60 protein-coding genes (2 of these 60 running past the window's edge) are annotated in these 54,319 nt (G+C 73.4%); 27 read left to right on the forward strand and 33 right to left on the reverse strand.

Going from position 1 to position 54,319, the window contains the following annotated elements; all coding sequences use genetic code 11:
• The 3 genes from ACFY3U_RS00790 to ACFY3U_RS00800 all read right to left on the reverse strand — a co-directional run.
• Positions 1-473, reverse strand: partial view of a 3-oxoacyl-ACP reductase gene (locus ACFY3U_RS00790; protein WP_387192666.1) — the 5' portion only. The gene continues 295 nt to the left of window position 1, outside the view; only the first 473 of its 768 coding nucleotides appear in the window; it begins with the start codon at positions 471-473; its stop codon lies beyond the left edge, outside the window.
• A 5-nt stretch (positions 474-478) separates the two neighbouring features.
• Complete coding sequence (locus ACFY3U_RS00795) at positions 479-1,834, reverse strand: aldehyde dehydrogenase family protein (RefSeq protein WP_387192669.1); 1,356 nt, start codon at positions 1,832-1,834, stop codon at positions 479-481.
• Between the two features lie 122 nt (positions 1,835-1,956).
• Positions 1,957-3,321: a glutamine synthetase family protein gene (locus ACFY3U_RS00800; RefSeq protein WP_387192672.1), complete on the reverse strand. Its 1,365-nt coding sequence runs from the start codon at positions 3,319-3,321 to the stop codon at positions 1,957-1,959.
• A gap of 187 nt (positions 3,322-3,508) precedes the next feature.
• Between ACFY3U_RS00800 and ACFY3U_RS00805 the strand changes: the two genes are divergently transcribed.
• Positions 3,509-4,663 carry a PQQ-dependent sugar dehydrogenase gene (locus tag ACFY3U_RS00805; protein WP_387192675.1) on the forward strand — a complete coding sequence of 385 codons (1,155 nt, stop codon included), beginning with the start codon at positions 3,509-3,511 and terminating at the stop codon, positions 4,661-4,663.
• Positions 4,664-4,684: 21 nt separating this feature from the next.
• Here the strand turns inward: ACFY3U_RS00805 and ACFY3U_RS00810 are convergent, their stop codons facing one another.
• On the reverse strand, positions 4,685-5,275 hold the full coding sequence (locus ACFY3U_RS00810; protein ID WP_387192678.1) for a DinB family protein: 591 nt from the start codon (positions 5,273-5,275) through the stop codon (positions 4,685-4,687).
• A 74-nt stretch (positions 5,276-5,349) separates the two neighbouring features.
• Between ACFY3U_RS00810 and ACFY3U_RS00815 the strand changes: the two genes are divergently transcribed.
• Positions 5,350-5,973: a hypothetical protein gene (locus tag ACFY3U_RS00815; protein ID WP_387192681.1), complete on the forward strand. Its 624-nt coding sequence runs from the start codon at positions 5,350-5,352 to the stop codon at positions 5,971-5,973.
• On the opposite strand, the gene ACFY3U_RS00820 is transcribed toward ACFY3U_RS00815, so the two are convergent.
• The 5 genes from ACFY3U_RS00820 to ACFY3U_RS00840 form a co-directional block, all read right to left on the reverse strand.
• The gene (locus tag ACFY3U_RS00820; protein ID WP_387192684.1) at positions 5,966-6,535 is read right to left on the reverse strand and encodes a TIGR03086 family metal-binding protein; all 570 of its coding nucleotides are present in this window, start codon (positions 6,533-6,535) and stop codon (positions 5,966-5,968) included. The genes ACFY3U_RS00815 and ACFY3U_RS00820 overlap by 8 nt on opposite strands.
• Positions 6,522-7,004: an SRPBCC family protein gene (locus tag ACFY3U_RS00825; RefSeq protein WP_387192687.1), complete on the reverse strand. Its 483-nt coding sequence runs from the start codon at positions 7,002-7,004 to the stop codon at positions 6,522-6,524. The genes ACFY3U_RS00820 and ACFY3U_RS00825 overlap by 14 nt, the downstream gene beginning before the upstream one ends.
• Positions 7,001-7,351: an ArsR/SmtB family transcription factor gene (locus ACFY3U_RS00830; RefSeq protein ID WP_387192691.1), complete on the reverse strand. Its 351-nt coding sequence runs from the start codon at positions 7,349-7,351 to the stop codon at positions 7,001-7,003. The genes ACFY3U_RS00825 and ACFY3U_RS00830 overlap by 4 nt, the downstream gene beginning before the upstream one ends.
• A 101-nt stretch (positions 7,352-7,452) precedes the next feature.
• A complete protein-coding gene (locus tag ACFY3U_RS00835; protein ID WP_387192694.1) occupies positions 7,453-7,701 on the reverse strand; it encodes a flavin reductase in 249 nt (82 codons plus the stop codon).
• A gap of 19 nt (positions 7,702-7,720) precedes the next feature.
• Complete coding sequence (locus ACFY3U_RS00840; protein WP_387192696.1) at positions 7,721-7,903, reverse strand: hypothetical protein; 183 nt, start codon at positions 7,901-7,903, stop codon at positions 7,721-7,723.
• Positions 7,904-8,130: 227 nt separating this feature from the next.
• On the opposite strand from ACFY3U_RS00840, the gene ACFY3U_RS00845 reads away from it, so the two are divergent.
• From ACFY3U_RS00845 to ACFY3U_RS00855, 3 genes are read left to right on the forward strand one after another with little or no spacing between them, the layout of a single operon-like run.
• Positions 8,131-8,928 (forward strand): helix-turn-helix transcriptional regulator, encoded by a 798-nt coding sequence (locus tag ACFY3U_RS00845; protein WP_387192699.1) that lies wholly within the window; start codon positions 8,131-8,133, stop codon positions 8,926-8,928.
• Entirely contained in the window at positions 8,919-9,119 is a 201-nt protein-coding gene (locus ACFY3U_RS00850) for a DUF397 domain-containing protein (protein ID WP_387192702.1), read from the forward strand. The genes ACFY3U_RS00845 and ACFY3U_RS00850 overlap by 10 nt, the downstream gene beginning before the upstream one ends.
• 29 nt (positions 9,120-9,148) lie before the next feature.
• Entirely contained in the window at positions 9,149-9,343 is a 195-nt protein-coding gene (locus ACFY3U_RS00855) for a DUF397 domain-containing protein (protein ID WP_387194089.1), read from the forward strand.
• Positions 9,344-9,503: 160 nt separating this feature from the next.
• Here ACFY3U_RS00855 and ACFY3U_RS00860 read toward each other — a convergent pair whose 3' ends face one another.
• Together ACFY3U_RS00860 and ACFY3U_RS00865 are read right to left on the reverse strand one after the other, a co-directional pair.
• Entirely contained in the window at positions 9,504-10,244 is a 741-nt protein-coding gene (locus tag ACFY3U_RS00860) for an alpha/beta hydrolase (RefSeq protein ID WP_387192705.1), read from the reverse strand.
• Positions 10,245-10,443: 199 nt separating this feature from the next.
• Positions 10,444-10,884 carry a MarR family winged helix-turn-helix transcriptional regulator gene (locus ACFY3U_RS00865; protein WP_387192708.1) on the reverse strand — a complete coding sequence of 147 codons (441 nt, stop codon included), beginning with the start codon at positions 10,882-10,884 and terminating at the stop codon, positions 10,444-10,446.
• 87 nt (positions 10,885-10,971) lie between these two features.
• Here ACFY3U_RS00865 and ACFY3U_RS00870 point away from each other — a divergent pair, with 87 nt between their 5' ends.
• Positions 10,972-11,847: a hypothetical protein gene (locus ACFY3U_RS00870; protein WP_387192711.1), complete on the forward strand. Its 876-nt coding sequence runs from the start codon at positions 10,972-10,974 to the stop codon at positions 11,845-11,847.
• Positions 11,844-12,176 carry a DMT family transporter gene (locus tag ACFY3U_RS00875; protein ID WP_387192713.1) on the forward strand — a complete coding sequence of 111 codons (333 nt, stop codon included), beginning with the start codon at positions 11,844-11,846 and terminating at the stop codon, positions 12,174-12,176. The genes ACFY3U_RS00870 and ACFY3U_RS00875 overlap by 4 nt, the downstream gene beginning before the upstream one ends.
• 63 nt (positions 12,177-12,239) lie before the next feature.
• On the opposite strand, the gene ACFY3U_RS00880 is transcribed toward ACFY3U_RS00875, so the two are convergent.
• Positions 12,240-12,884 carry an alpha/beta fold hydrolase gene (locus ACFY3U_RS00880; RefSeq protein ID WP_387192716.1) on the reverse strand — a complete coding sequence of 215 codons (645 nt, stop codon included), beginning with the start codon at positions 12,882-12,884 and terminating at the stop codon, positions 12,240-12,242.
• Between the two features lie 114 nt (positions 12,885-12,998).
• On the opposite strand from ACFY3U_RS00880, the gene ACFY3U_RS00885 reads away from it, so the two are divergent.
• The 4 genes from ACFY3U_RS00885 to ACFY3U_RS00900 are packed head-to-tail and all read left to right on the forward strand — an operon-like array spanning position 12,999 to position 16,928.
• Positions 12,999-13,736, forward strand: a complete 738-nt coding sequence (locus tag ACFY3U_RS00885) for an ABC transporter ATP-binding protein (RefSeq protein WP_387192719.1) — start codon at positions 12,999-13,001, stop codon at positions 13,734-13,736.
• Complete coding sequence (locus ACFY3U_RS00890; protein WP_387192722.1) at positions 13,733-15,073, forward strand: FtsX-like permease family protein; 1,341 nt, start codon at positions 13,733-13,735, stop codon at positions 15,071-15,073. Before ACFY3U_RS00885 ends, ACFY3U_RS00890 begins: the two co-directional genes overlap by 4 nt.
• Positions 15,070-16,290, forward strand: a complete 1,221-nt coding sequence (locus tag ACFY3U_RS00895; protein WP_387192725.1) for a sensor histidine kinase — start codon at positions 15,070-15,072, stop codon at positions 16,288-16,290. The genes ACFY3U_RS00890 and ACFY3U_RS00895 overlap by 4 nt, the downstream gene beginning before the upstream one ends.
• The gene (locus ACFY3U_RS00900; RefSeq protein ID WP_387192728.1) at positions 16,278-16,928 is read left to right on the forward strand and encodes a response regulator transcription factor; all 651 of its coding nucleotides are present in this window, start codon (positions 16,278-16,280) and stop codon (positions 16,926-16,928) included. The genes ACFY3U_RS00895 and ACFY3U_RS00900 overlap by 13 nt, the downstream gene beginning before the upstream one ends.
• Before the next feature lie 30 nt (positions 16,929-16,958).
• Here the strand turns inward: ACFY3U_RS00900 and ACFY3U_RS00905 are convergent, their stop codons facing one another.
• Entirely contained in the window at positions 16,959-17,429 is a 471-nt protein-coding gene (locus tag ACFY3U_RS00905; protein WP_387192731.1) for a nuclear transport factor 2 family protein, read from the reverse strand.
• A 71-nt stretch (positions 17,430-17,500) separates the two neighbouring features.
• On the opposite strand from ACFY3U_RS00905, the gene ACFY3U_RS00910 reads away from it, so the two are divergent.
• Both ACFY3U_RS00910 and ACFY3U_RS00915 read left to right on the forward strand, forming a co-directional pair.
• On the forward strand, positions 17,501-18,037 hold the full coding sequence (locus ACFY3U_RS00910; protein WP_387192734.1) for a TetR/AcrR family transcriptional regulator: 537 nt from the start codon (positions 17,501-17,503) through the stop codon (positions 18,035-18,037).
• Between the two features lie 46 nt (positions 18,038-18,083).
• Complete coding sequence (locus ACFY3U_RS00915; protein ID WP_387192736.1) at positions 18,084-18,569, forward strand: YcxB family protein; 486 nt, start codon at positions 18,084-18,086, stop codon at positions 18,567-18,569.
• A 194-nt stretch (positions 18,570-18,763) separates the two neighbouring features.
• Here ACFY3U_RS00915 and ACFY3U_RS00920 read toward each other — a convergent pair whose 3' ends face one another.
• Positions 18,764-19,675 carry an aminoglycoside phosphotransferase family protein gene (locus tag ACFY3U_RS00920; protein WP_387194092.1) on the reverse strand — a complete coding sequence of 304 codons (912 nt, stop codon included), beginning with the start codon at positions 19,673-19,675 and terminating at the stop codon, positions 18,764-18,766.
• Between the two features lie 107 nt (positions 19,676-19,782).
• The gene (locus ACFY3U_RS00925) at positions 19,783-20,310 is read right to left on the reverse strand and encodes a winged helix-turn-helix transcriptional regulator (protein ID WP_387192739.1); all 528 of its coding nucleotides are present in this window, start codon (positions 20,308-20,310) and stop codon (positions 19,783-19,785) included.
• 70 nt (positions 20,311-20,380) lie between these two features.
• Between ACFY3U_RS00925 and ACFY3U_RS00930 the strand changes: the two genes are divergently transcribed.
• Positions 20,381-20,980 (forward strand): dihydrofolate reductase family protein, encoded by a 600-nt coding sequence (locus tag ACFY3U_RS00930; RefSeq protein ID WP_387192741.1) that lies wholly within the window; start codon positions 20,381-20,383, stop codon positions 20,978-20,980.
• Positions 20,974-21,813: an MBL fold metallo-hydrolase gene (locus ACFY3U_RS00935; RefSeq protein ID WP_387192744.1), complete on the forward strand. Its 840-nt coding sequence runs from the start codon at positions 20,974-20,976 to the stop codon at positions 21,811-21,813. Before ACFY3U_RS00930 ends, ACFY3U_RS00935 begins: the two co-directional genes overlap by 7 nt.
• A 17-nt stretch (positions 21,814-21,830) precedes the next feature.
• On the opposite strand, the gene ACFY3U_RS00940 is transcribed toward ACFY3U_RS00935, so the two are convergent.
• The gene (locus tag ACFY3U_RS00940) at positions 21,831-23,381 is read right to left on the reverse strand and encodes an amino acid permease (protein WP_387192747.1); all 1,551 of its coding nucleotides are present in this window, start codon (positions 23,379-23,381) and stop codon (positions 21,831-21,833) included.
• Positions 23,382-23,716: 335 nt separating this feature from the next.
• Between ACFY3U_RS00940 and ACFY3U_RS00945 the strand changes: the two genes are divergently transcribed.
• The 4 genes from ACFY3U_RS00945 to ACFY3U_RS00960 all read left to right on the forward strand — a co-directional run bounded on the left by ACFY3U_RS00945 (position 23,717) and on the right by ACFY3U_RS00960 (position 26,906).
• Positions 23,717-24,706 carry a LacI family DNA-binding transcriptional regulator gene (locus ACFY3U_RS00945; RefSeq protein ID WP_387192750.1) on the forward strand — a complete coding sequence of 330 codons (990 nt, stop codon included), beginning with the start codon at positions 23,717-23,719 and terminating at the stop codon, positions 24,704-24,706.
• 44 nt (positions 24,707-24,750) lie between these two features.
• Positions 24,751-25,431, forward strand: a complete 681-nt coding sequence (locus ACFY3U_RS00950; protein WP_387192754.1) for a GNAT family N-acetyltransferase — start codon at positions 24,751-24,753, stop codon at positions 25,429-25,431.
• Positions 25,428-26,276: an arylamine N-acetyltransferase gene (locus ACFY3U_RS00955; RefSeq protein WP_387192757.1), complete on the forward strand. Its 849-nt coding sequence runs from the start codon at positions 25,428-25,430 to the stop codon at positions 26,274-26,276. Before ACFY3U_RS00950 ends, ACFY3U_RS00955 begins: the two co-directional genes overlap by 4 nt.
• A gap of 63 nt (positions 26,277-26,339) precedes the next feature.
• Positions 26,340-26,906: an NADPH-dependent FMN reductase gene (locus ACFY3U_RS00960; protein WP_387192760.1), complete on the forward strand. Its 567-nt coding sequence runs from the start codon at positions 26,340-26,342 to the stop codon at positions 26,904-26,906.
• Positions 26,907-26,935: 29 nt separating this feature from the next.
• Here the strand turns inward: ACFY3U_RS00960 and ACFY3U_RS00965 are convergent, their stop codons facing one another.
• The 4 genes from ACFY3U_RS00965 to pcaF all read right to left on the reverse strand — a co-directional run bounded on the left by ACFY3U_RS00965 (position 26,936) and on the right by pcaF (position 31,927).
• On the reverse strand, positions 26,936-27,436 hold the full coding sequence (locus ACFY3U_RS00965) for a DUF456 domain-containing protein (RefSeq protein WP_387192763.1): 501 nt from the start codon (positions 27,434-27,436) through the stop codon (positions 26,936-26,938).
• 70 nt (positions 27,437-27,506) lie between these two features.
• Positions 27,507-29,669 carry a putative bifunctional diguanylate cyclase/phosphodiesterase gene (locus ACFY3U_RS00970; protein ID WP_387192766.1) on the reverse strand — a complete coding sequence of 721 codons (2,163 nt, stop codon included), beginning with the start codon at positions 29,667-29,669 and terminating at the stop codon, positions 27,507-27,509.
• A gap of 7 nt (positions 29,670-29,676) precedes the next feature.
• Entirely contained in the window at positions 29,677-30,495 is an 819-nt protein-coding gene (locus ACFY3U_RS00975; protein WP_387192768.1) for an SAM-dependent methyltransferase, read from the reverse strand.
• Between the two features lie 226 nt (positions 30,496-30,721).
• The gene (pcaF, locus tag ACFY3U_RS00980; RefSeq protein WP_387192771.1) at positions 30,722-31,927 is read right to left on the reverse strand and encodes a 3-oxoadipyl-CoA thiolase; all 1,206 of its coding nucleotides are present in this window, start codon (positions 31,925-31,927) and stop codon (positions 30,722-30,724) included.
• A gap of 109 nt (positions 31,928-32,036) precedes the next feature.
• Between pcaF and ACFY3U_RS00985 the strand changes: the two genes are divergently transcribed.
• From ACFY3U_RS00985 to ACFY3U_RS01000, 4 genes are all read left to right on the forward strand, one after another.
• Complete coding sequence (locus tag ACFY3U_RS00985) at positions 32,037-33,002, forward strand: glutathione S-transferase family protein (protein ID WP_387192774.1); 966 nt, start codon at positions 32,037-32,039, stop codon at positions 33,000-33,002.
• Entirely contained in the window at positions 32,995-33,720 is a 726-nt protein-coding gene (locus tag ACFY3U_RS00990) for a DUF998 domain-containing protein (RefSeq protein ID WP_387192777.1), read from the forward strand. Before ACFY3U_RS00985 ends, ACFY3U_RS00990 begins: the two co-directional genes overlap by 8 nt.
• Positions 33,721-33,926: 206 nt before the next feature.
• Positions 33,927-35,222: a dicarboxylate/amino acid:cation symporter gene (locus ACFY3U_RS00995; RefSeq protein ID WP_387194095.1), complete on the forward strand. Its 1,296-nt coding sequence runs from the start codon at positions 33,927-33,929 to the stop codon at positions 35,220-35,222.
• A 105-nt stretch (positions 35,223-35,327) separates the two neighbouring features.
• The gene (locus ACFY3U_RS01000; RefSeq protein WP_387192780.1) at positions 35,328-36,395 is read left to right on the forward strand and encodes an NADH:flavin oxidoreductase/NADH oxidase; all 1,068 of its coding nucleotides are present in this window, start codon (positions 35,328-35,330) and stop codon (positions 36,393-36,395) included.
• Between the two features lie 84 nt (positions 36,396-36,479).
• On the opposite strand, the gene ACFY3U_RS01005 is transcribed toward ACFY3U_RS01000, so the two are convergent.
• From ACFY3U_RS01005 to ACFY3U_RS01025, 5 genes are all read right to left on the reverse strand, one after another.
• Complete coding sequence (locus ACFY3U_RS01005; RefSeq protein WP_387192782.1) at positions 36,480-39,962, reverse strand: ATP-binding cassette domain-containing protein; 3,483 nt, start codon at positions 39,960-39,962, stop codon at positions 36,480-36,482.
• Between the two features lie 75 nt (positions 39,963-40,037).
• A complete protein-coding gene (locus ACFY3U_RS01010) occupies positions 40,038-40,631 on the reverse strand; it encodes a TetR/AcrR family transcriptional regulator (protein WP_387192785.1) in 594 nt (197 codons plus the stop codon).
• A 65-nt stretch (positions 40,632-40,696) separates the two neighbouring features.
• Positions 40,697-42,847 carry a YhgE/Pip family protein gene (locus ACFY3U_RS01015; RefSeq protein WP_387192786.1) on the reverse strand — a complete coding sequence of 717 codons (2,151 nt, stop codon included), beginning with the start codon at positions 42,845-42,847 and terminating at the stop codon, positions 40,697-40,699.
• Positions 42,844-43,596: an ATP-binding cassette domain-containing protein gene (locus tag ACFY3U_RS01020; protein WP_387192789.1), complete on the reverse strand. Its 753-nt coding sequence runs from the start codon at positions 43,594-43,596 to the stop codon at positions 42,844-42,846. The genes ACFY3U_RS01015 and ACFY3U_RS01020 overlap by 4 nt, the downstream gene beginning before the upstream one ends.
• A gap of 249 nt (positions 43,597-43,845) precedes the next feature.
• The gene (locus tag ACFY3U_RS01025) at positions 43,846-44,685 is read right to left on the reverse strand and encodes a GNAT family N-acetyltransferase (protein ID WP_387192792.1); all 840 of its coding nucleotides are present in this window, start codon (positions 44,683-44,685) and stop codon (positions 43,846-43,848) included.
• Between the two features lie 131 nt (positions 44,686-44,816).
• Between ACFY3U_RS01025 and ACFY3U_RS01030 the strand changes: the two genes are divergently transcribed.
• A complete protein-coding gene (locus ACFY3U_RS01030) occupies positions 44,817-45,404 on the forward strand; it encodes a PadR family transcriptional regulator (protein WP_387192795.1) in 588 nt (195 codons plus the stop codon).
• Positions 45,405-45,468: 64 nt separating this feature from the next.
• On the opposite strand, the gene ispG is transcribed toward ACFY3U_RS01030, so the two are convergent.
• The 6 genes from ispG to ACFY3U_RS01060 form a co-directional block, all read right to left on the reverse strand.
• Positions 45,469-46,644: a flavodoxin-dependent (E)-4-hydroxy-3-methylbut-2-enyl-diphosphate synthase gene (ispG, locus tag ACFY3U_RS01035; RefSeq protein ID WP_387192798.1), complete on the reverse strand. Its 1,176-nt coding sequence runs from the start codon at positions 46,642-46,644 to the stop codon at positions 45,469-45,471.
• Positions 46,645-46,653: 9 nt separating this feature from the next.
• Positions 46,654-47,892 (reverse strand): M50 family metallopeptidase, encoded by a 1,239-nt coding sequence (locus ACFY3U_RS01040; protein ID WP_387192801.1) that lies wholly within the window; start codon positions 47,890-47,892, stop codon positions 46,654-46,656.
• Positions 47,892-49,103: a 1-deoxy-D-xylulose-5-phosphate reductoisomerase gene (dxr, locus tag ACFY3U_RS01045; RefSeq protein WP_387192804.1), complete on the reverse strand. Its 1,212-nt coding sequence runs from the start codon at positions 49,101-49,103 to the stop codon at positions 47,892-47,894. Before dxr ends, ACFY3U_RS01040 begins: the two co-directional genes overlap by 1 nt.
• A 43-nt stretch (positions 49,104-49,146) precedes the next feature.
• Entirely contained in the window at positions 49,147-49,545 is a 399-nt protein-coding gene (locus ACFY3U_RS01050; RefSeq protein ID WP_387192806.1) for a Uma2 family endonuclease, read from the reverse strand.
• A gap of 109 nt (positions 49,546-49,654) precedes the next feature.
• Entirely contained in the window at positions 49,655-50,665 is a 1,011-nt protein-coding gene (locus ACFY3U_RS01055; RefSeq protein WP_387192809.1) for a HEAT repeat domain-containing protein, read from the reverse strand.
• Complete coding sequence (locus ACFY3U_RS01060; RefSeq protein WP_387192811.1) at positions 50,659-51,336, reverse strand: HEAT repeat domain-containing protein; 678 nt, start codon at positions 51,334-51,336, stop codon at positions 50,659-50,661. Before ACFY3U_RS01060 ends, ACFY3U_RS01055 begins: the two co-directional genes overlap by 7 nt.
• Positions 51,337-51,561: 225 nt before the next feature.
• Between ACFY3U_RS01060 and ACFY3U_RS01065 the strand changes: the two genes are divergently transcribed.
• On the forward strand, positions 51,562-51,762 hold the full coding sequence (locus ACFY3U_RS01065) for a hypothetical protein (protein WP_387192813.1): 201 nt from the start codon (positions 51,562-51,564) through the stop codon (positions 51,760-51,762).
• Positions 51,763-51,810: 48 nt separating this feature from the next.
• Here ACFY3U_RS01065 and ACFY3U_RS01070 read toward each other — a convergent pair whose 3' ends face one another.
• The gene (locus ACFY3U_RS01070) at positions 51,811-52,272 is read right to left on the reverse strand and encodes a MerR family transcriptional regulator (RefSeq protein ID WP_387192816.1); all 462 of its coding nucleotides are present in this window, start codon (positions 52,270-52,272) and stop codon (positions 51,811-51,813) included.
• Between the two features lie 98 nt (positions 52,273-52,370).
• Between ACFY3U_RS01070 and ACFY3U_RS01075 the strand changes: the two genes are divergently transcribed.
• Positions 52,371-53,420: an aldo/keto reductase gene (locus ACFY3U_RS01075; RefSeq protein ID WP_387192819.1), complete on the forward strand. Its 1,050-nt coding sequence runs from the start codon at positions 52,371-52,373 to the stop codon at positions 53,418-53,420.
• Between the two features lie 130 nt (positions 53,421-53,550).
• Here ACFY3U_RS01075 and ACFY3U_RS01080 read toward each other — a convergent pair whose 3' ends face one another.
• Positions 53,551-53,697 (reverse strand): hypothetical protein, encoded by a 147-nt coding sequence (locus ACFY3U_RS01080; RefSeq protein WP_387192822.1) that lies wholly within the window; start codon positions 53,695-53,697, stop codon positions 53,551-53,553.
• Between the two features lie 51 nt (positions 53,698-53,748).
• Here ACFY3U_RS01080 and ACFY3U_RS01085 point away from each other — a divergent pair, with 51 nt between their 5' ends.
• Positions 53,749-54,319, forward strand: partial view of a YhjD/YihY/BrkB family envelope integrity protein gene (locus ACFY3U_RS01085; protein WP_387192825.1) — the 5' portion only. 278 nt of this gene lie beyond the right edge of the window; only the first 571 of its 849 coding nucleotides appear in the window; it begins with the start codon at positions 53,749-53,751; its stop codon lies beyond the right edge, outside the window.

Here is a 54,319-nt window from a genome sequence, read left to right on the forward strand (position 1 = left end):
TTGCTCGCGGTGTACGCGATCTGCGAGGTGGCCGCCCCCATCAGCGCCACGAACGAGGCGGTGTTGATGATCGAGCCCTTGCCCTGCCGGCGCATGTGCGGGATGACGTACTTGCAGCAGAGGAAGACGCTGGTGGTGTTGACCCGCAGCACCCGCTCCCAGGCGTCCAGCCCGGTCTCCAGGATCGAGTCGTCGTCGGGCGGGGAGATGCCGGCGTTGTTGAACGCCACGTCCACCCGGCCGTGCCGCTCGGCCACCCCGTCGAAGAGGTCCCGCACCGCCGTCTCGTCGGCGACATCGGCGGCCACGAACTCTCCGCCCACCTCCGCGGCGGCCCGCTCCCCGGTCTCGGTGTCGATGTCGACGCAGACCACCCGGGCCCCCTCGGCGGCGAACCGCCGCACGGTGGCCAGCCCGATCCCGCTGCCCGCGCCGGTCACCACGGCGACCCGGTCGGCAAGTCGTCCCTGCACGCTCGTCACTCCTCGGTAGCGATGAACACGTTCTTGACATCCGTGAAGGCGTGCAGCGCGTCCGGGCCCAGCTCGCGGCCCAGCCCGGAGCGCTTCATCCCGCCGAACGGCGTCCAGTAGCGCACCGAGGAGTGCGAGTTGACGCTGAGGTTGCCCGCCTCGACGGCCCGGGCCATCCGCAGCGCGCGGCCGACGTCCCGGGTCCAGATCGAGCCGGAGAGGCCGTACTCGGTGTCGTTGGCGAGCCGGATGGCGTCGGCCTCGTCGTCGAACGGCAGCACCGAGACGACCGGCCCGAACACCTCCTCGCGCCAGTGCCGGTCGGCCGGCGACTCGGCGAGCAGCACGGTCGGGGCGTACCAGAAGCCGGGGCCGTCGGGACGGGCACCGGTGAAGGCGACCTTCGCGCCGTCGACGTACCCGGCGACCCGGTCGCGGTGGGCGGCGGAGATCAGCGGGCCCATCTCGGCGGTGTCCAGGGCCGGGTCCTCGACCCGGACCGCGCGTACGGCCGGTTCGAGCAGCTCCAGGAACCGGTCGTACGCCGGGCGCTGGACCAGGATCCGGGACCGGGCGCAGCAGTCCTGGCCGGCGTTGTCGAAGACCGCGTACGGCGCGGTGGCGGCCGCCCGCTCCAGGTCGGCGTCGGCGAAGACGATGTTCGCCGACTTGCCGCCCAGCTCCAGCGTCACCCGCTTCACCTGGGCGGCGCAGCCGGCCATGATCCGGGCGCCGACCTCGCCTGAGCCGGTGAAGCAGACCTTGCGCACGGCCGGGTGGGTGACGAACCGCTCGCCCACCACGCTGCCGGCACCGGGCACGACGGTGAACACGCCCTCGGGCAGGCCGGCCTCCAGGGCCAGCTCGGCCAGCCGCAGCGCGGTGAGCGGGGTCAGCTCGGCGGGCTTGAGCACCACGGTGTTGCCGGCCGCGAGCGCGGGGGCGAAGCCCCAACCGGCGATCGGCATCGGGAAGTTCCACGGCACGATCACCCCGACCACGCCGAGCGGCTCGTGGAAGGTGACGTCCCAGCCGCCCGGCACCGGGATCTGCCGCCCGGTCAGCCGCTCCGGCGCGCCCGCGTAGTAGTCGAGCACGTCCCGGACGTTCCCCGCCTCCCACCGCGCGTTGGAGACGGTGTGCCCGGAGTTGCGCACCTCCAGCCCCGCCAACTCCTCAAGATGCGCGTCCACCACCCCAGCGAACCGCCGCAACACCCGCGCCCGCTCCCCCGGCGCCACCTTCCGCCACACCTCGAACGCGGTGGCAGCCCGCGAGATCGCCGCATCGGTCTCCCCGACCGAAGCCCCCGCAACCTCCCCCACCACCGTCCCGCTGGCGGGATTCACCACCTCACTCACCCGCACCACCGCCCCTCCCTGGCCGATCTTGCAGTTGCTGCCCCGACAAGAGCCGCCCCTCACCACAGAACGCGGGCACAAAGTGCAAGATCGCCGAGGAGAGCGGGGAGGGCGGGGTGGGGTCAGAGGCGTTCGAAGCCACGTCGGAGTTCCCAGTCCGTTACGGCGGCGTTGAAGGCGGTCAGTTCGACCTGGGCCTGATTGGCGTAGTGGGCGTGGACCTCGTCGCCGAAGGAGTCGCGGGCGACCGCCGACTTCTCCCAGAGGGTGAGGGCGTCGCGGAGGGTGCTGGGGACTCGCTCGGCGCGGCGGTCGTCGTACGCGTTGCCGGTGCACTCCTCGCCCAGCTCCAGCTTGCGCTCGATGCCGTGCACCGCCCCCGCCACCAGCGCGGCGATCGCCAGGTACGGGTTGACGTCCGCGCCGGGCACCCGGTTCTCCACCCGCATGCCCTGCCCGTGCCCGACCAGCCGCAGCGCGCAGGTGCGGTTGTCGGTGCCCCAGCGCAGCGCGGTCGGGGCGAACGAGCCGGGCTGGTAGCGCTTGTAGGAGTTGACGTTCGGCGCGAAGAAGAGGCTCAGCTCCCGCATGGTGTCGAGCAGCCCGGCCAGCACGTGCTGCCCGGTGGCGCTGAGGTGCGCCGGCCCGTCACCGAGCATGGCCGAGCGGCCGTCGGCGTCGCGCAGCGAGAAGTGGATGTGGCAGGAGTTGCCCTCCCGCTCGTTCGGCTTGGCCATGAAGGTGATCGACACGCCCTCCTGGGCGGCGATCTCCTTGGCCCCGTTCTTGTAGATGACGTGGTGGTCGGCGCAGGCCACCGCCTCGTCGTACCGGAAGGCGATCTCGTGCTGGCCGAGGTTGCACTCGCCCTTGGCGCTCTCCGGGGTGAGCCCGGCGGCGGCCATCTCGGTGCGGATCCGCCGCAGCAGCGGCTCCACCCGGGCGGTGCCGAGCAGCGAGTAGTCCACGTTGTACTGGTTGGCCGGGGTCAACTCGCGGTAGCCGCGCCGCCAGGCCTCCTCGTACGAGTCGCGGTAGAGCACGAACTCCAGCTCGGTGCCGGCGTACGCGGTCAGCCCGTGTGCCGCCAGCCGTTCCAGTTGGCGGCGCAGGATCTGTCGGGGCGAGGCGACCACCGGGCCGGCGTCGTCCAGCCAGGCGAGGTCGGCGATGACCAGCGCGCTGCCCGGCTGCCAGGGGACCCGCCGCAGGGTGGCGAAGTCGGGCACCATGGCGAAGTCGCCGTAGCCCCGCTCCCAGCTCGACATGGCGTACCCGTCGACGGTGTTCATGTCGACGTCCACCGCGAGCAGGTAGTTGCAGCCCTCGCTGCCGTTGGCGACGACCTGGTCGAGGAAGTAGGGGGCGTGGAACCGCTTGCCCTGCAATCGGCCCTGCATGTCGACCAGGGCGAGGACCACCGTGTCGATCTCGCCATCGGCGACGGCGACCCGGAGCTGTTCCAGCGTGAGCGGAGCTGTTCTCATCGGCTCGCCTCCTTGCCCAAGGTCTACCCGCAGTCGCGATCATCGTCAATGGGTGCCGCCCGGGAGCCGGGGGCGGAAGCCGGGACACGCGGCGGCGACATCCCCGCCGTTGCGCGACTCGGGCCTAAGGTGGCTTTTGTCCGTTGTGGCGGTGCAGCCGCCGCTCGCCCGTCGCCCGGGAGTCCCGATGCGGAAACGCGCGATCCTGACCGCCGTCGTCCTCGCCCTCGTCCCGGCCGTCCCGGCCGCCCACGCCGGCCCACAACCGCCCCCCGACGTCACGCCGACCCCGACCGCCGCGCCGACACCGACCGTCGCGCCCACACCAGGGTACGTCCACCGGTACGACTTCGCCCACCCGCAGGTCCTCGCGACCGGGCTGGAGGTGCCGTGGGGCCTGGCCTTCCTGCCCGACCACAGCGCCCTGGTCGCCCAGCGTGACTCCGGCACGGTGCTGCGGATCCGGCCCGGCCAACCCCCGGTGCAGGTCGCCACGGTCCCCGGCGTGGTCGCCGGCGGTGAGGCGGGGCTGCTCGGGCTGGCCGTCTCCCCGGGCTACCGCCGGGACGGCCTGGTCTACGCCTGCTTCACCACCGCCACGGACATCCGGGTGGTCCGGTTCCGGCTGGACGCCCCGCAGCGCCAGCAGGTGCTCCTGTCCGGGCTGGCCCGCAACACCTTCCACGACGGCGGCCGGATCGCGTTCGGCCCCGACGGCCTGCTCTACGTCGGTGTCGGCGACGCCGGGGTGCCGGCCCGGGCGCAGGACCTCGCCAGCCGCAACGGCAAGATCCTGCGGATCCGCCCGGACGGTTCGGTGCCGGCCGGCAACCCGTTCCCCGGCTCGCCGGTCTACAGCTACGGCCACCGCAACGTGCAGGGTCTCGCCTGGGACGGGCACGGCCGGCTGTTCGCCACCGAGTTCGGGCAGAACACCTGGGACGAGCTGAACCGGATCGTGCCGGGCGGCAACTACGGCTGGCCGGTGGTCGAGGGCCGGGCCGGTGACCCCCGGTTCCGCGATCCGCTGGTGGTCTGGCCGCCCGCCGAGGCGTCCCCGAGCGGCCTCGCGTACGCCCACGGCACGCTCTTCGTCGCCGCGCTGCGCGGCCAGCGGCTGTGGGCCGTACCGGTGGACCGCGACGGTCAGGTCGGCACGCCGGTCGCCGAGCTGGTCGGCGCGTACGGTCGGCTGCGGACCGTGGCGCGGGCCTTCGACGGCTCGCTCTGGGTGACCACCAGCAACCGGGACGGTCGGGCCACCCCGGCCCCCGACGACGACCGCATCCTGCGGTTCACCCGCGCGCCGCGACACGCCCAGCCGCGCTCCACCCGCTCCTGAACCCGCCACGCGTACCGGCGGCTACGCGAACCGGTCCGCGATGGCGGTCAGCTTCTTGACGTACGCCGACCAGTCGTAGCCGTCCGGGACGCCGGTGCCCTGCTGGTGCCAGCCGACCACGCCGTCGTGCTGCTCGCGCAGAATGTCGGCGTGGCCGGCGTGCTGGGTGACGTCGGCTATCACGTGGACGATGACCAGGTGCAGGGTCACCGCCTGACGGCCCGGCCGCCACCACGGCACCTCCCCCGGCGCGTCCAGCGGCAGCTGCGCGATGGTCTCGTCCGCGAACGCGGCGACCCGTCGGTACAGGTCGATCAGGCCGTCCTTGGTCTCGTCCTCGGTCGCGTAGAAATCCGCCTGCGGGTTGGCCTCCTGCTCCTGGTCGGACACCAGCTCGGCCTGGTTCGGGAACTGCCGCCCGAAGGTGGGTCCGAAGTAGCCGGCCTCGACGTTGAGGCAATGCTTGACGATGCCGAGCAGGTTCGTGCCGGTCGGGGTGCGGGGCAGTCGTACCTCGCGCTCGGTGAGCCCGTCGAGCTTCCCGATCAGGTCCTCGCGGCTGGACCGCAGGTAGTGGAGCAGCACCTTCTTCGGGTCCGTCATGTCAGCCATGCCGGCCAGTCTGGCGGATTCCCGCCGGCCCTTGGGGGCACCGACCCGACCGTGGCCGTACTAGCCTGCACGCCATGGCCCTGTCTCCCGAGCGGTTCCACGACCACGCGATGAGCGTCGCGGACGACGAGCGGCGGCTCCCGCTGGCCCGGATGACCGGATGGGACATCAGCCCGTTCGAGCAGGACGGGCTGCGCGTCGCGCCGCTGCGCCCGCCGGTGCTGCCCGAGCCGGCCCGGCACGGCGAAGACCCGGCGGACTGCCGGCCGTGCCGGGAGCGCGACGCGGGCATCTGGTTCAACGACAACTGGCGGCTGGCCCGGGTGCCGGGGGTGGGCGTACCGCTGGTGTTGATGCTGTACCCGCGCGACCACCATGACCTGGCCGACCTGCCCGACGAGCTCGCGGCCGAGCTGGGCCTGCTGACCACGCGGATCGCCCGGCACGTCCAGGCGGTCCCGCACATCTCCCGGGCGCACGTCTACCGCATCGGCGACGGCGCCGCCCACCTGCACATCTGGTTCTTCGCCCGGCCGGCGGGCCAGGCCCAGCTCTTCGGGTCGTGGCTGCCCGTCTGGGACGACCTGCTGCCGGAGTACCCCGCCGAGGTCGCCGAGGCGGACGCCGCGCTGGTCGCCGACGCGCTGGTCGCCTCGCACGGCGGCCAGCGGTCGGCAACCGCCGCGCCGGTCAGCTAGTCCACTCCGGGTCCCGGCCGATGAAGCCGAGCATCCGGCTCTGCGGATCGGCGTCCTCCTTCACCGGGACGCGGGGGCCGTACTGCCCGGACGAGCGGATGATCTCCTCCATCGGCTCCATCCCGGCCAGCAGTTGCGCGCAGAACTCCTGGTCGAGGCGGTCGTCCTGGCCGGTGGCGCGGGCCAGGTCCCAGGTGTGCATGAACACGTCGCTCGTGTAGAACTGGTCGATCGCGCGATCCAGCGGCAGCTCGCCGATGTGCGGGTTGGACAGGCGGCGGCCGGCGGTGGCCGGATCGTCGAGCAGGGCCTGCACCGCGTCGCAGTGGGTCTGCCACGCGCCGACCGGGTCGTCGTCGACCGACGGTCCGGCGGGCAGCCGGACGTCGGAGCCGCCGGCCAGGAACGGCGGCAACCATTCGGTGAGGTGGCGTACGACGTCCCGCGCGGTCCACCCGGGGACCGGCGCGGGCGCGTCCCACACCTTGGTGCCGCGCACCCGGTCGGTGAACCCGCCGGCGATCTCCCGGTGCCGCTGCGCGGGCAGGTCAGACAGTGCCATCGGTGATCATCCCGTCCAGCTTGGCGTAGCCCTCGTCGACCCCGACCTCCATGCCGCTGGCGAGCCAGGCGTCGCGCGCCTCGAAGCTGTCCACCAGGGACTGGATGCGCAGCAGCGTCCTGCCGTCGCCGAGGTCGTCGAACCAGAGCGTCTCCAGCGCCACGCCGTCGGGTTGCCCCTCGAAGGTGAAGGTCTGGACGATCCGGTCGGGTCGCACCTCGTGGAAGCAGCCCCGGAACGCGTACTCCTGGCCGTCCCGGACGGCGACGTAGCGCCAACTGCCCCCGGAGCGGGCGTCCCACTCCTCGATGCGGTTGCGCATCCTGTCGGGCCCCACCCACTGCGCGAACAGCCGCGGGTCGGTGTGCGCCCGGAACAGTTGCTCGGGGGTGGCGTCGAACTCCCGGCTGATCCGGATGACCGGCAGCTTGGGGTCGGCCTCGATCGTGGCCTGGGTGTGGGTTCTCATGCCGCGCTTCCCTCCTCGGTCTCGTCATGGTTCATCTGCGCCAGCACGGCGTCGAGACGGCGGTACCGCTCCTCGGCCTCGCGCCGGTATCGCTCGATCCAGGTGTCCATCAGGTCGAAGACGTCCGTCTCCAGCCGCACGAGCCGTGGCTGCGGCCCGGCCGGCCGGCTCACCACTCCGGCGTCCTGCAGCACCTTGAGGTGCTTGTAGACCGCCTGAAGCGTCATCGGGTATGGCTCGGCGAGCTGACTCACGGTCGCGTCGCCCGCCGCGAGCCGGGCCACCATGTCGCGCCGGGTCTCATCGGCGAGGGCCGCGAAGACCCGGGACAGCGTGTCCGCCCCCATCGAAAACTCCCCTCGACGATTCAACCTTCCAGTTGAAAACCACGCTAGCGGCACCCGCGCCCGCCGTCAACCGATTGGTTGAAAGTCGAGGTGACGAGCGGTCAGGAGCGAGCGCGCGCCCACGCGATGAACCGGTCGTGCAGGTCCGGCGCGTGCTCCGGGTTGAGCTGGGCGAGCTGGCCGCGCGCCTCGACCAGCAACCCGCCCAGGTAGAGCAGCAACGCCGTGCGGTTCCCCCGGTACTCCACCAGCAACGCGAGCCGCGCCGGCTGGCACGGCCACTCGGCGCCGCAGTTGCGGCACCGCCACAGCGGCCGCATCGGCACGTGCGGGACGACCCGCCGCCCCATCAGCGCGCCCCGGGGGCGGTCACCGGCGGCCCCCGTTCGCCCGCCACTCCTGCGCCGGCGTCAGCCGGCCCGGGCGGCCGGGCTGCACGGTGGGAAACACGCAGGTCGGCTGCCGGGTCCAGGCCGGTGCGGCGGCGCCGGGCTCGCGCCGGGGCAGCGCCGGCACCTCCCGGGTACGACACCAGAACCATCGGGTACGCACATCGTCCTCCTCATCGTCGCTGGAGGGGGCCGCCCCGCATCGGGGGGCGGGGCGGCCCCGGGCTGGAACCCGCCCGGTTTTCGGCCACCGAGCGGATCCGCTACGTGACAGTCTGCTGAGGACACCGCTACGGTCGATACGCGCTCGCCCCATCCGTGCAGCTCATGGGGCGAGATGAGCTGTCTAGAGCTGATCGTCATCAGAATCGAGCGGAGATTGGGGAGCCGATGGGGATCGCCACCACCTACGTGCTCGGGGAGCTACGTCGGTTCCGGGCGTCCGTCAAGCTGAGTCAAGACGAGTTCGGGCGAAGGATCGGATACTCCGGATCTCATGTCAGCTCGGTCGAAACAGGCTGCCGCCCGCCTACCCAGGAGTACATGAAGGCCGTCGATGGGCACTTCGACACCGATGGACGCTTCGGTCGAATGCTCAGTGAGCTGGCACCCCTTGACGTGAATCCCACCTGGCTGCGGGAATGGGTGGAGTTCGAGCGGGAGGCGACCACACTGCGCTGGTTCGAGTTGGCCTACGTGCCGGGTCTGCTGCAAACGGAGCGATACGCCCGCGCAACGCTGACCGGTGGACGCTTCGCCCCTGACGAGGCCGAGCGCATCGTGGCATCTCGCATGGAACGCCAGTCGGTCCTGACGAAACAAGCGCCGCCCCAGCTCATTGCGGTGCTGGACGAAGGGGTCCTCCGCCGTCCCGTACTCGATCAGCCCGGCCTGATGGTCGAGCAGTGTGAACATCTGGCGGAGGTGGCCAGACAGGAGCACATCCAGATTCACATCGTGCCCCTGGATGCCGGAATGTACCTGGGGTTCGGTGGTCAGTTCATCATCGCCGAACTCTCCGACGGCACCCGGGTTGCGTACGCGGACAACCAGTTGGACGCGCAGGTCGTCGACGGCCCGGCCGACGTCGCTAAGCTGTCGAAGACGTGGGAGATCATCCGAAACGAAGCACTCCCGCGTAGACCTTCCATCGAGTTGATCAGGGAAGTGGCAAAGTCATGGACGTGATGGCCCCCCAGTGGCGCAAGTCGACCAGGTCGGGCGGCAACGGCGGCGCATGCGTCGAGGTCGCCGACAATCTGCCCGATGTCGTGCTGATCCGTGACACCAAGGACCGCGACGGCGGCACCCTCCACGTCAACCCCGCGGCCTGGCAGTCCTTCGTCGACCTGGCGAAACGAATCGGCCCAGCGAGCTGATCAAAGGAAGTGGTGAAGTCGTGGACGTTATTGCCCCTCAGTGGCGCAAGTCCACCAGGAGCGGCAACAACGGCGGGTCATGCGTCGAGGTCGCTGACAACCTGCCCGGTGTGGTGCTGGTCCGTGACACCAAGGACCGCGACGGCGGCACCCTCCACGTCAACCCCGCGGCCTGGCAGTCCTTCGTCGACCTGGCGAAGCAGATCGGCCCGTCAGCGCCGTAACCACGACCGTTCACGGCACCGACCGCCGCGCCGTCGGTCCGCCGTACGGCACTTCGGCGGTCAGGCTGCGGCGCCGGATCCCGTACGCGTGAGACGGCCGAGCCGCCGGGGTCACCCCGCCACCCGGGCAGCCTGACCCCGGCGCCTCAGACTTTCGCCGTTACGGCTGGCGCAGATGCCGGGCGAAGAACCGGGCCGCGTCCTCCCCCGCGAACGGCGGGACACCGGTGTGTCCGCCCATGTTGGCGTGCAGCGTCTTCTCCTCGGAGCCGAAGGCGTCGAACAGGTCCAGGGCCGCCTGCCGGTCGTTCCCCTCGTCATCCCACTGCAGCAAGACGTGCAGCGGAATGGTGACCCGCCGGGCCTCCTCGAACATGACGCGGGGCACGAGACTCCCCGCGAAGAGGCCGGCCGCCAGGATGCGCGGCTCGACCAACGCCAGCCGGATGCCGATGGAGATCACTCCCCCCGAGTACCCGACCGGGCCGCCGATCTCCGGCAGCGACAGCAGGGCGTCCAGGGCGGTCTGCCATTCCGGGACCGCCCGGTCGACGAGCGGTAGGACGAGGGCATCGATGATCTCGTCGCTGACCGGCTCGCCGGACTCCAGCGCTCGCCGCAGGTCGGCGCGGGCCTGCTCGGCGGCGGCCCAACGAGGCCGGTCACCGCTGCCGGGCAGCTCGATGGTGGCCGCGGCGAAGCCCTCCGCCGCGGCCTGCCGGGCCCGCACCAGCAGACGGGGGTACATCTTGCGCAGTCCGATCGGGGGGTGGCCGAGCAGGATCAGCGGGACCGGTGCCGTTGCGGATCCGGGCGTCCACAGGATGCCGGGGATCTCGCCGATGGTGAATTCGCGTTCGAGGACCTCGTCGTCGAGGCGCTGCTCGGTGGTGAATCGCATGGTCGTGCCTTTCGGGAGTGCTCGCGAACGGCGCTCCCGGACGACCTATCGCCCGACCGTGACCCCGGAGGGGAGCACCCATGTCGAAACGTTCACGGGTACCACCTCCTCGGTCTCTCGCACGGCCTCCGGAAACTAGCAGTGGCCACGTGATCCGCCAACCGTTTTCCGCGCAGGCTCCGTAGCCGGCGGTGGCAGCTCACCGGTCGCGTCCGACGCCCTGGGACGGGTCGGGGGCGAGCGCCTTGGCCAGGAGGCCGGAGAGTTGGCGCTGCTCCGCCTCGGTCAGCCGGCCCAGTCGGTCGGACGGGAAGTCGAAGGCCCGGCGCACGCCGCGGCGTACCACTTGGCCGGCCTCGGAGATCGACACCTGCTTGACCCGCCGGTCGGCCGGGTCGGCCGTACGGCTCACCAGGCCGCCGCGTTCGAGTCGGGAGACGAGCTGTGTGACGTTCGAGGCGTCGCAGAGCAGCTCGGTGGCGAGTTCGCCCATCGAGCGGGCCTCCCGCGACACGGCGTCGAGCAGGCAGGCCTGCGCCGCGCTCAGCCCGACCGATCGCGCCGCGCGGTCGTACGCCGCGTCGTAGGCGTACACGAAGTCCCACACCTGCTGCTGAAGCCGGTCCGCCAGCTCGCTCATGAGCAGAGATTAGTTGACTCACTCAGGTATCGGTGCTTAGGTGGGTCCTGAAGCTTTAGTGTCTCAAGTAATGGGGAGGGGTTCCACGTGACGTATCCGCACAACGCCGAGGCGCGGTCCACCCGGGTGCTGGTGACCGGGGTCCGGGGCAAGACGGGCGTACCGCTGGCGGGGCTGCTCGCGGCCCGGCCGGCCGTCGAGGTGCTCGGCGGCAGCAGCGACCCGACCCTGGTGGACCTCGACGGCGTCCACCCCACCGCCTTCTCCTGGGACGACCCGTCCGGGTGGTCGGCCGCCACCGACGGCGTCGACGCCGTGTACCTGGTCCGGCCGGACCGCGCGGACGCGCCGGAGCTCATCGCCGCGCTGCTGGCCACGACGCCCCCGCAGACCCGGATCGTCCTGCTGTCCGAACGCGCGGCGGACCAGCCCGGACCCGACGGCTGGGCGTCGCGCGCCGAGCAGGCGGTACGCGACGGCGATCGGCCCTGGGTGATCCTGCGGCCGAGCTGGTTCATGCAGGTCTTCACCGACCCCCGCTTCTACCGGGACCCGATCGCCGACGACGGGGAGCTGGCCTTCCCCGCCGACGGCGCGCAGGTCGCCTGGATCGACGCCCGGGACATCGCCGCCGTCGCCGAGCGGGCGCTGCTCGATCAGGGACACACCGGCCGGGTGTACGAGCTCTCCGGCCCGGAGTCGCCGACCCTGCCGGACACCGCGCGGCAGCTCACCACGGCCGCCGGCCGCCCGGTGACCCACCGGGAGGTGACCATCGACGAGGCGGTGGCCGGCACCGAGGGGTTCGAACGGGAGCTCACCGTGCTGACCTTCGAGCGGGTCCGGGCCGGCGCCTTCGCCGGCGTGACGGACACCGTCGAGCGGGTGACCGGCCGGCCAGCGCGGACGCTGCGGGCGTTCCTCGCCGACACCGGGCCGGCGCTGCGCGGCGCCCGACGATGAGCCCAGGCACCATGGCGTACGCGCTGCTGGCATTCGCGATCGCGGCGGAGGTCGCCGGCACCAGCCTGATGAAGGCGACGGAGGGCTTCACCCGGCTGTGGCCGACGCTCGGCGTCGCCACCGCCTACCTGATCTCGTTCTACCTGTTCTCCCAGGCGGTACGCACCGTACCCGTCAGCATCGCGTACGCCGTCTGGTCCGGCGTCGGCACCGCGGCGATCGCGGCGGTCGGGGCGGCCTTCCTCGGCGAGCCGCTGAACCTCATGAAGCTGGCGGGCATCGCGCTCGTCGTCGGTGGCCTGGTGGTGCTCAACCTCGGTGGGGGGTAGCACCTGGCTGGTGACCGTTCGTTCGGCGACCTCGCGGCCCCGGCCTATCTCCGGCCGACCCTCTCAGCCACGCAGGTAGGCGGTCAGCCGGTCGGCGAGTTGCCGCGGGTGGCTGAGCGCCACGGTGTGACCGCCGTCGACCTCGTCCGGGACGATGTCGAGCCGGTCGGCGGCCACCCGACGCAGGAAGTCCGCCGGGAAGAACCGGTCCTCTCGGGCGATCAGCACCTTCGTCGGCACGGCCGGCCAGGCGTCCAGCGGCCACGGCTGGCTCCCCTCCGCGCTGACCTGATCGCGGGTGTGCGCGGCGGCCTCCGCGACGATGTCGGCCGGCACGCCGTTGTAGAACTGCTGCTCCTCGGTGAGCCCATCGGGGCTGCGGTAACCGGTGTTGTCCCACCAGTCGCCGGGCCGTTCACCGGGCCGCGGGATCATCGGGGTGAGCAGGACGAGCAGCCGCACCGGCAGCTCGGCGGCGACGAGCGGCGCGGTGAACGCGCCGTACGACTGCCCGACGACCACCAGGTCGCTGCGGCCACCGATCGCGTCGACGACCGTGTCGCGGAACTCCGGGAACCCGGCCGAGCTGTCCCCGATGGGCAGCTCGGGCACCACCACGTCGTGGCCGCGGCCGGCCAGCTCGGGGACCAGCAGGTGCCAGTCCCAGGCGCTGCCCCCGCCGCCGTGGATCAGAACAAAGGTCGCCATGCCCCGCACCCTCGCACCGGGGTACGACAACCTGCGATGGGTGCGGACAACCGCACCCGTACCGTGCGGGCCGCCCGGCTGTGCGGGCGGCCCACAACGTCGAGGCTGGACCGCATGGACAACGTGGTGGAACTCGACGGGGTGACCCGTAGGTACGGCTCACGCCGGCGGCCGGTCGCCGCCCTTCGCGACGTCTCGCTCGCGGCGGCGGCCGGCACCTTCGTGGCGGTGATGGGCGCGACCGGGTCGGGCAAGAGCACCCTGCTGCACTGCGCCGCCGGGCTGGACCGGCCGACATCGGGCCGGGTCCGGCTGGCCGGCCAGGACGTCACCCGGATGCGCGAGGGCGCGCTGACCCGGCTGCGCCGCGCCCGGGTGGGGTTCGTCTTCCAGTCGTACAACCTGCTGTCGGAGCTGACGGTACGGCAGAACGTGCTGCTGCCCCGGCGGCTGGGCGGGCCACGCCTGCGCCCGCTGGACGAGGTGCTGGCCGAGGTCGGGCTGGCCGGGTTCGCGGACCGGCCGGTCGGGGAACTCTCCGGCGGCCAGCGCCAGCGGGTCGCCATCGCCCGCGCGCTCGCCGGTAGCCCGGCCGTGGTGTTCGCGGACGAGCCGACCGGGGCGCTGGATCCGGCCACCGGTGAGCAGGTGCTCCGACTCCTGCGGGCGGGCGTGGAACGGGCCGGCGTGACGGTGGTGATGGTGACCCACGACCCGATCGCGGCGGCCTGGAGCGACCGGCTGATCCTGCTGCGCGCCGGCGAGCTGGTGGCGGACTGCCCGACACCCGACGCGGCGACCATCGCCCAGCGGCTGCGCGCCGAGGCGAGCGAGCCGGCGGTGACCCGGTGAACGCGGGGCTGACCCGGCAGGCGCTGCGCAGGCAGCCGTGGGCGTTCGCCGGTCCGTTCGTCACGCAGTGCCTGGCCGCCGCGCTGGTGTCCGGCGCGCTGGGCGCCAACTCGTCGCTGTCCGGAGCGCGGTTGGATCCGTCCGCCCGGCAGGCGCTGACCGACAGCGGCATCCCCGAGATGGCCGCGCTGTTCGTGGTGCTGGCGGTCTACCTGACCGCGCTGATCGTCGGGCTGACCATGACGTCCTCGATCGCCCGCCAGGCGCGGGACATCGCGCTGGTCCGCGCCGTCGGCGCCACCCCGGGCCGGGTGTGCCGGGCGGTGGCGGCCCAGGCCGCCGTGGTGGCGGTGCCGGCGACGCTGCTCGGCGTGCCGCTCGGGGCACTGCTCGCCCGCGCCTGGCTGGCGGGGCTCACCGGGCACGCGGTGATCCCGCCCGGGGTCACGTTCCACCCGTCGGCCGCGGCGCTGCCCGCCGCGCTGGCCATCACCGTCGGCACGTCGCTGCTGGGCGCGCTGGTCGCCGGCGTCCGGCCGGCCCGGGTACGCCCCGCGACGGCGCTGACCGAGACGGCCGTCGCGCGGCGGCAGGTCAGTCTGGTGCGTACCGCGGCCGGGGTGTTGTTGGTGGCCGGCGGGGTGGCGTTGGCGGTCCGGATCGCGAGCGGCGACCTGGCGAAGGCGGACGGGGCGAGCTTCCTCACCATGCTGGCGATGTGCGTCGGGGCCGGCTTTCTCGGTCCGGTGCTGATGCGGTTGACCGCCCCGCTGGCACGCGTGCTCGGCGGAACCGGCGTGCTGGCCGCGGAGAACCTCGCGGTGCGCGCCAGGGCGCTGTCCGGTGCGCTGGTGCCGCTGGTCCTGGCGATCGCGTTCGCCACGGTGAAGGTGGTCGTGCACACCACCTCCGGGCGCGTGCACGGCACGCCCGACCGCGCGGCCGAGGTGTGGACCGACTACTCCGGGACCGCGGTCTACGTCGCGTTCGCCGCGGTGGCCGCCGTCAACACGCTGGTGACCGTGCTGCTGGCCCGGCGCCGGGAACTCGCGGTGACCCGACTGGTCGGGGCGAGCCGGGCACGGGCGCTGGCCGTGATCGTCTGCGAGGCCCTGATCGTCACGGTGACCGCCGTGCTGGTGGGTACGGTGGTCGCGATGGTCACCATGGTGCCGATGCTGCACGGCATGCTGGGCACGTGGACGCCGTACCTGCCGCCCGGGCAGCTGACCCTCGGCCTGGCCGCGGTGGTCGGGCTGGTCCTGCTGGCCACGGTGGTGCCGGCGCTGATGGCGATGCGCCGGCCGCCGGTGGAGTCGCTGGCCGTGGACCCGTGAGGTCGGTCGCCGGCGCGATCGTGCGCGCGCCGGTGGCCGCCCGCACCTGGCGCGAGGTCGGGTACGCGGTCACCGGCACCGTGCTGGCCGTGCCGACCTTCGCGCTCGCGCTGCTGGGCCTGGTGTTCTCCGCGCTGTCCCTGCTGACCATCGGGCTGCCGCCGCTGACCGGGGTGCTGGTGCTGGCTCGGCTGACCGTCCGATACTTCCGCGGGCCGGCCCGGCTGTTCCTCGGCTGGAGCTGGCCCGACCCACCGCCGGTACGCCGCCGGGGGCCGGGCCCGGTGCGCTGGGCCGGGGCGGTGCTGACCGACCCCGTCGCCTGGAAGGCGCTCGCGTACTGCTTCGCCCGGCTGCCGTTGATGACCGCGGCCGCGTACCTCGGCGGAGTCCTCGTCGTCGGCGGGGTGGTGGGGGTCAGCTATCCGGTGTGGATGCACCGCTTTCCCGACGAGTCACCGTGGGGCGGCACCTGGGGACTGTTCGCTCAGGGGTTGGCCGCGCTGCTGGTGTTCCCGTGGTACGTCCGGCTCATCGTCTGGCTGGACCGGCGGTTGGTGCGAGCGCTGCTGGAGCCGAGCCCGGAGCGGTCCCGGATCGCGGCGCTGGAGTCGAGCCGGGCGGCGCTGCGGGCGGACGCGGCCGCCCTGCTGCGGCGGGTGGAGCGGGATCTGCACGACGGCACGCAGGCCCGGCTGGTCGCGTTGGGGGTGACGCTGTCCCGGATCGAGCGGCGCGCCGACGAGCCGGAGCTGCGGGCGATGGTGACGCAGGCCAAGGGAACGGTGGTGGAGGCGTTGACCGAGCTGCGGGACATCGTGCGCGGCATCCACCCGCCCGCCCTGGACGCCGGCCTGGGCACCGCGCTGGAGACCCTGGCCACGCGTAGCGCGGTGCCCGTGGACGTACGCCTCGATCTGCCCCGGCGGCCGACGCCCGAGACCGAGTCGGCGCTCTACTTCAGCGCCGCCGAGCTGCTGACCAACGTGGCCAAGCACGCCGGGGCCAGCCGGATCCGGCTGGACCTGCGCGCGCGGGCCGGCGCGCTGCGCCTGAGCGTCACCGACGACGGGCGCGGCGGGGCACGACCCTCGGGCACGGGTACGGGTCTGACCGGGCTGGCCCGGCGGGCCGAGTCACTGGACGGCACGCTGCGGGTGGACAGCCCGCCGGGCGGGCCGACGACCGTCATCGTGGAGCTGCCGTGCGAGTGGTGATCGCCGAGGACAACCCCTTGCTGCGCGACGGGATCAGGTTGCTGCTGGCCGACCACGGGATCACCGTGGTGTCGACCGTCGACAACGGCGACGCCCTGCGCGCGGCGGTCGCCGAGCACCGGCCCGATGCGGCGGTGGTCGACGTACGGATGCCGCCGACCTTCACCGACGAGGGCCTGCGGGCGGCGCTGGCGATCCGGGCGGCCCACCCGCACACCGGCGTGCTGGTCTTCTCACAGTGGGTGGAGACCCGGTACGCGCGGCGGCTGATCGCCGAGCATCCCGAGCGGGTCGGCTACCTGCTGAAGGACCGGATCGTCAGCACCGACGAATTCGTCGACGCGCTGCGCCGGGTGGCCGCCGGCGGGACCGCGCTGGACCCAGAGGTGGTCCGGCAGTTGCTGGCGGCGCCGGCGGTGGACGCGGGCCTGGCCAGGCTGAGCGACCGGGAGCGGGAGGTGCTGGGGATGCTGGCCGAGGGCCGGTCCAACGCCGCCATCTGCGAGGTGCTGCACCTCGCTCCGCGCAGCGTGGAGAAGCACGTGACCGCCATCTTCACCAAGCTTGACCTCCTCCAGGCGCGCACCGACCACCGGCGGGTGCTCGCCGTGCTGCGCTACCTGAGCGCGACGGGCTGAGCCCACCGCGGAACTCCGTGGGAAGCAACCTCATGCGCTTCCCGAGGACAATGCGGCGACCAGGGCGGGCAGGTGGCCGAAGGCGCGAGCGCCGGCCACGTGGTCGACGTAGTCCCGGGACTCGACGATCTCGCCGTCGCGGACCCGGACCACGAAGACGCACGGCAGCGCGAAGGCGTCGCCGCCCATCACCCCGGCGTACCGGAACTCGAAGATCACCACCTCCGGGTCGGTCGTCGCGTACACGTGGTCGTCGACCACGTCGTAGCGTTCGACGTCGGACGGGGGGCCGCCGGCGGCGAAGTGGGCACGCACCTCGGCCCGGGTGCGCAGCGGCGTGTCGCCGAGCGGGTTGAACGGGTGGCGCACGTCGGTGCGCTCGGCGTAGCAGCCGGCCAGCTCGTCGATCTGTGCCGCCTCCTGCGCGGCGGTCAGGCCGCCGCGCATGAGGCGACAGACGCCGGCGGCCACGGCCCGGACGGTTTCCTCTGGCGTACGCATGGCACCCTCCCCTACCGAAGTCTGGACTCCGCTTACCGTAGCGAAGTCGCGGCTTCGGTTAAAGTCCTCGCATGCGTCAGGATGCTCGGCAGAACCGCGAGCGCATCCTCGCCGCGGCCGAGCAGGTCTTCGGCATGCGCGGCGAGGCCGGCTCCACCGAGGAGGTGGCCCGGCTGGCCGCCGTCGGCGTCGCCACCGTGTTCCGGCACTTCCCGACCAAGGAAGCGTTGATCGAGGCCGCATTGGTGCGGCACTTCACCGGCCTGCTCGACCAGACCCGGGACGCGGCCGTCGCGCCCGACCCGGCGGCCGCCCTGCGCGCGCTGGTCCGCGAGATGATCGAACGCGGCGCGAACAAGCTCACCCTGGCCTCGATGCTGGGGGACGCCCCACCCGCCGTCGTCGCCGTGGCGGAACAGGTGAAGGCGGCGGTGGACGTGGCCCTGCGACGAGCCCAGGCCGCGGGCGCCGTCCGGCCGGAGGTCGGCGTCGAGGAGCTCTACCTGCTGATCCGGGGTCTGGCGCAGGTCACCGCCGCCTCCCCCGTCCCGGCGGCGGTGCTCGAACGCGCCATCGACGTCGTCCTGGACGGCTTCTCCACCCGATAAACGGCGGCCCGGGCCGACCGCCGGGTCCGCGCACTATCGTTCGGGCGTGCACATTCGTTTCGACGTTCCCGCCGATCCCGCGTACCCCGGTCGGCTGGCCGCCGCCCTGAGCAGCGTCCGGCTGCGCCGGTTCGGCTACGTCGGCGGGGTGCTGGTCGCGGCCGGCGTGCTCGGCTTCGCCGTCTTCCGGAGCGATCGGTTCTCCTCGCTGTACACGACGCTGGTGGTGGCCGGCCTGCTGTCGCTGCTGTACCCGCCGTGGGTACGGTGGCGGGCCCGGCGACGCTCCGGCGGGTACGCCGTCGAGGGCGGCTACGAGATCACCGACGAAAACATCATGATGCGCAGCGGCTCCGAGACCAGCGGCATCGCCTGGGAGGGCGTCACCCAGGTGCGGGACACCGCCGAGTTCTGGATCGTGTACGTGGGCCGGATGCCGGCCACGGTGATCCCCCGCCGGTTGATGTCCACTGAGGACGCCGAGACGTTGCGGGCGTTCCTGGTCGACCGCGGGCTGCTGCCGGCGCGCTGAAACCGGTGCAAGCTTGGCCGACACCGATCCGGCTCTGGTGGGCGAGCTCCAGGCCGTCTACCTGCTGCCCGGGCCACCGGGGACGGGGCGCCGGGCGACTGCTGATGGACGAGCAGTGGAAGGGCATCTCTCAGGCAGTTGCCGCTGCGAAAGGGACCCCGCCGGCTGGTCGAACGCGGGGGACGATCGCGGGGTCAGCAGGTGGTGATGAGGCGTTGAAGGGCGGCGTGGGCAGGTGGTCCCCAGGTAGGCTTACCACCGGACCTGCGGCGGACGCCGTTGTCCCCGATGAGGATGCCGCCGAGAGCACGCGCCATGGCCCAACCACGGGCGCGGCGAATTGTGGCAGTGTCCGGGGTCGGCTGGTAGGCCGCGTGGAAGTGGTCGGCGGTGTCGTCCGGTAGGAGGAGCCACCCGGCGGCGAGGTCATATGCCGGGTCGCCCGCGCAGAGGTCACCGAAGTCGATCACGCCGCAGAGGGCGCCATCCGCAGTGAGGACGTTGGCCGGGTGCAGATCGGCGTGGAGCCACAGTGCCGGGCCCGACCATGCGGGTGCGTTGACCGCGTCGTGCCAGACGGCGTGGACAGCGTCCGGTTCGTGGATCAGCCTGCGCTCCGTGGCGGCGGCGAGGCCTGCGTCGAACTGGTCGGCGTGGTCGGTGAGTTTCCCGCCGCGGTCCCGGCCGACAGGTGCACCGACGGGAGCGGGTTGGTGAAGAGCCGTCAGGAAGGCGGCCAGGGACTCGGCCGCGTCGGAGGTTAGCGTGACAGGGGCCCGGTCGGCGGGTGTGCCCGGAACCCAGGTGGTGATGAGCCAGGGCCGGGGGAACCGCGCGGAGGGCTGGCCGAATCGCAGCGGGACGGGGATCGGCAGCGGGAGGCGCGGGGCGAGCGTGGGCACCCAGGCGTATTCCTTACGCAGCAGCCCGTCTGCGGTTCCAGTCGCCCATGGAAGCCGGACGGCGAGATCGTCACCGAGCCGCCACAGCTGGTTGTCCCATCCCCGAGCGCCGAACCGAACCGGGTGATCAGCGAGGTCTGGGTGCTGGTCGCGAACCAGGTCCCGGACCAGCTCCGCGGTAATTCTGATCCCACCATGGGTCATGCCGACCAACGGTAGTTCGCCAGCCGGATCGTCGCCGCCGCCCACGGCCTCTTCTGGTCGCTACTGGTGCCGAGGGTGGCCACGCTCGCTGCGAGCGGCGTGAGGTGTCAGTCGTGCCGGTACGTCGACGAGGTGATCGAGGACGCCGCCTCGCGTTCCTGCTCGGCGGCGTACGCGGCGTCCAGCCGCTCGAAGGGGCCCGGGCCGGTGCGCGGCTTCGGCGGGGCGTCCAGGTGGCGTACCCGGAGGTCGTCCATCAGCTCTTGCACGAACGCCGGCCCCTCGTCGCGCATGAACCGCTGCCGGCTGCGCAGCTCGTCGGTGCCGGGACGCCAGTCGAGGGCCCAGTTGCCGAGCGCGTACAGGACCGGCAGGGTCTGGATGCCGGCCTCGGTGAGGCTGTAGCGGGCGCGCTGCCCGCGGGCCGCGGTGCCGCGGGTGAGCAGCCCCGCCTCGACCAGCCGGACGAGGCGGTCGGCGAGGATGTTCGACGCGATGCCCTCGACCGACCCGGTGAGCAGCGCCCGGAAGTAGCGGCGGTCGGCGAAGACGACGTCCCGGAGCACGAGCAACGACCAGCGATCCCCGAGCACCTCGACGGCGGCGTTGATCGGGCACCCGGACCGTGGTTCCACACTTCCTCCTTGACACGTAAGACGCCCACAATATAGTGGTTGCAAACCGCAACCACTAAAGGAAGAGGGGATGATGGGCCGCTTTCTCTACTGGATGAACGTGTCCCTCGACCTGCGGATCGAGCAGGTTCCCGGGGACGACGGTGCCGGCGAGTGGCTGCGTATCGACGAGGAGCTGCACCGCGAGTTCAACGCCCGGGCGCGCGGGCTCGCCGCCATGGTCCAGGGCCGGGTCATCTACGAGACGATGGAGGAGTACTGGCCGCGGGCCCGCGAGGACGCGTCGCTGCCGGAGGTCATGCGGGATTACGGCGAGATCTGGACCACCGCCCCCAAGGTGCTCGTCTCCCGCACCCGGCACACCGCCGACCACGACACCCGGATCATCGGCGGCGACGACGCGATCGATCAGCTCGCCGCCCTGCGGGCCGAGACCGACGGCACCATCGGGGTGGGCGGCGCGACGCTGGCCACCCAGCTGCTGCGGGCCGGCCTCCTCGACGAGCTGCTGCTCTTCACCCACCCGGCGATCCTCGGCTTCGGCAGGCCGCTCTTCGACGACTACGACCGGCCGATCGACCTCAACCTGATCGAGCACCGATCGTTCAGCCAGGGCGTCACGATGCACCACTACGCGATTCTCGACGCGAAGGAGGCCGGCCCGTGCTGAAGCCGATCGCGGACGGAGTGCTGGTCCACCAGAGCGATTTCATCGAGAGCAACGCGACCGTCGTGCAGGGCCACGCCGGGGTGCTGCTCGTCGACCCAGGCGTACGCGGCGACGAGCTGACCTGCCTGGCGAACGACCTGACCACGTCGGGTCAAACCGTGGTGGCGGGCTTCTCGACCCATCCGGACTGGGATCACCTGCTGTGGCACGCGCGGCTCGGCGAGCCGCCCCGCTACGCCACCGAGCGCTGCGCGACCGCCGCCCGCGAGCAACTGTCCGACCCGGACACGAAGGCCCGCATCACCGAGCACCTGGCCGAGACCGAGGTCGCCGGGCAGGTGCCGCTGGACCGGTACGGCCTGGTCACCGCCCTGCCCACCGGGGCCACCCGGATTCCCTGGGACGGGCCGCCGATCCGGATCATTGAGCACCGGGCGCACGCGGTGGGTCACGCGGCGCTGCTCGTCGAGGACCGCCGGGTCCTCGTCGCCGGGGACATGCTCTCCGACGTACTGGTGCCGATGCTCGACCTCGACGGCGCCGCCGACCCGGTCGAGGACTACCTCACCGCGCTGCGGCTGCTGGAGGAGGTCGCCGACGACGTCGACGTCGTGGTTCCCGGTCACGGCTCGGTCGGCGGGGCCGGTCAGGCGCGTGAGCGGATCGAGCGCGACCGGGCGTACGTGCTCGCCCTGCGCGACGGCCGCGAGCCCGACGACCCGCGGATCGGCCGGTCGGCCCGCCCCGGCTGGGAGTGGGTGACCGACGTGCACCGCTGGCAGGCCAAGCACCTCGCCGACAAGCGCCTCGCCCACCCGAACCCGGCCGGCTGACGACGCGGACCCTGCCGTCAGTCGGCGGGCTGGTCGACGGTGCGGCGGGGGCCGGTGAACCACCTGCGGGCCGACACCCACCACCACACCGCCACCCCGAGCAGCACCCCGCCGATCGCGAGCGGCGCGTAGTTCACCGCCGACCAGCTGAAGTCGGCGTGCCCGGGCACCCCGGCCGGCACGATCGGCAGTAGGAAGTAGACCGAGATGACCGCGATCTCCACCACCGCGATCCAGCCGAGCACCTTGTACCGCCGGCCCAGGGTCCACGGCCCGGGGACGAACCGCTCCCCCATCCGCAGCCGCAGGAAGATCGGGATCAGGAACGACAGGTACAGCCCGATCACCGCCACCGAGACCACCGCGTAGAACGCGACCGGGATGCCGCCGGACTGGTACAGCGCGGGCAGGGTGAGCACCAGACCCGCCACGGTGGCGCCGATGATCGCGTTGACCGGGGTGCCGTTGCGGTCCACCGTGGACCAGAGCCGCCAGCCGGGCACCGCGCGGTCCCGACTGAACGCGTACGCCATCCGGCTCATCGACGTCACGCAGCTCATCCCGCAGAAGAACTGGCCGATGGTGGAGATGATGATGACCGTCTTGAAGAAGAACGGGCTCAGCGCGGACTCGAAGATCGCCCCGGAGAAGCCGCCCGCGGAGTTGATCGCGTCCACGTCGGTGGCGGCGAAGAGGAACGCCAGCAGCAGGATCCAGCCGCCGACCGCGGAGTAGGCGATCGACCGCCACAGCCCCTGGGCGGCGGCCTTCGACGCGCCCCGGGTCTCCTCGGACACGTGCGCGCAGGCGTCGAAGCCGGTGATCGTGTACTGGGTGAGCAGGAAGCCCAGCGGCAGCACGTAGAACCAGAAGGTCGGCCCCCCGGTGCCGCCGTCGCCGAAGCCGGAGTTGTTGAACCGCTCGGTGAAGACGAACCGGAAGCTCTGGTGCTCGTCCGGCACCAGCAGCAGGATGACCACCACCGCGGCCGCGCCGGCCACGTGCCACCAGACCGAGACGTTCTGGAGTACGTCGATGATGCGGTGCCCGAAGATGTTGATCAGCCCGTGCAGCGCGAGGATCACCACGAAGAGCCCGAACGCCTGGGTGAGCGTCCCGGCCCAGCCGTCGACGAGCGCCGACAGGGTCAGGTTGAGGAAGGTCGCGCAGCCGTAGTCGACCGATGCGGTGACCGCGACCAGCCCGATCAGGTTGAGCCAGCCGGTGAACCAGCCGTGCACCGGGCGGCCCATGGTCGCCGCCCACCAGTAGATCCCGCCCGCCGTGGGGTACGCCGACACCAGCTCGGCCATGCAGAAGCCGATGATCAGGATGAACAGCGAGATCAGCGGCCAGCCCCAGGAGATGGCGACCGGGCCGCCGTTGTTCCACGCCTGCCCGAAGGTGGTGAAGCAGCCGGCCAGGATCGAAATGATCGAGAACGAGATGGCGAAGTTGGAGAAGCCGCTCCACTTGCGGTGCAGCTCCTGCTGGTAACCGAGTTCGGCGAGCCGTCGGGCGTCGTCGTCCATCGGTTGCTCGGCGGTCGGCGTGGGCGTCGTGGCCACTGCGCACCTCCTCGAGGCGATCCCCGGTACGAGTGCGCCCGAGTCTCGTCCCGCCGATCACGTCGGTCAATCCGTCGCGCGGGCCGACCTCGCGAAATCGCGTTGCCGGAAGTCCCACCCGGGCCGCATCCTGGAGCCCGTGACCGGCCCGATCGCGACGGGCCCTCCGCCGGGCGCTCGGCAACGCCCGGCCCGCGGCGGCGCGCGGCGTCCACCTCTCTCTCACGTACGGCGGCATCCGCCGTACCCGACGGACGCCCGCGCCGCCGCCACCGACCCCACCGCACCGGCCTCCTCGGGCACCATGGGGTCAGGCCCCTCGACCCGGAGGAACAGTGCGGCGCTCACCACGGACCACTCCGACGCTGGCCGACGTGGCCCGGGCGGCGGACGTCTCCACGGCCACCGCGTCCCGGGCGCTCAGCGGCCGGGGCCCGGTGTCCGCGCGGGCGCGCGCCGACGTCCGTCGGGCGGCGGCCGATCTGGCGTACGTGCCGAATCCGCTCGCCGTGTCGCTGGCCCGCCGGCGGGGCACCCGGATCGTCGTCGGCGTGGTCGCGCCCCGGGCGGCCATGCTGACCGACCAGTACGTCACCCGCCTGGTCACCGCCGCCGCCCGCGCGGCCGACGAACACGATCTCGGGGTGTCCGCGCGCCGGCTGCGCCTCGGCGACCCGAGCGCCCTGGCGGACTGGGCGCGGGACCGGGGCGTACACGGTGTCCTGCTGGTCAACCACGACGCGGCGCTGCTGGCCGCGCTGCCCCGGGCGCTGCACGGCCGGGTCGCCGCGGTCGGGCCGGGCTTCGGCCACGCGCCCTCCTACGACGTGGACACCGGGGCGGCGATGGGGGCGAGCGTGCGGCACCTGATCGCCGCCGGCCGCCGCCGGATCGTCATGCTGACCGGGCCCGGCTGGGTGGCGAGCATGCGCCAGCCGGTCGAGGCGTACCGGGCGGTGCTGCGGGCGCACGGCCTGCCGGCGCGGACGCTGGTGGGCGGGCTGAGCACGGCCACCGGCGCGGCCGCCACCCGGCGCGCGCTGAACCGCTGGCCGGAGACCGACGCGATCGTCGCGATCACCGACGTGACCGCGCTGGGCGCGCTGCGGGCGGCCCGGGCCGGCGGCCGGCGGGTGCCCGACGACGTCGCCGTGATCGGCTTCGACGACATCCCGCTCGCCGCGCTGGGCGAGCCCGCGCTGACCACCGCCACCCATCCCGTCGAGCGGATCGCCGGACGGGCCGTGGGTGGTCTGATCGCCGGCGCCGTCGCCGACGAACGCGTCGTGCTGCCCTCCACCCTGGTCCGGCGGGCGAGCGCCTGAGCGGGGCTTGCGGTGCAAGCGGTTCCACCACGTACCGTCCCGTCATGCGCAACGACACGGCGGGGAGCCCGCCGACGACGGCGATCCGTCGGTACCGGGACGACGACCACGACGCGGTCTACGACATCTGCGTACGCACCGCGGACGCCGGTGGGGACGCCCGCGGCCGGTACGCCGACGACGACCTGATGCCCGACCTCTTCGCCGGGCCGTACCTGCACCTGGAACCGGAGTTGGCCTTCGTGCTGACCCACCGGGACCGAGCCGTCGGGTACGTGCTCGGCACCGCCGACACGCCGGCGTTCGTGCGGGCGTACCGGCGGGTCTGGATTCCCCGGCTGGCCGACCGGTACCCCGTGCCGACCCGGCCGCCGACCACGCCGGACGAGGAGATGATCGCGCTGCACCACCGGCCGGAGCGGATGCTGCTGCCCGAGCTGGCCGACCACCCGGCCCACCTGCACATCGACCTGCTGCCCGATTTCCAGGGCGCCGGGCACGGGCGGCGGTTGATCGACACGTTCCTGGCCGCCGCCGCCCGGGCCGGCGCCCCCGCCGTCCACCTCGGCATGGACCCCACCAACGTCAAGGCCCGCGCCTTCTACGACCGCCTCGGCTTCCACGAGATCCCGGTCCCCGACCCCGGCCCGGTCACCTACCTGGGCCGTCCCACCACACCCCCGGCCGACGACTCGCGGGCGGCCGACGGGGTGGGGCCGCGATGAGCGGCGACCCCACCGCGGTCACCGGCCCCGCCCAGCCGGCCGACGGATGGCAGCGGGACCCGCTCGGCCTCGACGCCTATCTCGGCCGCGTCGGGGTGCGCCGGCCGCTGCGGGCGGACCCGGAGACGCTGCGGACGCTGCACCGGGCGCATGTCGCGGCGATCCCGTTCGAGAACCTCGACATCCCGCTCGGGCGCGGGGTCAGCGTCGACCTGGCCGACGTGCAGGCGAAGCTGGTCCGGCGGGAGCGGGGTGGCTACTGCTTCGAGCACGGGCTGCTGTTCGCCGCCGTGCTCGACCAGCTGGGCTTCCGAGTGACCCGGCTGCTCACCCGCACCGGCGACCCGGCCGAGCGGCCGCACCCCCGCGCGCACCTGGTCCTGCGGGTACGACTCGGTGACACCGACTGGCTGGCCGACACCGGCTTCGGGTCCGGCCTGCTGGAACCGGTGCCGCTGACCGAGGCGGACCTTCCCGCCCAGGGCAGCTGGCGCTACCGCTGCCGGCGCGGCGCCGACACCGCGTGGCGGCTGCAGGCATGGCGGCAGGACCGCTGGGAGACCCTCTACACGATCGCCGAGGAGGCGACCTACCCGGTCGACGTCGACGGCGCCAACCACGTCACCGCCACCAGCCCCGGCTCGCCGTTCGTGCGCCAGCCCGTCGTCGTACGGCTGGACGACGACCGGATACGCCGGCTGATCGGCCGGCAGTACACCGTGGAGCGCCCCGACGCCCCCACCGAAGAGCGCACCGTGACCGACGAGGATCTCGGCGAGGTCCTCACCGACCTGGGCGTACACCTGTCCCCGGCCGACCTCGCCGCCCTGCTCGCCCTCCGGTGACCGGCCACCGCGACGCGGCGCCGCACCGCCTCACCCGAGCGTTCCGAACCTGAAGGGGGACCCGTGTCCGTACCGCCGATCCGCGTCGTCGTGATCATCGGCAGTGTCCGTGCCGAACGCTTCGCCCCGGTGGTGGCGAACTGGTTCCTCGGTCGCCTAGAGCCGCACGACGACCTCGACGTGGACGTCGTCGACCTCGCCGGGCTGACCCTGCCGAACGAGCTGGACGGCACCGGCGACACCGCCGCGTTCGCCCACCGGATCGCCCGCGCCGACGCCTTCGTCGTGATCACCCCGGAGTACAACCATTCCTTCCCGGGCCCGCTGAAGACGGCGATCGACAGCGCGTACGAACAGTGGTGGGCCAAGCCGGTCGGCTTCGTCTCGTACGGTGGCACCTCGGGTGGACTGCGCGCCGTCGAGCAGCTGCGGCTGGTCTTCGCCGAGCTGCACGCCGTCACCGTGCGGCACAGCGTCACCTTCGCCCACGTCCACGACCTGTTCGGCCCCGACGCCACCCCACGCGACCCGCACCACGCCGAACAGGCCGTCGAGGCGCTCCTGAGCCAGCTCACCTGGTGGGCCGCCGCCCTGCGGTCGGCCCGCACCAGCACCCCCTACCCTGGCTGAGCCCGTCGGCCCCGCGCGGCCGGGCACGGTCAGGTCAGCAGGAGGCCGGCCACCCACAGGGCGGCCACGGTGAGGCCGGCGAGGAACTCCACCAGCATGGACAGCCCGGCGGCCTTGAGGGCCTGCACGGTGGAGGGCCAGGCCAGCCGGTTGCTGCCCAGCCGCAGCCGCTCGGCACCCCAGATGCCGCCCACGAAGCCCAGCACCAGACCCACCACCGGGATCACGAAGAACCCGACCAGCCCGAGCGCGCCGCCGGCCAGCAGCGAGGACGTCGGCACCCCGGTCCGCTTGAGGTTGCGCCCGGGCCAGAGGTACTTGACCACGGTGCCGCCGGCGGCGACCACGGTGGCCGCGGCGAGCACCGCCCACCGGCCCGGCCCCGCGCCGCCGAACACCGCCCAGACCAGCACCCCGCCCCAGCACAGCGGCAGCGCCGGCAGGCCGGGCACCACCACCCCGGCCAGCCCGGCGACGATGGCGATCGCCGCCACCGCCGACACCGCAGCCTGGGAATCCGTCAGCCCCATCCGAACGCCTCCGCCCACCGGCCGTCGTCGCGCACGAGGCCACCCCCGGCATACCCGGTGGTACGCCGGGTCACGCCGCCGCCTCGCCGCGCAGCCGGGCGGTGATCGCCTCGGCCGGGGCGGGCGGGCCGAACCAGCGGCCCTGCCCGGTGTCGCAGCGCAACGCCCGCAACCGCTCGGCCTGCTCCCCGGTCTCCACCGCCTCGGCGGTCACCGACAGCTCCAGGGCGTGCGCCAACCGCACCAGCGCGTCCACGATCCGCTCGTCGCGGTGGTCGGCCGGGGTGTCCGCGCCGGAGCGGATGCCCTCCACGAACGGGCCGGCCAGCTTGAGGCAGTGGATCGGCAGCCGGCGCAGGTACGCCAGGTTCGAGTACCCGGTGCCGAAGTCGTCGATGGCCAGCCGTACGCCCAGCCCGGCCAGCCGGTGCAGCGACCGCAGCGGCTCCCCGGCGCTGCCCATCACCGCGCTCTCGGTCAGCTCCAGCTGCAACAGCCCGGCGGGCAGCCCGGTGCGGGCCAGCGCCTCGGCCACGGTGTCCACGATGGCCGGGTCGTCGGCCTGCCGGGCGGCCAGGTTCACGCTCACCACCAGCTTGGCGTCCGGGAAGTCCCGGTGCCAGGCGCGGGCGTCCCGGCAGGCCTGGCCCAGCACCCACTCGCCGAGCCGGACGATCAACCCGGTCTCCTCGGCCAACCCGATGAACCGGTCCGGCCCGACCAGGCCGTGCTCCGGGTGGCGCCAGCGCACCAGCGCCTCCACGGCCAGCATCGAGCCGTCCAGCAGCGACACGATCGGCTGGTAGTGCACCACGAATTCGCCCCGGTCCAGCGCCGCCGGCAGGCCGGCGGCGAGCGCGGAGCGGGCGATGTCGGCGGCGCTGCGCTCCGGGTCGTACACCGCCCACCGCCCACGGCCCTCCGCCTTGGCCCAGTAGAGCGTGCTGTCGGCGGCCTTCATCAGCTCGGAGGCGTTGGTCTCCCCGGCCGGGCAGTCGACCACGCCGACGCTGGCCGACACGACCAGCTGCTGGCCGCCGACCAGCGCCGGGGCGGAGACCGCGGCCAGCGCCAGCTCGGCGACGCCGACCGCGTCGTCGATGCCCTCGGCGCCCTGCACCAGGATGACGAACTCGTCGCCGCCCATCCGGGCCACCAGGTGCCCCTGCCCGGCCACGCAGTCGGCCAACCGACGGGCGATGGTGACCAGCAGCCGATCGCCGAGGTCGTGGCCGAAGCTGTCGTTGACCGCCTTGAAGCCGTCCAGATCGAGGAAGCAGACGCCGATCCGCTGCTCCGGGCGGGCGGTCTCGAACAGCTGCCCCAGCGTCTCGAAGAACAGCGTGCGGTTGGGCAGCCCGGTGAGCGGGTCGTGCAGGGCCTGGAAGCGCAGTCGCTGCTGCAGCTCGTACCGCTCGGTGATGTCCTCGATCATCGCGACGGTGAACCGGGGCCGGCCCTCGTCGTACCGGATCAGCGAGACGGCCAGGTCGGTCCAGACGATGCTGCCGTCCTTGCGCAGGTAGCGCTTCTCCACCCGGACGCTGTCATGCTTACCCTCGATCAGCTCCTGGTAGAGCTCCCACATGCCGGCCGCGTCGTCCGCGTAGAACAGCGACGCCACGTTGATCTCGCGCAGCTCGTCCGTGGTGTAGCCGAGCATGTCGGCGAAGGACTGGTTGACCTCGATGATTCGGCCGTCGATGGCCGCGATGCCGATGCCGATCGCCGCGCCGGTGAACACCGCCCGGAACCGGGCCTCGCTGTCGCGCAGCGCCTGCTCCACCGCGTCCCGGGCCTGCCAGGCCGAGCGGGCGATCCGTTCCTGCTGGCTGAAGGTCCGGTCCCGCAGGGCGCGGGCGAACCCGGCCCCGAGCGCGCCCTGCAGGGCGGCCACCCGGGCCACCGCGTCCGGCCGGTCGGCGCGCACCGGCAGCACCGACGCCAGGAAGCGCCCACCGAGCGCGCGCACCGACCAGTCCAGCACGGCGGGCTCGGTCAGGTGGGCCTCGACGAGGGCCCGACCCACGTCCGCCGCCGGCCCGGCGTCGAACTCCTCGGCCGACACCGCCACGGCCAGCCGTACGGTGTGCGCGAGCAGCAGCCGCTCGGTCTCGTCCGCGCTGAGCGGCACGAAACCGAGACGGCGGACCGCGCGCGACCACTCGACGGCGTAGCCGTGGGCGCCGGGACGGCTGAGGTCGTCCCCGTCGGGATCCGGGACGGCGGACATGGTCGGATCAGCCGCCGGACTGGTCGTACCGGGCGACGCCGCCGAACGCCCCGAACCGCTCGGGGTGCTCGTCCACGTCGGACGGTGAGTCGGGCCGCCACAGCGGCATGTGCACCACGCCCGGCTCCAGCACCGTCCAGTCGCCGAAGAAGCCGGTGACCTCGGCCCGCGAGCGCAGGGTGATCTCGGTGGCGGTACGCGCCGACAGCCGCTGCGCGTCCAGCATCTCCTGCGGCTGGTCCTCGAAGGTGGAGTGCGAGATGACCAGGAAGCTGCCCGGGGCGGCGGCCGCCCGCAGGGTGGCCAGGATCTCGCCGGGCCGGTCGGCGTCCGGGACGAAGTGCACCACCCCGGCCAGCAGGATGCCCATCGGCCGGTCGAAGTCGATCAGGCCGCTGGCCCGGGCCTCGTCCAGGATCAGCTTGGGGTCGCGCAGGTCGGCGTGGATGGCGGTGGCCCGGTCGTTGCCGGCGAGCAGCTCGCGGCTGTGCGCCACGGCCACCGGGTCGATGTCGACGTAGACGATCCGGGCCTCCGGGTTGGCCGCCTGGGCCACCTCGTGCACGTTGCCGACGGTCGGGATGCCGGAGCCGATGTCGAGGAACTGGTCGATCCCGGCGGCGAGTAGCACCCGGACGGCCCGACGCAGGAACTCCCGGCCGGAGCGCATGGTGGCGGCCAGGTTCGGGGTCATGCCGGCGATCTGCTCCGCGAGCTGCCGGTCGATCTCGAAGTTGTGCGCGCCGCCGAGGAAGTAGTCGTAGACCCGGGCCGCGCTCGGCCGGCTCAGGTCGATCTCGGCGGGGATGTCGTCCGGCTTCTGCATCGCGTCTCGCCCCAGTCTCGTCGCGGCGGCGGGGCAGCCAGAGCGGGCGTGCCCGGGCACGCGACGCCACACCGGTCGACCCGCGAATCGTGTGTTCCACACCACTCTATGCGCGTACCCCGCCCGGCGGGAGATCCACTTTCCGCGACCGGCCCGTCACTCCCGCCCCTGGCCGCCCGCCCGGACCGCCGGCCGCCACCCGACCAGCGGCGGCCGGCGGCCAGGATCAGGCGGCGGACTCCAGCAGCAGGGAGATGCCCTGGCCCACGCCGACGCACATGGTGGCCAGCGCCCGCCGGCCGCCGCGCCGGCGCAGCTCCAGCGCGGCGGTCAGCGCCAGCCGGGCCCCGCTGGCGCCGAGCGGGTGGCCGAGCGCGATCGCGCCGCCGTTGGGGTTCACGTGCTCCGCGTCCTCGGGCAGGCCCAGCTCGCGCAGCACCGCGATCCCCTGCGCCGCGAACGCCTCGTTCAGCTCCACCACGTCCAGGTCGCCGACCGCCAGGCCGTGCCGGTCGAGCAGCTTGCGGGTGGCCGGCACCGGGCCGATCCCCATGATCCGCGGCGGTACGCCGGCCGCCGCCGCGCCACCGATCCGCGCCAGCGGGGTCAGGCCGTACCGGGAGACCGCGTCGGCGGAGGCGACCAGCAGGGCGACCGCGCCGTCGTTGACCCCGGAGGAGTTGCCGGCGGTCACCGTGCCGCCGGCCCGGAACGGGGTGGGCAGCGCGGCGAGCTTCGCAAGCGTGGTCTCCCGCGGGTGCTCGTCGACCTCAACCAGCTTCGTCTCGCGCCTGCCGGCCGGCACGGTCACCGGCGCGATCTCCTCGGCGAACCGGCCGTCGGCCTGCGCCTTCGCCGCCCGCTGCTGGGAGCGCAACGCGAACTCGTCCTGCGCGACCCGGTCGACACCGAACTCGGCGGCCACGTTCTCCGCCGTCTCCGGCATCGAGTCGATGCCCCAGCCCTGCTGCATCAGCGGGTTGACCAGCCGCCAGCCGAGGGTGGTGTCGTACACCTCGGCGGTGCGGGAGAACGGGGTGGCCGCCTTCGGCATGACGAACGGCGCCCGGCTCATGCTCTCCACCCCGCCGGCCACCACCAGGTCGGCGTCGCCGGCCACGATGGAGCGGGCGGCGGTGGCCAGCGCGTCCAGGCCGCTGCCGCAGAGCCGGTTCACCGTGCTGCCGGGCACCGCCTCGGGCAGGCCGGCCAGCAGCGCCGCCATCCGGGCCACGTTGCGGTTGTCCTCACCGGCCTGGTTGGCGCAGCCGAGGACCACGTCGTCGGTGCGGGCCCAGTCCACCGACGGGTGGCGGGCGACCAGCTCGCGGATCACGTGCGCGGCCAGGTCGTCGGGGCGCACCCCGGCGAGGGCGCCGGCGTACCGGCCGATCGGGGTGCGGACTCCGGCCACGAGGTATGCCACGGTCATCTTCAGACGTCCTTCGGGGGTGGGAAGGGGCTGTCGGTGGCGGCGTCGCCCGGGTCCCGGGGGCGCCCGGCGCCAGGATATCCGCGCCCGCAGCGGTTAGGTTGGTGGCATGGCTCGGGCCCAGTTCAGCGCAGAGACCGCCGGCAGCGGAGCGTTCGTCCGCCAGGCCAACCGGTTCACCGGTCGGGTCACCCCGCACTCCACCTCACCGGAGGGCGGCGGCCCCGACGAGCAGGACCGCTGGCCGCTGGAGGCCGGCCGCTACCGGTTGATCTGGTGCCGGGCCTGCCCGTGGGCGCACCGGGCCCGGATCGTGCGCGGCCTGCTCGGGCTGGACGAGGTGATCTCGCTGGGCACCGTCGACCCGATCCGGGACGAGCGCGGCTGGCGCTTCGCCATGGACCCGGACGGCTTCGACCCGGTGCTCGGCATCGGGTTCCTGTCGGAGGCGTACCTGGCCACCGACCCGGACTACTCCGGTCGGGTGACCGTGCCGGCGCTGGTGGACACGCTCACCGGGCGGGTCGTCACCAACGACTACCCCCAGCTCACCCTGGACTTCTCCACCGAGTGGCGGCGGTTCCACTCCCCCGACGCGCCGGATCTCTACCCGGTCGAGCTGCGCCCGGAGCTGGACGCGCTGATGGCCGAGATCCACCGGGACGTGAACAACGGCGTCTACCGGTGCGGATTCGCCACCAGCCAGGAGGCGTACGACGAGGCGTACACGGCGCTGTTCGCCCGGCTGGACGCGCTGTCGGAGCGGCTGGCCGGGCGGCGCTACCTGATGGGCGACGCGATCACCGAGGCGGACGTGCGGCTGTTCACCACCCTGGTCCGCTTCGACGTGGCGTACCACGGGCACTTCAAGTGCAACCGGCAGAAGCTGACCGAGCTGCCGGTGCTGTGGGCGTACGCCCGGGACCTGTTCCAGACCCCGGGGTTCGGCGAGACGGTGGACTTTGACCACATCAAGCGGCACTACTACGCCACCCATCGGGAGATCAACCCGACCGGCATCGTGCCGCTCGGCCCGGACACCGCCGGCTGGACCACGCCGCACGGGCGTGGCTGAGCCACCCGGCGGCACCACCGCGCCACCCGGCACGACCGCCCGGGCGGTCGCCGCGTCGGCCGCCGCCGGCTGCCTGGTCGCCGGCACGGTCGCAGTGACCGTCGCGGTGGTCGCCGGTCCCGGCCCGGGCCTGACCGGGTACGTCAGCGAGGCCGGCGTCACCACCAGCCGGTACGCCCCGGCGTACCGGATCGGGATCTTCGCGGTGGCCGCGGCGCTGCTGCTGCTCGCCACGGCGCTGCCCCCGGCGGCCCGGATCGCCGCCGGCCTGCTCGCCACCGGCAGCCTGTTCACCCTGCTGTCCGGGGCGGTGACCTGCAGCGCCGGCTGCCCGCTGCCGCCGTTCGAGGCGGCCACCGTGGCGGACCTGGTGCACGGCGGCGCGAGCATCGCGGCGGTGGCCGCGGTGGTCTTCGCGATGCTGGCGCTCCGGCTGCGGCCGGTGGCGTCGCCCGCGCTGTGCCGCATCGGGACGCTCGGCGCCGCGGTGGCGCTGCCGTTGTCCGGGGCGATCGCGGTGGCGCTGGTGACGGTGGGGCGCGGTGGGCTGGTGGGCGGGCTGGAACGGGTGTTGCTGGCGGTGGCCGTCGGCTGGGGGCTGCTCACCGCGACCCTGCTCGCCCTGCCCCGGACGCCCGCCCCCGCGCCGGCCCGACCCGACGGCGCCGGCCCGGGCGGTCGGGCCGCGCCCGCCGCCCGGACGGACCGGCGGCTGTAAGGAGCCTCACGACGACCGCCCCTTCCCGGCGAGTAGCCGCCGGGAGTAGCGTGGGCAGGCGATGACCAATGTCTGGCACCTGACCGTGCGCCTGTACGTCGACCTCCGACTGCAGGCCAGCGGCGTCTGTCCGGCGCAGCCTCGCTCCTGACGCTGCCCCCGACCGCCCTCAGACAGACCTTGGACGCATCCTCATGGCTTCCGCCCTGCGCAGATTCCCCTTCTCCCTGCAGATCCTGCTCGGCCTCGTGCTCGGTGTGGCGCTCGGCTTCCTCGCCCGCGCCAACGACCTCGCCTGGCTGACCAGCACCCTCGACACCGTCGGCGGGCTCTTCGTCCAGCTGCTCAAGCTGGCCGTCCCGCCGCTGGTCTTCACCGCCATCGTGGTCAGCGTGGTCAGCCTCCGCGGGGTGGCCAACGCCGCCCGGCTGGCGCTCAAGACGCTGCTCTGGTTCGGCGTCACCGCGCTGATCGCGGTGAGCATCGGCATCGGCCTCGGCCTGCTCACCAACCCGGGCCGCGGGGTGACCCTGGACGTGGGCGGCGCCGCCCCGCCGAAGACCACCGGCTCCTGGACGGACTTCCTCACCGGCATCGTGCCCACCAACCCGGTCGGCGCGTTCGTCGAGGGCAACGTCCTGCAGATCGTCTTCCTCGCCCTGGTGGTGGGCGCCGCCGCGCTGCTGATCGGCGAGGCCGCCGAGCCGTTCGTGACGCTCAACCGCTCGGTGCTGGCCATCGTGCAGAAGGCGCTCTGGTGGGTGATCCGGCTCGCTCCGATCGGCACCCTCGGCCTGATCGGCAACGCCGTCGCCTCGTACGGCTGGGACCTGCTGGCCCCGCTGGCCAAGTTCACCACCGCCGTCTACGTCGGCTGCGCGATCGTGCTGTTCGTGGTCTACCCGCTGGTGCTGGTCGCCGCCGGTCGGCTCAACCCGGTGCGCTTCTTCGCCGGCGCCTGGCCGGCCATCCAGCTGGCCTTCGTCTCCCGCTCCTCGGTGGGCACCATGCCGGTGACCCAGCGCTCCGTCGAGCGGCTCGGCGTCCCCCGCGAGTACGCATCGTTCGCGGTGCCGTTCGGCGCCACCACCAAGATGGACGGCTGCGCCGCGATCTACCCGGCCCTGGCGGCGATCTTCGTCGCCCAGGTCTTCGGGGTGGACCTGGGCGTCGGCGACTACCTGCTGATCGCCTTCGTCTCGGTGGTCGGCTCGGCCGCCACCGCCGGCCTGACCGGCGCGATCGTGATGCTCACGCTGACCCTGAGCACGCTGGGCCTGCCGCTGGCCGGCGCCGGCCTGCTGCTGGCCATCGACCCGATCCTGGACATGATGCGTACCGCCACCAACGTGGCCGGCCAGGCCCTGGTGCCGACCGTGGTCGCCGCCCGCGAGGGCATCCTGGACCGGTCCGCGTACGACGCCGCCGGCCGGCGTGACCTGGTCGACGACGTCGACGAGACCGAGCGCCCGGCCGACCGGCTGGAGCCGGTCCCCGCCTGACGATCGACGGGTGCGTTTCCGGTCGCTCCGGCGACGGGAGACGCACCCGTTCGCGCAACCGGGCCCCGGACCGGGGCCTGTTCGCCGCTGAAGGAGAATCGCCGCATGAGCGCCTTGTTCACCCCGCTGGCCCTGCGGGCCGTCACCCTGCCCAACCGGGTCGCGATGGCCCCCATGTGCCAGTACAGTGCCGGCCCCGACGGGCTGCCCACCGACTGGCACCGGGTCCACCTGGGCTCGCGGGCCGTCGGCGGCGCGGGCCTGATCGTCACCGAGGCGACCGCGGTCGTGCCGGAGGGGCGGATCAGCCCGCAGGACGTCGGCCTCTGGTCCGGCGCGCACGTCGACGCCTGGCGGCCGATCACCGGGTTCCTCGCCGCCCAGGGCGCGGTGCCGGCCGTGCAGCTGGCGCACGCCGGGTTCAAGGCGTCCACCTACCGGCCGTGGGAGCCGCGGCGCGGCGGCGTGCCGGACGCCGAGGGCGGCTGGGCCCCGGTCGGCCCGGGCGCCGAGCCGTTCGTGGCCGACTATCGGCAGCCGACCGCGCTGGACGAGGCCGGCATCGCGCACGTGGTGGCCGCGTTCGCCACCGCGGCCGGCCGGGCGCTGGACGCCGGCTTCGCCGCGGTGGAGATCCACGCCGCGCACGGCTACCTGCTGCACGAGTTCCTCTCCCCGCTGACCAACCACCGCACCGACTCCTACGGCGGTGACCGGAGCGCCCGGATGCGGCTCACCCTGGAGGTGGCCCGGGCGGTCCGCGCCGCGGTCGGCGAGGACGTGCCGGTGCTGACCCGGATCTCCGCCACCGACTGGGTCGAGGGCGGCTGGACCGTGGACGACAGCGTGGCGCTCGCCGCCGAGCTGGCCGCCGCCGGGGTCGACCTGGTGGACGCCTCCTCCGGCGGGGCCGCGGCCCGGGCGACCATCCCGGTCGGCCCCGGCTACCAGGTGCCCCTGGCGGCCCGGATCCGCCGTGACGCCGGCGTGCTCACCGGCGCCGTTGGCCTGATCGTCGAACCCGAGCAGGCCGAGCAGATCGTCGCCGACGGCGAGGCGGACCTGGTCCTGCTCGGCCGCGAGCTGCTGCGCGATCCGTACTGGCCGCGCACCGCCGCCGCCAAGCTCGGCGCCACCCCCGACTGGCCCGCCCAGTACGCCCGCGCCCACTGACCTGCCCCCGCGCACTTCCCTGGAAGAGTGGCCATCCGACGGCGGATGGCCACTCTTTCCGTCAGCGCCTCGCAAGGGCTCGGGTCAGCCGGCCAGGTGGGACCAGGCGTGCTCCAGGTCGTGCCAGGGGCCCTGGGCGGCGACGGTGCCGCCGGTCAGGACCACCACGTGGTCGGCGCGCACCAGGGCCGCCCGCTTGGACGTGGACCCGACCACGGTCACCCCGTGCTCGCGCAGCGCGGCCCAGAGCGCCAGCTCGGTGGTGACGTCCAGCGCCGAGGAGACGTCGTCGGCGACCAGCAGCTCCGTCCGCGGCGCCAGCGCCCGGGCCAGCGCCAGCCGTTGCAGCTGCCCGCCGGACAGCCGGGTGCCCTTGTGCCCGATCAGCAGCCCCAGCCCGCCGCCGGCGGCGGACAGGTCGTGCTCCAGCTGGGCGGTGGCCACCGCGGCGCCGGCGTCCACGTCGTGGCCGAGGGCGATGTTGTCCACCACCGTGCCGGACAGCACCCGGGGCAGCTGCCCGACGTAGCCGACCTGCTGCGGGCGCAGGAACAGCTCCGGCTCGGTGACCGGCTCGCCGTTCCAGCGCAGCGAGCCGGTGTGGTGCACGATCCCGGCCAGCGCCCGCAGCAGCGACGACTTGCCCGACCCGACCGGCCCGACCACCAGCACCAGCTGGCCCCGCTCGACGGTCAGGTCGACGTCCCGGACGGCCAACGTGCCGTCGGTGTGCAGCGCCCCGAAGCCGGCCAGCTCCAGCCGGCGCAGCGGGTGTCGCGGGGGCGGCTCCGGCGCCGGCGCGGTGCCGGCGGCCAGGTCCAGCCCCGGCACCGGCGCGGAGTAGGTGCCCAGCCCGGTCATCGCCACGGTCCGCCGGGTCCACACCCGCGCGGACGGGTACTGCGACACCAGCGCCGCGGTGGTCCACGCGAACCAGCGGGCCGCGCCCAGCGTGGAGACCGCGACCAGGGTTGCGCCCGCGGAGAGCCCGCCGGCCAGGTAGAGCGCCCACGCCCCGATCGGCAGCAGCCCGCTGGCCACCGACGGGGTGGACCGGGCCCACACCTGCATGGCGATCTCGCGGCGTTGCCGCTCGCTGCGCACCGCGTCCAGCCGGGCCAGGTGGCCCAGCACCGGGCCGGTGGCGCCGGCCAGCTTGACCGTACGGGCGGCGGAGAGCGCGGAGACCAGCGCGGTGGCGAACGCCGCCCGCGCCTTGACGGTGCCGGCGGCGGTGCGCTCCAGCCGGGGCCCGAAGAGGGTCGCGGCCAGGCCGGAGACCACCATCGTGCCGACGAAGAACAGCGCCGGCACGAGGCTGCCGGTGACCAGCGTCATGGCGAGCACGATGGCCACCGAGATGAACTGGTCCATCAGGTTGTCCGCGAGCTGCACCACCCGGTCGGTGTCGCCGCCCTGCGCGACCACCTCGGCCGGGGTGTGCCCGCTGACCCGGCGCGCGCCGGTCTGCCCGTGCACCAGCCGGGCGCTGATCCGCAGCATCTGCCGGATCCACCAGTGCGGGAACCACACGTTGGTCAGGTAGGGCAGCGGCAGCACCACCAGCAGCGCGGCCGCGATGCCCAGCGCCGGCAGCCACGGGTCGCCGCCGCCGACCACCTCGGCCCAGAGCCAGGGCAGCACCGAGCCGTCCAGCCCGAGCAGGGTGAGCACGACGAACAGGCCGATCGCCGCCAGGCCGTACCGGGGGTCGTTGAAGCCGAGCCGGAGGATCTCCCGGATGGTCCGCGCGGGCGGCACGGGGGGCGCCGGCGGCGGTTCGGCGCGCGCCACCGCGGCCGGCGGCGCGGGCGTGGCGCTCGGAGCGGGCTCGTCGGCCCAGCCGGGCGCGTCGAGCAGTTCCACGCCGCCGCGCCGCGGGCCGGTGCCGGCGTACGCCCCGGCGTGGCTGGTGGCGAGCAGCTCGGCGAAGTGGGCGGACTCGCGCAGCGGGCCGGCCTCCAGCACCGCGCCGTCGGCCATCACCACCACCTCGTCGCAGCGGCGCACCGAGGAGAGCCGGTGCGCGATGACGATGCCGATCCGGTCGGTGAGCAGCCGTTCGGTGGCCTGCCGGACCCGGTTCTCGGTGACCGGGTCGAGCCGGGCGGTGGCCTCGTCGAGGATCACCACGTGCGGGTCCCGGACCAGGATCCGGGCGAACGCCACCAACTGCTCCTGGCCGGCGGAGAGCACGTGCCCACCCTCGCCCAGCCGGGTCTGCACCCCGTCGGGCAGCTCGGCGATCCAGCCGGCCAACCCCAACTCGAGCAGCGCCCGTTCCGCGTCGCCGAGCAGCTCAGGGTCGAACAGGGCGACGTTCTCGGCGAGCGTGCCGGCGAGGATCTCGGTGCGCTGCGGCACCACGGCGATCCACCGGCGCAGCTGTTCGACGTCCAGGTCGACCAGGTCGGTCTCGCCGAGGAACACCGTGCCGCGGGGCACCTCCACCGCCCGGGTGAGCACCTTGGCCAGCGTCGACTTGCCCGAGCCGGTGCGACCGACCAGCGCGTACGACCGCCCCCGGGCGAAGTCGAGCCGGACGTCCCGCAGCGCCGGGCCACGGTCGTCCCCGGTCGCCGGGTAGCGGAAGGTGAGCCCGCGGACGGTCAGGTCCCCGTCGGCCGGGGCGGCGCCGCCGACCGGCTCCTGCCGCGACCCGGCCAGCAGCTGCACCCGGGCCCACGCGCCGAACGCCTGCTGCAGGTGCGGCACCCAGCGGGCGATGTGCTCCACGGTGGCGCCGAACGCGATGGCGAGCAGCCAGACGGCGGTCAGCCGGGCGGCGTCCACCCGGCCGGTGGCCAGCGCCCAGGCGCCGCCCAGCACCACGCCGGCGATGCCGACCCGGACACCGCCGGTGGCCAGCGCGGTGACCCGGCCGGAGAGCCGGAACACCCGGTCCCCCCGGGAGATCACGGCGGCCGCCCGGCGCGCGTAGAGCCGCAGCACGTACGGCCGGGCGAGGCTGGTGCGCACGTCGTCCTGGCCGTGCACCGCCTCCTCCATCACCGCGGCCAGGTCCGACCAGGCCTCTTCCTCGGCCACCCGGGCCGGGGAGATGCGGGCGGTGGGCCGGCGCAGCACGACGGCGAGCAGGACGGTGAGCAGCACCATCCCGACGCCGGCCGGCCACCAGACGACCAGCGCGCTGACCGCCGACAGCACGCAGACGGCGATGCCCCAGGCCAGCCGTACGCCGGTGTTCCGCAGCTCGGCGGCGACCTGGTAGACGTCGTTGTCGATCCGGTCGAGCAGCTCGCCGACCGGGGTGGTCTCCAGCGCCGGCAGCTCCTGCCCGAGCGCGATCCGGCAGAGCCGGCGGCGCACGTCGGCCGACCAGTCGGCGGTGAGCCGGGCCATGATCAGCCCGATCAGCAGGTCGGTGAGGACCGCGGCGACCAGCGCCACGGCCAACGCCAGGAACCAGCCGGACGAGCGGTGCACCAGCACCGGCCCGGCCAGCGCGGAGGCGGCGGCCTGGCCACCGGCGCCCAGCACGGTCAGCAGCAGGACCGCCGCCAGCCGACGGGGCGCGGTGACCCAGAGGTCGCGGAGCAGGCGCATGGAACGGTCCTCCGGACTCGGGTGGTGGGGGCGGTGACCCCAGCCTCGTCGTTCCGGCCCGGCAACTCAACGTAATTACGTCTGGGCGACCCGGCGGACGATGCCCAGCAGCGCCTCCTGCACGTCGGTGATCGGCCGCTCGGGCTGGAACACCAGCCAGTCCACCGCCACCACCAGGCCGACGCCGAACAGCGCCGACGAGGCGGTCCGCACGTCCAGGTCGGCGGGGAGGTCGCCGCTGTCCACCCCGGCCCGGACGGTCTCGGCGATCACCTCGATCGCCTCGCCGCGCAGCAGCCGCAGGGTCTGCTGCCACTCCCGGTTGGTCCGCCACATCTCCGACAGCAGCAGCTGGGCGAAGGCCCGGTAGCGGCGGATGTACTCCAGCTCGGCCCGGACCAGCGCGGCCAGCGCCTCCCGCGGCGGCAGGCCGTCGACGGCGGCCCGGAAGTCGGCGGTGAGCAGCCCGATGCCGTGCCGCAGCAGCTCCTCGAAGAGCACCGTCTTGGACTCGAAGTTGTAGTAGACGGTGCCCTTGGCCACCCCGGCCCGGGCCGCGATGTCGTCCACCGTGGTGGCGGAGAAGCCCTGCTCGGCGATGAGTTCCACCGCCGCCACGAAGAGCCGCTGCCGGGTGTCCTCGCGCCGCCGCGACCGTCCGTCCGTCACTGGTCCTCCCCCGTGTTCCCGCCCGCCGGCCACCGGCCGGCGGGCGTGCCGTTCCGCCTGCATCCTCACATGGTCAGCTCGGGGTGCAGCTTGGCCGGGGTCAGCCGACGCGACCGCCGGGTGGCGGCCACGGTCAGCGACAGCGCTCCGGCGCCGAAGGCGGCGAGCACCAGCGCGCCGGTGACCACCGCGTCGGTCGGGCCACCGTTGACGGTATGCCGCAGCCCCTGCACCACATAGGACATCGGCAGCCACGGGTGGACGGTCTGGAAGAAGCCGGGCGAGGTCTGCACCGGGTAGGTGCCGCCGGACGAGGTGAGCTGGAGCATCAGCAGGGCCAGCGCGGCGAGCCGGCCGGCCGGGCCGAGCTGGGCGCCGAGCCACTGCATGATCGCGGTGAACGCCAGCGAGGTCAGCGCGAGCAGGCCGAGCGTCGTGGCCGGGTGCACCGGGTCGAGCCCGAGCACCAGGGTCACCACCGCGAAGAGCACCCCGGCCTGGGCCAGCCCGATCGCCGCGGCGGGCAGCCAGCCGGCGAGCGCGACCCGCCAGGCGGCCGCGTCGGACATCACGTTCCGCCGGTTCACCGGCCGCAGCAGCATGTACGTGATCATCGCGCCGACCCAGAGCGCCAGCGCGAGGAAGTACGGGGCGAAGCCCACCCCGTACACGCCCGCCGGGTGGTGCGACTGCCGGTCCAGCGAGACCGGGTCACCGAGGATGCCGGAGCGGGCGCTCGCGTCGTCGTACCCGGGGATCTTCTTCTCCCCGGCGGCGAGCCCGTCGGCGAGCTGGCCGGCCCCGCCCTCCAGCTTGGTCAGGCCGGCGGCGAGCTTGTCGCTGCCGCCGGAGAGCTGCGCCAGGCCGCCGTCCAGGTCGCGGGCGCCGGTGGCGAGCTTGAACAGGCCGTCGCGCAGCTGGCCGGCGCCGGTGTCGGCGGCGCCGATCCCGTCGCGCAGCTTCGCGTTGCCGTCGGCGATCTTGTCCAGCGCGTCGGCCAACTGGTCCACCTTGGCCCGGGCGCCGGCCACGTCGTCGGCGAGGTGCGGGGCGGCGGCGGCCACCTCCCGGGCGGTGTCGGCGGCCTTGGTGATCCGCGCCTTGAGCGCCGGCAGGTCGGTCCGGTCCAGCGCGGTGGCCACGGACTTCGCGCTGGCGACGGCCTTGTCGGCGGCGGACCGGGCGGCCACCATGGCGGGGTCGTCGGCCAGCTCCGGGTGCGCCTTGACCACGGCGTCCAGCCGGTCACGCACCTGCTGCGCCGCGTCCACCGCCTCGTCGGCCTTCGCCGGCAGGGTGTCGAGGCCGGCGGCGAGCGCGTCGGCGCCGGCCGCGATGGCGGTGGCCGCCTTGCCGATGGTGTCGGCGTTCTCCCGCAGCACCGGCTCGTAGCGGTCCACGGCGGCGTCGACCTGCCGGGCGGCGGCCCGGGTCTGCGCGGCGGCCTGGGCGCTGCCGTCGGCGAGCTGGACCGAGGCGGTCCGCAGCCGGTCCAGCCCGGTGGCGAGGTCGTCGGCGCCGGCGGCGGAGCGGTCCAGCCCGTCGGAGATCTGCCCGGCCCCGGCCGCGGCGCGGTCGAGCTCGGTCGCCAGCCGGCCCGCGCCGTCCTGCGAGGTGCCCAGCCCGTTGGCGAGCTTGCCCGCGCCGTCGGCGGCCCGGGCGGTCTCCGCCTTGGCGTCGGTGAAGCCGACCAGCATCTTGTCGAAGTAGCCGGTCGCGGTGCTCTCCGCGGCGGCGGCCCGGATCTCGCTGAACGCGGAGCGGGCGAGCAGCCCGGAGAGGTAGTTGGTGGCGTCGTCGTTGACCACCTTGAGCTCGCCCTGCCGGGCCGGCCGGTCCGGCTCCGGGCTGGCCACCAGGGTGGCGGAGAAGTCCGCCGGGATCGAGAAGACCAGGTGGTAGCGGCCGGTACGCAGGCCGGCGTCGGCGTCCTCGGGGTCGGTCACCGTCCAGCCGAACACCTTGCGGTCGAGCAGCTCGTCGGTGAGGTCGTCGCCGGCGTGCACCACGGTGCCGTCGCCGGCGGTGGCCGGCCGGTCGGAGTTGACCAGGGCCACCGGGATCCGGTTCATGTTTCCGTACGGGTCCCAGAAGGCGTACAGGTAGAGGGCGCCATAGAGCAGCGGGATGACGGTCAGCACGGCGAGCGCGGCGCGCGGCAGCCGGCCCCGGGTCATCCGGCGCAGCTCGAAGCGGGCCAGGCGCAGGACACTCATCGGGTCACCTCTGCGGTGTCGGGGGTGGACGGTTCGTCGGCGGGGCCTCGGGGGGCGGGGGCCGCCGGGAGGGTCAGGTCGGTGACGGAGGGCAGCTGCGGGTCGCCGATCCGGTGCACGATCGCCCGGGCGCCGGGCTCGACCGCGCGGGCGCTGGCGATGACCGCGTACCCCTGGTCGGAGAGGCGGGCCAGGGCGTCCCAGAGCCAGGCCCGCTCGGCGGCGTCGGAGCCGGTGTCGACGTCGTCGGCGACGATCAGGCTGGGGCCGCTCAGGGTGGCCAGCACCAGGCCGAGCACCTGCCGCTGCTGCGGGGTGAGGTCCCGGCCGCGCAGGTCCGGGTCCAGCGGTACGTCGGAGAAGCCGGCGCCGGCCAGCGCCGCGGCGTACGCCTCCCGGCGGTACGCCCGACGCGCCCGGACGGCGGCCACCGGCACCAGCTGCCGGCGACGCCGCGGCACCGGCCCGAGCAGCAGCAGCCGCTCCTGGATGTGCTCGGCGACGGTGAGCGCGGGATCCGGCTCGTGCACCCCGGCCACCTGGCCGAGCGCGGCCGGCCCCCGGGTGTGCAGGGTGCCGACGTTGTGCGGGAAGCGACCGGCCAGCGCCAGCAGCAGCGAGGTGCGCCCGCTGCCGGGCGGGCCGGTCACCGCGTGCAGCTCACCGGCCTCGGCGGTGAGGTCGACGTCCCGGTACACCCAGCCGCGCCGGGTTCGCAGACCCAACCCGACGGCCTCGACGATCACCATGCCCCATCCCGACTTCACTAAACTGACTGGTCAGTACAAAAACATGACCAGCATAACGCCGGACGTCCGGTTCGATACGCGTGGGACGACGTGATCCCCGCCATGACCGCGCCGCGCTCTCGGCGACCACTTCGCCGCATCTCGCGCAGTTTCCTGGATGTGGTGGCCTCGCGGGCGAGGCGATGGCACTACATCCAGGATCGAGCGGCGATCTTGCCGACTGACGGCGGAGGCGGCGCGGGCGGAGAGCTAGAAGAGCACGGTGGCCAGGGTGCCGACAGGGCGGAAGCCGCAGCGCTCGTACACCCGGCGGGCCGGCCGGTTGAAGTCGTTGACGTAGAGGCTGACCGTCGGCGCCACCCGCAGCAGCGCGTCCCGCACCACCGCCGCCATCGCCGCGGTGGCGATCCCCCGCCCCCGCCACTCCGGGGCCACCCAGACGCCCTGGACCTGGGCGGTCCGCCGGGTCACCACGGCCAGCTCGGCCTTGAACACCACCCGGCCGTCGACGAACCGGGCGTACGCCCGACCGGCCCGGACCAGGTCGTTCACCCGGCGCCGGTAGGCCCGGCCGCCGTCCTCGGCCAGCGGCGAGACGCCGACCTCCTCGGTGTACATGGCGACCGCCGCCGGAAAGAGCCGGTCCACCTCGCCGGCGCGCACCAGCCGCACGTCCGGGTCGGCGGGCACCTGCGGCAGCGCGTCGGTGGCCAGCAGCGGCTGATTGGCCCGGACGTCCCGGGCCGGCCCCCAGTGCTCGGCCAGCCGGTCCCAGAGGCCGAGCACGGCGTCCGCCCGACCGACGATCGAGGAGCAGATCCGTTCCTCGGCGGCGAGCTGCTCGGCGAAGGCGGCGACGGCCGGCTCCGAGGCGAGCACGGGGGTGAGGTTGCCGCCGAGCCAGCAGAGCGACTCCAGGTTGCGCCGGGTGCCGTACCCGAGCACCCGGCCCTCGGCCCGCCACCAGGCCAGACCGCGCGCCGCCACCCGCTCGGCGACCTGGGCGCCGGCGAACGGGTCGCAGTCGAGCAGCCGCTCGACCGCACGACGCTCGGACTCCCCGATCTGGCGTACCGGCACCGTCAGCACGGTTACCAGCCTGCCAGATCGACCGGGGGGCGCGCCGGGCAGCCACGCACAACTTCCGTCGCAGCCTTGTCGGCGACCGCTTGCCGATATATCGTTGATGCATCAGCGACACGATAAGGAAGGATCAGATCATGGGATTCCATCGACAGGTCCACGCGCTGCGCGAGGCCCGGCACCGCGGCTTCGGCTTTCCACCCGTCCCGCCCGGCGGTCCCGCCGGCTGGGGCGGCGGGGGCTGGGGCGGCGGCCGGGGCGGGCGCGGGCGTGGCCGGGGACGCCGGCCGAACGTCCGGGCCGCCGTGCTGGCGCTGCTCACCGAGCGGCCGATGCACGGCTACGAGATGATCCAGGAGATCGACTCCCGCACCGGCGGGGCCTGGCGGCCCAGCCCCGGCTCGATCTACCCGACCCTCCAGCTGCTGGAGGACGAGGGGGCCATCGTCGCCAGCACGAACGAGGCCGGCGGCGGCCGCAAGCGGTTCGACCTGACCGACGCCGGCCGGGACGAGGCCGTGACCGCGGCGCAGACCCCGCCGTGGGCAGAGTTCGCCGAGGAGACGGTCAACAGCTGGCACGACGTCCGGGACGCCGGCTTCCAGGCGATGCACGCGCTGCGGCAGGTGATGGCCACCGGCACCGACGACCAGCGGGAGCGGGCGGTCCAGGTGCTCGACGAGACCCGCCGCAAGCTCTACGCCATCCTCGCCGAATCCGAGTGAGCGTCCCGGCGTACGCGAAAGGGCGGCCTTCCCGCGTGGGAGGCCGCCCTTTCCGACGAGCCGGTCAGTGCACGGTGACCGTGGCGCCGCCGGGGACCAGGGCGCGGAGCTCCTCGGGGAGGTCGGCGCCCATCTCGTCGGCGATCCGCAGCGCCTCCTCGATCAGGGTCTCCACGATCTGCGCCTCGGGGACGGTCTTCACGACCTGACCCTTGACGAAGATCTGCCCCTTGCCGTTGCCGGAGGCCACGCCGAGGTCGGCCTCGCGGGCCTCGCCCGGGCCGTTCACCACGCAGCCCATCACGGCCACCCGCAGCGGCACCGGCAGGCCCTCCAGCCCGGCGGTGACCTCCTCGGCCAGCTTGTAGACGTCGACTTGGGCGCGGCCGCAGGACGGGCAGGAGACGATCTCCAGGCCGCGCTCGCGCAGGCCCAGCGACTCCAGGATCTGGTTGCCGACCTTGATCTCCTCGACCGGCGGGGCGGACAGCGACACCCGGATGGTGTCGCCGATCCCCTCGGCCAGCAGCGCGCCGAAGGCGACCGCCGACTTGATGGTGCCCTGGAACGCCGGGCCGGCCTCGGTCACGCCGAGGTGCAGCGGGTAGTCGCACTGCTCGGCCAGCTGGCGGTACGCCCGGATCATCACCACCGGGTCGTTGTGCTTCACCGAGATCTTGATGTCCCGGAAGCCGTGCTCCTCGAACAGCGAGCACTCCCACAGCGCCGACTCGACCAGCGCCTCGGCGGTGGCCTTGCCGTACTTGGCGAGCAGCCGCTTGTCCAGCGAGCCGGCGTTGACGCCGATCCGGATGGGCACGCCCGCGTCGCCGGCGGCCTTGGCGATCTCCTTGACCTTGTCGTCGAACTGCCGGATGTTGCCGGGGTTGACCCGGACGGCCGCGCAGCCGGCGTCGATCGCCGCGAAGACGTACTTCGGCTGGAAGTGGATGTCGGCGATCACCGGGATCTGCGACTTCTTCGCGATCGCCGGCAGCGCCTCCACGTCGTCCTGGCTCGGCACGGCGACCCGGACGATCTGACAGCCGGACGCGGTCAGCTCGGCGATCTGCTGCAGGGTGGCGTTGACGTCGGAGGTGAGGGTGGTGGTCATCGACTGCACGGAGACCGGCGCACCCCCACCGACCGGCACCGAGCCGACCATGATCTGGCGGCTGGCCCGGCGCGGGGCGAGCGGCGGGGGCGGCACGGCGGGCATACCGAGACTGACAGCGGTCACTTCAGGCACTCACCTTGTGAAGAGCGTGATCGGATTGATGACATCCGCGGTGACGGTGAGCAGCGTGAACGCTCCACCGATCAGGATCACCGCGTACGTGAGGGGCATGAGCTTCATGTAGTCGACCCGACCCGGGTCGCGGCGACCGATCCGGGCGTACAGCCAGGAGCGGGCCCGCTCGAACCAGGCGATGGCGATGTGGCCGCCGTCCAGCGGCAGCAGCGGCAGCAGGTTGAACACCCCGACGAAGAAGTTCAGCGAGATGAACAGCAGGGGCAGCATCTGCCAGAAGCCGGCCGCCAGCGCCTCGCCGCCCAGTCGGCTGGCGCCGACCACGCTGATCGGGGTGTCCTTGTCCCGCTCGCCGCCGGTGACCGCGGTCCACAGGGCGGGCACCTTCTCCGGGATCCGCTTCATCGCCTCGTAGGTGCCGACCGCGAGATCCTTGGTGTAGCCGGCGGTGGCCGGGATCGCCTCGATCGGGCCGTACTTCACCGTGGCCGGCACGCCCGGCGGCAGCGACGGGCCGGCGACGCCGAGGGCGGAGACGGTCTTCGGCGCGCCGTTCGGGTCGTCCAGCGGCCTGCGCTGCACGGCGGCCAGGGTCACCTGGGCGTCGTTCTGCACGCCGTCGCGCTCGTACCGGATGGTGGCCCTGCCCGGCGGCAGGTCGCGCACCTTCTTGACCAGCTCCTCGTAGTCGGCCACCGGCGTCCCGTTCACCGCGACGATCTTGTCGTCGTCGCGCAGCCCGGCCTGCTTGGCGGGGCTGGCCGGGTCGCCTGCGGCGCACTCGCGCTGGGCGTCGGTGGGGATGACGCAGTCGACGATCTTGACGTGCGCGGGCAGCGGGTTGGGCAGGTCCTTGTTCGGCATCCCGACGAACATCGCGAAGAGCCAGATGGCGACGACGGCCAGGAGGAAGTGCGTCACCGAGCCGGCGGACATCACGATCGTCCGCTTCCAGACCGGATAGCGCCACATCGCCCGGGGCTCGTCGCCCGGCTCGACGTCGTCGTCCTGGGGCGTCATACCGACGATCTTGCAGAACCCACCCAGCGGGACCGCCTTCACGCCGTACTCGGTCTCGCCGCGCCGGAACGACCAGAGCGTCGGGCCGAAACCGACGAAGTAGCGGGTGACCTTCATCCCGAAGGCCTTCGCGGTCAGCATGTGACCGGCCTCGTGCAGGCTCACGGAGACGAGGATCGCCAGGGCGATCGCCACGATCCCCAGTACGTTGAGCATCAGGCTTCCCTCTCCGATCCCGCGATGATCTCCTGCGCGTGCGCGCGCGCCCACGACTCCGCCGCGAGCACGTCCTCGACGGTACCTGGTTCGTCGAAGTCGGGAGCTCCGTCCAGGACCCGCTCGAGGGTGTCGACGATGCCGAGGAACGGCAGCCGGCCGGCGACGAACGCCGCGACGCACTCCTCGTTCGCCGCGTTGTAGACCGCCGGGCGGCAGCGGCCCGCCTCGCCGGCCGCCTTGGCCAGCGCCACCGCCGGGAACGCCTCGTCGTCGAGCGGGGCGAACGTCCAGGTGTGCGCGGTCGTCCAGTCGACCGCGGACGCCGCGTCGGGCACCCGGTCCGGCCAGCCGAGGCCGAGCGCGATCGGCAGCCGCATGTCCGGTGGGCTCGCCTGGGCCAGGGTCGAGCCGTCGACGAACTCGACCATCGAGTGGATCACCGACTGCGGGTGCACCATCACGGTGATGTCGGCGTACGGCACGTCGAACAGCTCGTGCGCCTCGATCACCTCGAGCGCCTTGTTGACCATGGTGGCCGAGTTGATCGTGACAACCGGGCCCATGTTCCAGGTGGGATGCGCCAGGGCCTGCTCCGGGGTGACCTCGGTCAGCTCGTCACGCCGCCGGCCCCGGAACGGCCCGCCGCTGGCGGTGACCACCAGCCGCCGCACCTCACCGCGCGTCCCACCGCGCAGGCACTGCGCCAACGCCGAGTGCTCGGAATCCACCGGGACGATCTGCCCCGGCCGCGTCACCGCGGCCTTCACCAGCGGGCCGCCGGCCACCAGCGACTCCTTGTTGGCCAACGCGAGGGTACGACCACCGCGCAGCGCGGCCAGCGTCGGCGCGAGCCCGAGCGAGCCGACCACCCCGTTGAGCACCACGTCGCAGGGCCACTGCGCCAGCTCGGTCATGGCGTCCGGGCCGGCGACGATCTTCGGCAGCTTGAAGTCCCCGGTGGCCCAGCCGCGCCGGCTCGCCTCGGCGTAGAAGGCAAGCTGGAGATCCTGCGCGGCGGACGCCTTCGCCACCCCGACGGCCTCCACGCCCAGCTCCAGGGCCTGCGCGGCGAGCAGGTCGACGTTGCCGCCACCGGCGCCGAGCGCGACCACCCGGAACCGGTCCGGGTTGCGCTTGACGATGTCGATCGCCTGGGTGCCGATCGACCCGGTCGAACCGAGCAGGACGAGATCCCGGGGAGTTGTCACGCCGCCATTCTGCCCCGCCCTAGCTGTGCCCCCGCTGGGAGCCTCAGCCCTCGGCGTCCGCCTCCTCGTCGAGCAGGTCACCCGGGTCGACGGAGAACTCGAAGGGCTCACGCATCGCGAAGGTCGCCCCGGCCGCGGCGGCGCAGACAGGTCGGTACTCCCCCTCGACCAGCTCGTAGAGCGCCATCGCGGGCACCCGGTTACGCAGGTCGACCCGCAGGAAGAACGGCACCCCGGCCGCCGCGTACTCCCGGGGACGGTCGATGACGTCCTTCCGGCGATTGCCCGGCGAGACGATCTCGCCCAGCAGCACCGCCTCGCGGATGTCCATCGCCACCCGCCCCCATCCCGAGGAACGCAGAACGGCGATGTCGGGAATGAACAGATCATCACCGGAGACGATGTTGACCTCGTGGTAGAGCCACAGCTTGGCCCCGCCCACCCCGCCACAGCACACCCGGTCCGTCCCCACCGCACCCTGGCCCGATCCGCCTCGTTGATCATGGGGTTACCGGTGGTGTGGATCTCCACCGGCGCCGTCAATCTCATGATCAACCAGCGCTGGGGGGTTGTGCTACGCGGGTGGCGAGGGTCGACGCCAGGAGGGCCACCGGGCGGTGGGGGTCGTTCGTCAGGTGGTGCAGGAGGGGGAGCGCGAGCTGGTCGGGCAGCTCGGCGAGGGCCTGGGTCAGGCGGATCCGGACTGCGGGGTCGCTAGCGTGCGTGACGAGTGCGTCGGCCAGAGCGCGGAGGATGCGGTCCGCCCACGCCGGGTCCCGGGCCAGCGCGCCCAGCGCCTCGGCCGCCTCCACGTCGTTCGTCCCCTCGACCACCATGCCGAGGAGCGTCGGCACCGCCCGCGTCTCGCCCCGCGCGCCCAGCGCGAGCGCGGCCTGCCGGCGGATCGCCGGGTCCGGGTCCCCCAGCGCGTCGGTGAGCGCCGCGGTCGCCCGGTCGTCGGGCAACCGGGCCAGCGCCCGCACCGCCCGAAGTCGGACGTCCACGTCGGTGGAGGCCATGCCGGACGCCAGGCTCGCCACGCCCTCGCCGCCGGCCCGTTCCAGGGCCCACCGCAGGGCACCGGCGACGTGCGGATCCGCCTCGGCCAGCAGCGCCTCGGCCAGCAGCTCGCCGGGCGGCTGCTCGATCGGCGCCAGAACGGCCTGCTGCCGCCGCGCGGCACTCGGCGAGCCGAGCCCGTGCAGCAGCTCGACGATCCGCGCGACGTCCTGCCACCCGGCGGGCTCGGCGGCACCGACCGCCCGGAGCCGGTCGAGCAGTTCGCGCTCCCGGTGCAGGCGTTCCTCGGTCCGGCGGATCAGATCATCCACCAGCGCGAACGGGGCGAATTCCGGATCGTCGAGCGTGCGGGCGACCTCGCGCAGCGACAGTCCCAGTGACCGCAGGGCCTCGACGTGGAAGATCCGTCGGACGTCCGCCGGGGTGTACTCGCGGTAGCCGCCGACGGTACGCCCGGTCGGGCGTACCAACCCGAGGGAGTCGTAGTGCCGGAGCATCCGGGCGCTCACCCCCGACCGGTGCGCCACCTCGCCGATCAGCACGTCGCCGTACCCACCTCGTCGGGACCGCGCGCGACGACCCGCCTCGCCTCGTCGAGGGCGAGGTCGAAGCCGGCCTCCGGGTCGCGCAGCAGCCGGTCGGTGGCGACGGCGTGCGCCCGCACCACCGGGTCGTCGGACGTCGACGCCGTACCCAGGATCGGCTCGACCACGTCGCCGAGCGCGACGAGGGCCCGGCTCAGACTCCGCCGTACCTCCCGGTCTCCCCTACCGAGTTGCCCGGCGAGGTCGGCGGCGAGCGTTGCCCGCTCGCCATCGGGGACCAGGACGACGGCGGCACGCCAGGCGGTGCGCGCGACCTGGTCGTCGGCGTCGCGCAGCAGCGCCGGCGTGATCGCGGGCCACGTGCTCCGGTCCCCGATCTTGGACAAGGTGTGCAACGCCTGACTGCGGGCCTGCGCGTCGGCGGATCGCAGCTCCGCGAGCAGCCTCGGCACGGTTATCTCCGCCGGCAGCCGGGTCAGCGCCCAGGTGAGCGTGTCGCGCACGAAGAAGTCCGGTTCGATCGCGCACCGCGCCACCAGCGTGTCCACCAGGCCGGGCTCAGGCCGCGTACCGATCGCCAGCGCTGCCTTGAGCCGCGTCGAGACGCTGCCGGCGGCCAGCGCGTCGCGCAGCCGAAACTCCGGCGATTGCCCGTCTGTAGAGTCCACGGTCGACCACCCCCGACGCCCAGTGAAGACCCTGCCACAGTGACAAGGTCAAGAGCCGGGGATGGATCAGGCGGCAGGCTGACGAAGCTTTCCCACTCCTCGCCACCGCACCGGTCGGTGCGCCGGCCGCACCGCCTCGACCGACCAACGCGGTCACCCGGCATCCGTTCCACATCGCAACCGTTGCCTCGCCCGACGCAGCGCCCATTGACCCGCCATGATCAAATGTCACTCATGAACCGACAGCGCGTCCTTGCCGTCGTCCTGCTACTCGTGGCGTTCCTGGCCCTGGTCGCCTCGCGCGCCTTCCCGTTCCTGGACGACCTCTCTGGCGTGGCGAAGGTCGGCATCGCGGTCGCAGGAGCGGCGTTCGCCCTGGCGGGCGTATGGCTGTGGCTGCGCAAGACGCCCGAGTCCGAGGGCTAGGGCGCACCCGCCCCGGCGGCCCATCCTGCTGGCCTCCGGCCTGGCCGCCTAGCCTCGCCGGTCCCGGTACCGCACACCCGTCAGCCTCGGGTCAACTGCCGGCGTGGTGTCGACGGCGGAGAAGACGCCCTGCTGGTCCAGCGCGTCCTCGTAAACCCCGACCTTGAAGTTGATCAGATCCAGGCACTTGCGGAGCTGGTCCATCTGGCCCAGGACCCGCTCCCGGTGCTCCCGCAGCAGGATCAGGCGTTCCGCTTCGGTGCCGCCGCCGGCGCGGACCAGCTCGGTGTAGTGCCGGATGACCGGCAACGGCATGCCGGAGCCGCGCAGGATGACGCAGACGGTGAGCCAGCCCACGTCGTCCTCGGAATAGACCCGGCGCCCACCGGGATCGCGCTGGACCGCGTTGGCCAGCAGGCCCTCGCGCTCGTAGAACCGCAGCGTGTGCACGCTCAGCCCGGTGCGCTCGGCGACCTCGCCGATGCTCAGGCCCCGGACGACGTCGGACACGAGGCTCACCCTAAGGGTTGACCTAGAGTCTGCTCCAGCTACTACCGTGCGGATCAGCGGGCCCACCACTGGTGCCCGACGACCACAGGGAGCACCACATGCGGTATCGCGTCCTCGGCCGTACCGGCATCGAGGTGAGTGTGCACTGCCTCGGCACCATGATGTTCGGCTTAGTGGGCAACCCCGACCACGACGACTGCGCGCGGATCATCCACGGCGCCCTCGACCAGGGAATCAACTTCGTGGACACCGCGGATGTGTACTCCGCCGGCGAGTCCGAGACCATCATCGGCAAGGCGCTGCAGGGCCGCCGCGACGACGTGGTGCTCGCCACCAAGGTGCACTTCCCGATGGGCGAGGGACGCAACCGCGGCGGCAACTCCCGGCGCTGGATCGTCCGGGAGGTGGAGGAGAGCCTGCGTCGGCTGCGCACCGATTGGATCGACCTCTACCAGGTGCACCGGCCGGACGCCACGACGGACATCGAGGAAACCCTGTCCGTGCTCACCGATCTGGTTCGGCAGGGCAAGATTCGCGCCTTCGGCTGCTCGACCTTCCCGGCCGAGCAGATCGTCGAGGCGCACCACGTGGCGGAGCGGCGCGGCCTGCACCGGTTCCGGACCGAGCAGCCCCCGTACTCCCTGCTCGCCCGAGGGATCGAGACCGACCTGCTCCCGGTGGCCCAACGCTACGGCATGGGCGTCCTGACCTGGAGTCCGCTCGCCTCCGGCTTTCTGACCGGCCGCTACCGCAGGGGGCAGCCGGTGGACATGTCCGCCGGCCGCGCCGCGCTCACCCCGGCCCGGTTCGACCCGTCGATCGAGGAGAACGCGCGCAAGCTGGACGTGGTGGAGCAGCTCGTCGAGCTGGCATCCGACATCGGGTGCACGCTGCCCGAGCTGGCCCTGGCCTTCCCGCTGGCGCATCCCGCGGTCGACTCGGTGATCATCGGGCCGCGCACCATGGCGCAGCTCGACGCGACGCTCAAGGGCGCAGCACTGACCCTGGACGACGCCGCGCTCGACCGGATCGACGAGATCGTTCCGCCCGGTACCGATCTGTACCGCGCCGACGGTGCCTGGCGCCCGCCGTCGCTGACCGAACCCGCGCTGCGCCGTCGCCCGGTGGCCGACCGCGCCGCCGCCTGAGGGCGGCACTCGGGCTCGTCGACGTGGCCGGGCCGCCCGGATCATCCCGGGCGGAGGGACCCCGGCCTGACGAGTTCACGGTGCCGGCGCCGCCCGGGCCGCCTCGGTGGCGTACCCGTGGCCCCACTAGTCAGGGTGCAGGTGCCAGCCCACCGCTGGCCACCGCGAGCCAGCGGGTGACCTCGGTACGGGAGTAGCTGTCGTAGATCCGTGCCAGGTCCGTCGGCGCGTCCGTCCAGTCCCGGACGACCAGCCGTTGCGTGCTGAGCACCGTCATGACGCGGGATCGTAATGCGTGCGCCGCTCCCGGAGGGGGAAGGAGATCGCGATGGGCCACGCATGGCAGCGCACGAAGCGGATCACCAGCGGCGCGTTCCGACCGGTACGCGGCCGGGACCTGTCCCTGCACGCCGCCGCGATCACCTTCTACGGGGCGATCGCCGTGGTGCCCGTCGCGCTGCTGGCGATCTGGCTGACCGCGCTGCTGGCCGGCGGGGAACGGGTGCGCCGGCTCACCTCGTACGCGGTGCACACCCTGCCGGACGCGATCGGCGCCCCCCGGGCGGTGGACGCGCTGGTCAACGCCGGGGTGGAGTTGACCCCGGTGCTGGCGTTGGCGTCGCTGCTGCCGGCGTCGCTCTACGGTGAGGGGCTGCGCCGGGCGTTCGTCTCGGTGGCCCGCTCGGGCACCGACGAGAGCCTGGTGGGTTGGCGCGGCCGGTTGTTGCTGCTGCCGCTGCTCGCCCCGGCGCCGGCCCTGCTGCTGTCCATCCTGATCGCGCTGCCGACCACCACCGGGCTGGTCCGGCAGGGCGGCTGGGTGGGTTTCTTCGGCATCGTGCTGTCGTTCCTGGCGGTGTGGTTGGTGCTCACGCCGGTGCTGATGTGGGTGTTCCGGG

Source organism: Micromonospora sp. NPDC000089, assembly GCF_042899365.1.
In the GTDB taxonomy this organism is placed as follows: domain Bacteria; phylum Actinomycetota; class Actinomycetes; order Mycobacteriales; family Micromonosporaceae; genus Micromonospora.

Excerpts from the sequence above, each read along its gene's own strand:
- ACFY3U_RS01065 (WP_387192813.1), top strand. The coding sequence starts at position 51,562 with ATGTCACTCATGAACCGACAGCGCGTCCTTGCCGTCGTCCTGCTACTC.
- ACFY3U_RS01040 (WP_387192801.1), bottom strand. The coding sequence starts at position 47,892 with ATGCTCAACGTACTGGGGATCGTGGCGATCGCCCTGGCGATCCTCGTC.
- ACFY3U_RS00950 (WP_387192754.1), top strand. The coding sequence starts at position 24,751 with ATGCGCAACGACACGGCGGGGAGCCCGCCGACGACGGCGATCCGTCGG.
- ACFY3U_RS00905 (WP_387192731.1), bottom strand. The coding sequence starts at position 17,429 with ATGCGTACGCCAGAGGAAACCGTCCGGGCCGTGGCCGCCGGCGTCTGT.
- ACFY3U_RS00865 (WP_387192708.1), bottom strand. The coding sequence starts at position 10,884 with ATGAGCGAGCTGGCGGACCGGCTTCAGCAGCAGGTGTGGGACTTCGTG.
- ACFY3U_RS00830 (WP_387192691.1), bottom strand. The coding sequence starts at position 7,351 with ATGGGGGCGGACACGCTGTCCCGGGTCTTCGCGGCCCTCGCCGATGAG.
- ACFY3U_RS00860 (WP_387192705.1), bottom strand. The coding sequence starts at position 10,244 with ATGCGATTCACCACCGAGCAGCGCCTCGACGACGAGGTCCTCGAACGC.
- ACFY3U_RS00985 (WP_387192774.1), top strand. The coding sequence starts at position 32,037 with ATGGCTCGGGCCCAGTTCAGCGCAGAGACCGCCGGCAGCGGAGCGTTC.
- pcaF (WP_387192771.1), bottom strand. The coding sequence starts at position 31,927 with ATGACCGTGGCATACCTCGTGGCCGGAGTCCGCACCCCGATCGGCCGG.
- ACFY3U_RS00920 (WP_387194092.1), bottom strand. The coding sequence starts at position 19,675 with ATGACCCATGGTGGGATCAGAATTACCGCGGAGCTGGTCCGGGACCTG.
- ACFY3U_RS00835 (WP_387192694.1), bottom strand. The coding sequence starts at position 7,701 with ATGGGGCGGCGGGTCGTCCCGCACGTGCCGATGCGGCCGCTGTGGCGG.
- ACFY3U_RS00850 (WP_387192702.1), top strand. The coding sequence starts at position 8,919 with ATGGACGTGATGGCCCCCCAGTGGCGCAAGTCGACCAGGTCGGGCGGC.
- ACFY3U_RS01075 (WP_387192819.1), top strand. The coding sequence starts at position 52,371 with ATGCGGTATCGCGTCCTCGGCCGTACCGGCATCGAGGTGAGTGTGCAC.
- ACFY3U_RS00825 (WP_387192687.1), bottom strand. The coding sequence starts at position 7,004 with ATGAGAACCCACACCCAGGCCACGATCGAGGCCGACCCCAAGCTGCCG.
- ACFY3U_RS01015 (WP_387192786.1), bottom strand. The coding sequence starts at position 42,847 with ATGAGTGTCCTGCGCCTGGCCCGCTTCGAGCTGCGCCGGATGACCCGG.
- ACFY3U_RS00885 (WP_387192719.1), top strand. The coding sequence starts at position 12,999 with ATGGACAACGTGGTGGAACTCGACGGGGTGACCCGTAGGTACGGCTCA.
- ACFY3U_RS01005 (WP_387192782.1), bottom strand. The coding sequence starts at position 39,962 with ATGCGCCTGCTCCGCGACCTCTGGGTCACCGCGCCCCGTCGGCTGGCG.
- ACFY3U_RS00845 (WP_387192699.1), top strand. The coding sequence starts at position 8,131 with ATGGGGATCGCCACCACCTACGTGCTCGGGGAGCTACGTCGGTTCCGG.
- ACFY3U_RS00820 (WP_387192684.1), bottom strand. The coding sequence starts at position 6,535 with ATGGCACTGTCTGACCTGCCCGCGCAGCGGCACCGGGAGATCGCCGGC.
- ACFY3U_RS00970 (WP_387192766.1), bottom strand. The coding sequence starts at position 29,669 with ATGTCCGCCGTCCCGGATCCCGACGGGGACGACCTCAGCCGTCCCGGC.
- ACFY3U_RS00875 (WP_387192713.1), top strand. The coding sequence starts at position 11,844 with ATGAGCCCAGGCACCATGGCGTACGCGCTGCTGGCATTCGCGATCGCG.
- ACFY3U_RS00910 (WP_387192734.1), top strand. The coding sequence starts at position 17,501 with ATGCGTCAGGATGCTCGGCAGAACCGCGAGCGCATCCTCGCCGCGGCC.
- ACFY3U_RS00930 (WP_387192741.1), top strand. The coding sequence starts at position 20,381 with ATGATGGGCCGCTTTCTCTACTGGATGAACGTGTCCCTCGACCTGCGG.
- ACFY3U_RS00880 (WP_387192716.1), bottom strand. The coding sequence starts at position 12,884 with ATGGCGACCTTTGTTCTGATCCACGGCGGCGGGGGCAGCGCCTGGGAC.
- ACFY3U_RS00965 (WP_387192763.1), bottom strand. The coding sequence starts at position 27,436 with ATGGGGCTGACGGATTCCCAGGCTGCGGTGTCGGCGGTGGCGGCGATC.
- ACFY3U_RS00800 (WP_387192672.1), bottom strand. The coding sequence starts at position 3,321 with ATGAGAACAGCTCCGCTCACGCTGGAACAGCTCCGGGTCGCCGTCGCC.
- ACFY3U_RS01000 (WP_387192780.1), top strand. The coding sequence starts at position 35,328 with ATGAGCGCCTTGTTCACCCCGCTGGCCCTGCGGGCCGTCACCCTGCCC.
- ACFY3U_RS01080 (WP_387192822.1), bottom strand. The coding sequence starts at position 53,697 with ATGACGGTGCTCAGCACGCAACGGCTGGTCGTCCGGGACTGGACGGAC.
- ACFY3U_RS00955 (WP_387192757.1), top strand. The coding sequence starts at position 25,428 with ATGAGCGGCGACCCCACCGCGGTCACCGGCCCCGCCCAGCCGGCCGAC.
- ACFY3U_RS00815 (WP_387192681.1), top strand. The coding sequence starts at position 5,350 with ATGGCCCTGTCTCCCGAGCGGTTCCACGACCACGCGATGAGCGTCGCG.
- ACFY3U_RS01020 (WP_387192789.1), bottom strand. The coding sequence starts at position 43,596 with ATGGTGATCGTCGAGGCCGTCGGGTTGGGTCTGCGAACCCGGCGCGGC.
- ACFY3U_RS01030 (WP_387192795.1), top strand. The coding sequence starts at position 44,817 with ATGGGATTCCATCGACAGGTCCACGCGCTGCGCGAGGCCCGGCACCGC.
- ACFY3U_RS00975 (WP_387192768.1), bottom strand. The coding sequence starts at position 30,495 with ATGCAGAAGCCGGACGACATCCCCGCCGAGATCGACCTGAGCCGGCCG.
- ACFY3U_RS00810 (WP_387192678.1), bottom strand. The coding sequence starts at position 5,275 with ATGGCTGACATGACGGACCCGAAGAAGGTGCTGCTCCACTACCTGCGG.
- ACFY3U_RS00805 (WP_387192675.1), top strand. The coding sequence starts at position 3,509 with ATGCGGAAACGCGCGATCCTGACCGCCGTCGTCCTCGCCCTCGTCCCG.